This is a genomic window from Streptomyces sp. NPDC006393 (assembly GCF_040628575.1).
In the GTDB taxonomy this organism is placed as follows: Bacteria; Actinomycetota; Actinomycetes; order Streptomycetales; family Streptomycetaceae; genus Streptomyces.
Genome location: NZ_JBEXZD010000036.1, coordinates 1 through 56,848, shown reverse-complemented (window position 1 = coordinate 56,848; position 56,848 = coordinate 1). Strand labels below are relative to the sequence as shown.

The 56,848-nt window shown below is 71.0% G+C and carries 51 protein-coding genes (1 of these 51 cut by a window edge); 29 read left to right on the top strand and 22 right to left on the bottom strand.

The features are described 5' to 3' along the window. Both ABZ484_RS17480 and ABZ484_RS17475 read right to left on the bottom strand, forming a co-directional pair. A protein-coding gene (locus ABZ484_RS17480; protein ID WP_358866758.1) for an ATP-binding protein crosses the window boundary here: on the bottom strand, positions 1–61 show its 5' end (the start). The gene continues 476 nt to the left of window position 1, outside the view; only the first 61 of its 537 coding nucleotides appear in the window; its start codon is at positions 59–61; its stop codon lies beyond the left edge, outside the window. A gap of 141 nt (positions 62–202) precedes the next feature. Beyond that, entirely contained in the window at positions 203–1,435 is a 1,233-nt protein-coding gene (locus tag ABZ484_RS17475) for a hypothetical protein (RefSeq protein WP_358866757.1), read from the bottom strand. Positions 1,436–1,838: 403 nt separating this feature from the next. Here ABZ484_RS17475 and ABZ484_RS17470 point away from each other — a divergent pair, with 403 nt between their 5' ends. The 4 genes from ABZ484_RS17470 (at position 1,839) to ABZ484_RS17455 (ending at position 5,928) form a co-directional block, all read left to right on the top strand. Beyond that, entirely contained in the window at positions 1,839–2,258 is a 420-nt protein-coding gene (locus tag ABZ484_RS17470) for an SsgA family sporulation/cell division regulator (protein ID WP_358866756.1), read from the top strand. A 155-nt stretch (positions 2,259–2,413) separates the two neighbouring features. Beyond that, complete coding sequence (locus tag ABZ484_RS17465) at positions 2,414–3,253, top strand: fumarylacetoacetate hydrolase family protein (RefSeq protein ID WP_358866755.1); 840 nt, start codon at positions 2,414–2,416, stop codon at positions 3,251–3,253. A gap of 14 nt (positions 3,254–3,267) precedes the next feature. Beyond that, positions 3,268–5,052, top strand: a complete 1,785-nt coding sequence (locus tag ABZ484_RS17460) for an FAD-dependent monooxygenase (RefSeq protein ID WP_358866754.1) — start codon at positions 3,268–3,270, stop codon at positions 5,050–5,052. Positions 5,053–5,223: 171 nt separating this feature from the next. After that, positions 5,224–5,928 (top strand): GntR family transcriptional regulator, encoded by a 705-nt coding sequence (locus tag ABZ484_RS17455; protein ID WP_358866753.1) that lies wholly within the window; start codon positions 5,224–5,226, stop codon positions 5,926–5,928. A 109-nt stretch (positions 5,929–6,037) separates the two neighbouring features. Here ABZ484_RS17455 and ABZ484_RS17450 read toward each other — a convergent pair whose 3' ends face one another. Together ABZ484_RS17450 and ABZ484_RS17445 are read right to left on the bottom strand one after the other, a co-directional pair. Further along, entirely contained in the window at positions 6,038–6,514 is a 477-nt protein-coding gene (locus ABZ484_RS17450; RefSeq protein ID WP_358866752.1) for a MarR family transcriptional regulator, read from the bottom strand. Positions 6,515–6,660: 146 nt separating this feature from the next. Then, entirely contained in the window at positions 6,661–7,305 is a 645-nt protein-coding gene (locus ABZ484_RS17445) for an isochorismatase family protein (protein ID WP_358866751.1), read from the bottom strand. Between the two features lie 483 nt (positions 7,306–7,788). On the opposite strand from ABZ484_RS17445, the gene ABZ484_RS17440 reads away from it, so the two are divergent. The 8 genes from ABZ484_RS17440 (at position 7,789) to ABZ484_RS17405 (ending at position 15,243) form a co-directional block, all read left to right on the top strand. Next, complete coding sequence (locus tag ABZ484_RS17440) at positions 7,789–8,709, top strand: VOC family protein (RefSeq protein WP_358866750.1); 921 nt, start codon at positions 7,789–7,791, stop codon at positions 8,707–8,709. A gap of 59 nt (positions 8,710–8,768) precedes the next feature. Continuing rightward, on the top strand, positions 8,769–10,514 hold the full coding sequence (locus ABZ484_RS17435; protein ID WP_358866749.1) for an FAD-dependent monooxygenase: 1,746 nt from the start codon (positions 8,769–8,771) through the stop codon (positions 10,512–10,514). A gap of 23 nt (positions 10,515–10,537) precedes the next feature. Further along, a complete protein-coding gene (locus tag ABZ484_RS17430; RefSeq protein WP_358866748.1) occupies positions 10,538–11,041 on the top strand; it encodes a DoxX family protein in 504 nt (167 codons plus the stop codon). A gap of 88 nt (positions 11,042–11,129) precedes the next feature. Beyond that, positions 11,130–11,846: an SDR family oxidoreductase gene (locus ABZ484_RS17425; protein WP_358866747.1), complete on the top strand. Its 717-nt coding sequence runs from the start codon at positions 11,130–11,132 to the stop codon at positions 11,844–11,846. Positions 11,847–11,929: 83 nt separating this feature from the next. Beyond that, positions 11,930–12,382: a nuclear transport factor 2 family protein gene (locus ABZ484_RS17420; protein WP_358866746.1), complete on the top strand. Its 453-nt coding sequence runs from the start codon at positions 11,930–11,932 to the stop codon at positions 12,380–12,382. Between the two features lie 60 nt (positions 12,383–12,442). After that, entirely contained in the window at positions 12,443–13,225 is a 783-nt protein-coding gene (locus ABZ484_RS17415; RefSeq protein WP_358866745.1) for a CoA transferase subunit A, read from the top strand. After that, positions 13,225–13,860 carry a CoA transferase subunit B gene (locus ABZ484_RS17410; protein ID WP_358866744.1) on the top strand — a complete coding sequence of 212 codons (636 nt, stop codon included), beginning with the start codon at positions 13,225–13,227 and terminating at the stop codon, positions 13,858–13,860. The genes ABZ484_RS17415 and ABZ484_RS17410 overlap by 1 nt, the downstream gene beginning before the upstream one ends. A 150-nt stretch (positions 13,861–14,010) precedes the next feature. After that, positions 14,011–15,243, top strand: a complete 1,233-nt coding sequence (locus ABZ484_RS17405; RefSeq protein WP_358866743.1) for an FAD-dependent oxidoreductase — start codon at positions 14,011–14,013, stop codon at positions 15,241–15,243. A 32-nt stretch (positions 15,244–15,275) separates the two neighbouring features. On the opposite strand, the gene ABZ484_RS17400 is transcribed toward ABZ484_RS17405, so the two are convergent. Continuing rightward, positions 15,276–17,480, bottom strand: coding sequence for a beta-L-arabinofuranosidase domain-containing protein (locus tag ABZ484_RS17400; protein ID WP_358866742.1), 2,205 nt, complete (start codon positions 17,478–17,480; stop codon positions 15,276–15,278). 609 nt (positions 17,481–18,089) lie between these two features. Here ABZ484_RS17400 and ABZ484_RS17395 point away from each other — a divergent pair. The 4 genes from ABZ484_RS17395 to ABZ484_RS17380 all read left to right on the top strand — a co-directional run bounded on the left by ABZ484_RS17395 (position 18,090) and on the right by ABZ484_RS17380 (position 23,482). Beyond that, complete coding sequence (locus ABZ484_RS17395) at positions 18,090–20,282, top strand: MMPL family transporter (protein ID WP_358866741.1); 2,193 nt, start codon at positions 18,090–18,092, stop codon at positions 20,280–20,282. 147 nt (positions 20,283–20,429) lie between these two features. Further along, positions 20,430–21,443: a GlxA family transcriptional regulator gene (locus tag ABZ484_RS17390; RefSeq protein ID WP_358866740.1), complete on the top strand. Its 1,014-nt coding sequence runs from the start codon at positions 20,430–20,432 to the stop codon at positions 21,441–21,443. 109 nt (positions 21,444–21,552) lie between these two features. Then, positions 21,553–22,191: an HD domain-containing protein gene (locus tag ABZ484_RS17385; protein WP_358866739.1), complete on the top strand. Its 639-nt coding sequence runs from the start codon at positions 21,553–21,555 to the stop codon at positions 22,189–22,191. A gap of 85 nt (positions 22,192–22,276) precedes the next feature. Beyond that, positions 22,277–23,482: a PP2C family protein-serine/threonine phosphatase gene (locus tag ABZ484_RS17380; RefSeq protein WP_358866738.1), complete on the top strand. Its 1,206-nt coding sequence runs from the start codon at positions 22,277–22,279 to the stop codon at positions 23,480–23,482. A gap of 68 nt (positions 23,483–23,550) precedes the next feature. On the opposite strand, the gene ABZ484_RS17375 is transcribed toward ABZ484_RS17380, so the two are convergent. Both ABZ484_RS17375 and ABZ484_RS17370 read right to left on the bottom strand, forming a co-directional pair. After that, on the bottom strand, positions 23,551–24,648 hold the full coding sequence (locus tag ABZ484_RS17375; RefSeq protein WP_358866737.1) for a hypothetical protein: 1,098 nt from the start codon (positions 24,646–24,648) through the stop codon (positions 23,551–23,553). Positions 24,649–24,697: 49 nt separating this feature from the next. Further along, on the bottom strand, positions 24,698–25,450 hold the full coding sequence (locus tag ABZ484_RS17370) for a class II aldolase/adducin family protein (protein WP_358866736.1): 753 nt from the start codon (positions 25,448–25,450) through the stop codon (positions 24,698–24,700). A gap of 96 nt (positions 25,451–25,546) precedes the next feature. Between ABZ484_RS17370 and ABZ484_RS17365 the strand changes: the two genes are divergently transcribed. Beyond that, positions 25,547–26,335 (top strand): FCD domain-containing protein, encoded by a 789-nt coding sequence (locus ABZ484_RS17365; protein ID WP_358866735.1) that lies wholly within the window; start codon positions 25,547–25,549, stop codon positions 26,333–26,335. 116 nt (positions 26,336–26,451) lie between these two features. Then, on the top strand, positions 26,452–27,483 hold the full coding sequence (locus ABZ484_RS17360) for a cupin domain-containing protein (RefSeq protein ID WP_358866734.1): 1,032 nt from the start codon (positions 26,452–26,454) through the stop codon (positions 27,481–27,483). 78 nt (positions 27,484–27,561) lie between these two features. Here the strand turns inward: ABZ484_RS17360 and ABZ484_RS17355 are convergent, their stop codons facing one another. The 10 genes from ABZ484_RS17355 to ABZ484_RS17310 form a co-directional block, all read right to left on the bottom strand. Next, positions 27,562–28,452: an AAA family ATPase gene (locus ABZ484_RS17355; protein WP_358866733.1), complete on the bottom strand. Its 891-nt coding sequence runs from the start codon at positions 28,450–28,452 to the stop codon at positions 27,562–27,564. Positions 28,453–28,470: 18 nt separating this feature from the next. Further along, positions 28,471–29,538 carry a cupin domain-containing protein gene (locus ABZ484_RS17350; RefSeq protein WP_358866732.1) on the bottom strand — a complete coding sequence of 356 codons (1,068 nt, stop codon included), beginning with the start codon at positions 29,536–29,538 and terminating at the stop codon, positions 28,471–28,473. A gap of 41 nt (positions 29,539–29,579) precedes the next feature. Further along, complete coding sequence (locus tag ABZ484_RS17345) at positions 29,580–30,809, bottom strand: MFS transporter (RefSeq protein WP_358866731.1); 1,230 nt, start codon at positions 30,807–30,809, stop codon at positions 29,580–29,582. Between the two features lie 3 nt (positions 30,810–30,812). Then, positions 30,813–31,949: an ABC transporter ATP-binding protein gene (locus tag ABZ484_RS17340; RefSeq protein WP_358866730.1), complete on the bottom strand. Its 1,137-nt coding sequence runs from the start codon at positions 31,947–31,949 to the stop codon at positions 30,813–30,815. 18 nt (positions 31,950–31,967) lie between these two features. Next, complete coding sequence (locus tag ABZ484_RS17335; RefSeq protein ID WP_358866729.1) at positions 31,968–33,773, bottom strand: iron ABC transporter permease; 1,806 nt, start codon at positions 33,771–33,773, stop codon at positions 31,968–31,970. A gap of 6 nt (positions 33,774–33,779) precedes the next feature. After that, positions 33,780–34,889 carry an extracellular solute-binding protein gene (locus ABZ484_RS17330; RefSeq protein ID WP_358866728.1) on the bottom strand — a complete coding sequence of 370 codons (1,110 nt, stop codon included), beginning with the start codon at positions 34,887–34,889 and terminating at the stop codon, positions 33,780–33,782. Between the two features lie 46 nt (positions 34,890–34,935). After that, complete coding sequence (locus ABZ484_RS17325; RefSeq protein WP_358866727.1) at positions 34,936–36,039, bottom strand: extracellular solute-binding protein; 1,104 nt, start codon at positions 36,037–36,039, stop codon at positions 34,936–34,938. A 211-nt stretch (positions 36,040–36,250) separates the two neighbouring features. After that, on the bottom strand, positions 36,251–37,846 hold the full coding sequence (locus ABZ484_RS17320; RefSeq protein ID WP_358866726.1) for an ethanolamine ammonia-lyase reactivating factor EutA: 1,596 nt from the start codon (positions 37,844–37,846) through the stop codon (positions 36,251–36,253). 33 nt (positions 37,847–37,879) lie between these two features. Then, entirely contained in the window at positions 37,880–39,013 is a 1,134-nt protein-coding gene (locus tag ABZ484_RS17315; RefSeq protein ID WP_358866725.1) for an ethanolamine ammonia lyase-activating protein, read from the bottom strand. 106 nt (positions 39,014–39,119) lie between these two features. Beyond that, positions 39,120–39,884, bottom strand: coding sequence for a 2,3-bisphosphoglycerate-dependent phosphoglycerate mutase (locus ABZ484_RS17310; RefSeq protein WP_358866724.1), 765 nt, complete (start codon positions 39,882–39,884; stop codon positions 39,120–39,122). Between the two features lie 145 nt (positions 39,885–40,029). Here ABZ484_RS17310 and ABZ484_RS17305 point away from each other — a divergent pair, with 145 nt between their 5' ends. From ABZ484_RS17305 to ABZ484_RS17285, 5 genes are all read left to right on the top strand, one after another. Then, positions 40,030–40,353, top strand: a complete 324-nt coding sequence (locus tag ABZ484_RS17305) for a 2Fe-2S iron-sulfur cluster-binding protein (protein ID WP_358866723.1) — start codon at positions 40,030–40,032, stop codon at positions 40,351–40,353. Positions 40,354–40,431: 78 nt separating this feature from the next. Next, positions 40,432–41,718 (top strand): Rieske 2Fe-2S domain-containing protein, encoded by a 1,287-nt coding sequence (locus ABZ484_RS17300; protein WP_358866722.1) that lies wholly within the window; start codon positions 40,432–40,434, stop codon positions 41,716–41,718. Position 41,719: 1 nt separating this feature from the next. After that, on the top strand, positions 41,720–42,202 hold the full coding sequence (locus ABZ484_RS17295) for a 3-methyl-2-oxobutanoate hydroxymethyltransferase (protein WP_358866721.1): 483 nt from the start codon (positions 41,720–41,722) through the stop codon (positions 42,200–42,202). A gap of 13 nt (positions 42,203–42,215) precedes the next feature. After that, positions 42,216–43,049, top strand: a complete 834-nt coding sequence (locus tag ABZ484_RS17290; RefSeq protein ID WP_358866720.1) for a 3-methyl-2-oxobutanoate hydroxymethyltransferase — start codon at positions 42,216–42,218, stop codon at positions 43,047–43,049. A 30-nt stretch (positions 43,050–43,079) separates the two neighbouring features. Then, a complete protein-coding gene (locus ABZ484_RS17285) occupies positions 43,080–43,931 on the top strand; it encodes an alpha/beta hydrolase (protein ID WP_358866719.1) in 852 nt (283 codons plus the stop codon). A 72-nt stretch (positions 43,932–44,003) separates the two neighbouring features. On the opposite strand, the gene rpiB is transcribed toward ABZ484_RS17285, so the two are convergent. After that, positions 44,004–44,444, bottom strand: coding sequence for a ribose 5-phosphate isomerase B (gene rpiB / locus ABZ484_RS17280; RefSeq protein ID WP_358866718.1), 441 nt, complete (start codon positions 44,442–44,444; stop codon positions 44,004–44,006). 35 nt (positions 44,445–44,479) lie between these two features. Beyond that, positions 44,480–45,403, bottom strand: coding sequence for an ABC transporter substrate-binding protein (locus tag ABZ484_RS17275; protein ID WP_358866717.1), 924 nt, complete (start codon positions 45,401–45,403; stop codon positions 44,480–44,482). 122 nt (positions 45,404–45,525) lie between these two features. Here ABZ484_RS17275 and ABZ484_RS17270 point away from each other — a divergent pair, with 122 nt between their 5' ends. From ABZ484_RS17270 to ABZ484_RS17255, 4 genes are read left to right on the top strand one after another with little or no spacing between them, the layout of a single operon-like run. Continuing rightward, complete coding sequence (locus tag ABZ484_RS17270; RefSeq protein ID WP_358866716.1) at positions 45,526–46,641, top strand: zinc-binding dehydrogenase; 1,116 nt, start codon at positions 45,526–45,528, stop codon at positions 46,639–46,641. After that, on the top strand, positions 46,638–47,327 hold the full coding sequence (locus ABZ484_RS17265) for a 4-carboxy-4-hydroxy-2-oxoadipate aldolase/oxaloacetate decarboxylase (protein ID WP_358866715.1): 690 nt from the start codon (positions 46,638–46,640) through the stop codon (positions 47,325–47,327). The genes ABZ484_RS17270 and ABZ484_RS17265 overlap by 4 nt, the downstream gene beginning before the upstream one ends. Then, a complete protein-coding gene (locus ABZ484_RS17260) occupies positions 47,324–48,346 on the top strand; it encodes an amidohydrolase family protein (RefSeq protein ID WP_358866714.1) in 1,023 nt (340 codons plus the stop codon). The genes ABZ484_RS17265 and ABZ484_RS17260 overlap by 4 nt, the downstream gene beginning before the upstream one ends. A 7-nt stretch (positions 48,347–48,353) precedes the next feature. Then, positions 48,354–49,346 carry an ABC transporter substrate-binding protein gene (locus ABZ484_RS17255; protein WP_358866713.1) on the top strand — a complete coding sequence of 331 codons (993 nt, stop codon included), beginning with the start codon at positions 48,354–48,356 and terminating at the stop codon, positions 49,344–49,346. Between the two features lie 127 nt (positions 49,347–49,473). Here ABZ484_RS17255 and ABZ484_RS17250 read toward each other — a convergent pair whose 3' ends face one another. Further along, on the bottom strand, positions 49,474–50,745 hold the full coding sequence (locus ABZ484_RS17250) for an FAD-dependent oxidoreductase (protein ID WP_358866712.1): 1,272 nt from the start codon (positions 50,743–50,745) through the stop codon (positions 49,474–49,476). A 190-nt stretch (positions 50,746–50,935) separates the two neighbouring features. Here ABZ484_RS17250 and ABZ484_RS17245 point away from each other — a divergent pair, with 190 nt between their 5' ends. Further along, the gene (locus ABZ484_RS17245) at positions 50,936–51,703 is read left to right on the top strand and encodes a TetR/AcrR family transcriptional regulator (protein WP_358866711.1); all 768 of its coding nucleotides are present in this window, start codon (positions 50,936–50,938) and stop codon (positions 51,701–51,703) included. Further along, positions 51,690–54,143, top strand: coding sequence for a SpoIIE family protein phosphatase (locus ABZ484_RS17240; protein WP_358866710.1), 2,454 nt, complete (start codon positions 51,690–51,692; stop codon positions 54,141–54,143). Before ABZ484_RS17245 ends, ABZ484_RS17240 begins: the two co-directional genes overlap by 14 nt. Positions 54,144–54,173: 30 nt before the next feature. On the opposite strand, the gene ABZ484_RS17235 is transcribed toward ABZ484_RS17240, so the two are convergent. Further along, positions 54,174–55,319, bottom strand: coding sequence for a PP2C family protein-serine/threonine phosphatase (locus ABZ484_RS17235; RefSeq protein ID WP_358866709.1), 1,146 nt, complete (start codon positions 55,317–55,319; stop codon positions 54,174–54,176). 96 nt (positions 55,320–55,415) lie between these two features. Beyond that, on the bottom strand, positions 55,416–56,486 hold the full coding sequence (locus ABZ484_RS17230; RefSeq protein ID WP_358866708.1) for a glycoside hydrolase family 43 protein: 1,071 nt from the start codon (positions 56,484–56,486) through the stop codon (positions 55,416–55,418). Positions 56,487–56,848: the final 362 nt, after the last annotated feature.

Genomic DNA, 56,848 nt, shown 5'->3' with positions numbered 1-56,848 from the left:
TCCGCACCGGCAGACCCGCACCCGGCGTCCGGTACTGCTTCTTCTTGTCCTTGCCGGTCACTGTTCCACCAGCCTCTTCGGTTCCACCGGCCTCTCACCGGTTCCGGGTTTCCGGCAGCGGCCGGGGTGCGCTGCCCGTCGACGCGGTCAACAGTGATTGCGCATGCATCATTCCCTGCGGCGCATGCGTCATTCCCTGCTGCTACGAGGCTGTGCTCGCGTACGGCGTGGGTGCGTCGGTGGGCCGGGGTGTGGTTGCGGCGGTGGTGAACTGGTCGGCGCGGTCGAGGTCGGTCAGCAGGCGTTCGATGTCCGTCATGAGCGATCCGTAGACGTGCCAGGCGCCGGGCTCGGGGAGGGTGCCGTGGGTGATGAGGTCGGTCATCGTGGTGTGCCAGGCGGTGGCCTCGTCGATGCCCTGTCGCAGCCGGTCGCGGGCGGACGTGCTGTGGGGGCCGGCGGCGGGGCCGTGGGCGCCGAAGGAGGTGACCGCTTCTCCGGCTGCCTCCAGGGTGGTGGCGTAGCGGTCGAGGAAGAGGCGGCCGAGGTGGTGGTCGGTGTGGCGGTCGTCGACGTTGTCCGCCAGGGTCCGGGCGATGCCGCGGACCTGGAAGGAGACGTGGTGCAGGGCGCGCAGTGCCTCGGCGTGGGCGGGGGGCTGGTGCGGGCCGTGCAGGGCGCCGTGGACGGCGCAGCGGGTGTTCCAGCGCAGGCTCTCCTGCGCCCGGCCGACGTCCTCGTGGGCCTGTGTGACGAGTTCTTCCAGATGCCTGCCCGCTTCCAGCCAGGTGTGGGCGTGGTCGCCGTGGCGGCGTTCGCGCAGGCCGCGGGCCATGTCGTGCAGAAGGGAGCCCATGGCCGCGGCGAGGTCGCGCACCGATGCGTCGGAGGCGTCCAGGTGCAGCGGCGGCAGGATGAGGGCGTTGACCGCGGTGCCCGCCGCCGCACCGGCCAGGGTGGCCAGGACAGGGGCGATGACATGACCGAGGGGCGCCGCCGCGGCCACCGTCAGGGTGAGCACGGCGGTGGAGACGACCTGCAGCCGGTTGTCGGAGCCGCGGCCGCCCGCGACCAGCGCGACGGCCAGGATCGCCGCGACGCTTCCGGCCGTCGAGCCCAGCATCCACACCACCGCCGTGGCCAGCGACAGTCCCGCCGCCCGGGTGACCACGCTGCGCGCGGCCTGGGTGAGTGAGCGGTGGATGGTGGGGGCGTTGACCATGAGCAGGGCCGTGGCGACGGCGAGGTACTGCTGACCGGGCAGCCACCAGGACGCCACCTCCCACGACAGCAGCGCCGCGACCAGGCCTTTGGCGCCGCGGGTGAGCGCGGGGACCGCTCGCGTGCGGTGGTGCGGTGACCGGGCCGCGTGCAGCGGGCGCAGGACCGTGGCCGCCGCGGGCCGTCGCTTCAGGCATTTGGTTGAATCTTGCACGAATGCGATGGTTGCACGATTGGCCCCGTATGGGCAGTGGCGTGAGGCACAGCGAGGTGCGGCGATGCGGTGGGGGTGTGCCGAGTTCGGCCGCTTTGAGAGCCCGGTGGGCCGCTGGGTGAAATACCTCACCAGAGAAGAAGTTTAATCTTGTATGAAATCGGAGTAGCTTCGGCGCTGCTTCACCCCGGCCGGCCCTGGTGTCCGGTCCGCCGCCGCAGTGGAGGCCTCCCTCCGCCAGGCACCTGAAGTGGCGCCGGCGGCGGACTCCTCCCGCGAGCGGGGCCCATGTGTGCGCCCTTACGCGTGATCCGGGCCTGTTCGAGACGGCGGCCCCGCAGGGAGCGGCCCCGGGCCCCGGCATCGTCCGCGCGGGGAACTACGCACAGAGAGATCCACACCCATGGAGAGCTTCGTCGAGCAGCAATGCGAGATGCGCCTGGTCACCGCACCGGGCGGCAGCACCGCGGTACCGACCCGTCTGTCCTACAGCCCGTACGACCCGTACGCCGTGGAGGTCGCCTTCCGGTTCGGTCAGGTGTACCCGGTCACCTGGGTCTTCGCCCGTGAACTGCTGGCAGAGGGCCTGCGCGGGCCCTGCGGGCAGGGTGACGTACGGATCTGGCCCGTCCTGGGTGACGGGCGGTGCGACGTGCTGTGCCTGGCCCTGTCCGCGCCCGAGGGGAGCGCCGTGCTCGAGGTGCCGTCCGCCGTGGTGGAGCGGTGGCTGCGGCGGACCTATCAGGTGGTGCCGGCCGGCCGGGAGGCGGAGCTGCTCGACCTTGACGTCGAATTGTGCGGGTTGCTCGGGGAGGCGGCCTGAGGCCGGCGGAAGGGCCGGAGGCGACCTGGCGCGATCAGCGAATTACCGCATAACTTTCGAAAGTCTCTTGACTCTTCGAATGAGCCTGCATACAACGGTTCCGTGCTCTTCGAAGGCAGGAGCAGACGAGGACGACACCGCCAGGAGCGTGTGCGATGCGTATTGCCAATCTGTCCGGTCGGCTGGTGCTGCTGACGGACGCCGGATGGACGGACGTGGAGCGGGCCAGCCGCGGCCAGTTCTCCGCCGATCCCCAGGAGATCTTCGAGCGGTGGGACCAGTTCCGTGACTGGGCCGCTCAGGCGCCTTCGGCGGGCGACGTGCTCCTGAAGGAGTCCGAGCTGCACGCTCCGGTCCCACGGCCGCGCCAGATCCTGGCGATCGGCCTGAACTACCGCGACCACGCCGACGAGTCCGGGTTCGCCGTGCCGGAGCAGCCTCCGGTCTTCACCAAGTTCGTGTCGGCCGTCGCCGGTCCCCGCGCAGAAGTGGTCCTGCCCGACGGCAGCGTGGACTGGGAGGTCGAACTGGTCGCGGTCATCGGGCGCCACGCCTGGCAGGTGGGCGAGGACCAGGCCTGGGAGCATGTGGCGGGCCTGACCGTCGGCCAGGACATCTCCGAGCGGGACCTCCAGATGTCCGGACCCGTTCCGCAGTTCAGCCTCGGCAAGTCGTACCCCGGCTTCGCCCCCATGGGGCCGTACCTGGTCACGCCCGATGAGTTCGCCGACCCGGACAACCTCGAACTCGGTTGCGCGATCGACGGGGAGGAGGTGCAGAAGGGGCGTACCTCGGACCTGATCTTCTCCGTGCCTCAGTTGGTCGCCCGACTGTCCGCCGTACTGCCGCTGCTGCCCGGCGACGTGATCTTCACGGGCACGCCCGCCGGCGTCGGCCTGGGCCGCAGCCCGCGGCGCTTCCTTGCCGAGGGCGAGGAACTGGTGTCCTACATCGAGGGCATCGGCGAGATGCGCCACCGCATGGTCCGGGCCTGAGGGAGGGGAACGGCATGACAGGGCACGACCTCACCGAGATCACCACGTCCGTCCTGGTCGTCGGGGCCGGGCCGGCCGGGCTGACCGCCTCGGCCCTCCTCGCCCGCTCGGGCGTCGACTCCGTCACGGTGACCAAGTACCAGGGCACCGCGCACTCGCCCCGCGCCCACATCACCAACCAGCGCTCCGTCGAGATCTTCCGGGACCTCGGCATCGAGGACCGGGTGGCAGCGCTGGCCACTCCCCATCACCTGATGGGAAACAACGTCTGGGCCACCAGTTTCGCCGGCCAGGAGATCGCCCGGCTGATGACGTGGGGCACCGGCACCGACCGCAGGGCCGACTACGAGGCGGCCAGCCCTTCGCGGATGTGCAACGCGCCCCAGCACGTCCTCGAACCGGTCATCCTCGAAGCCGCCCAGGAAGCGGGCGCCGACATCCGCTTCTCCACCGAGCTGGTGCGGATCCGCCAGGACGCGGAAGGTGTCCACGCCACCGTGCGCGAGCGGACCACCGGCTCCGAGTACGTCGTCCACGCCCGGTACGTGGTCGGCGCCGACGGCGGGCGCTCCACCGTCGCCCGGCAACTCGGCTTCCGATTCGAGGGGGAGACCGGACTCGGCGCCGCCGTGAACGTCTGGCTGGAGGCCGACCTCACGCGGTACACCGCCCACCGCCCCGGAGCGCTGTACTGGATGTGCCGGCCCGGCAACGACTACTGGGTCGGCAGCGGGACGTTCGTCTGCGTCAAGCCCTGGACCGAGTGGGTCATGCTGTTCATGTACGACCCGGCCGCCGGCGAGCCCGACCTCGGCGAGGAAGCGCTGCTGGCCCGTGCGCACACCACCATCGGCGACCCCGCGGTGGACGTACGCGTCAAGGCGGTCAGCCGCTGGGAGATCAACCACATCGTCGCCGCCGAATACCGCAAGGGCAGGGCCTTCCTCGTCGGCGACGCGGCCCACCGTCACCCTCCGGCCAACGGGCTGGGCTCCAACACCTCCGTCCAGGACGCGTACAACCTGGCGTGGAAGCTTGCCGCGGTGCTGCGCGGACAGGCCGGTCCGGATCTGCTGGACAGCTACCACGAGGAGCGCCGGCCGGTCGGGCGGCAGGTCGTCGACCGGGCGATGAAGAGCGTGGCCGACATGCTGCCGATCTCCCAGGCCCTGGGATTCAAGCCCGGGCAGAGCGCGGAGGCCGGGTGGGCCGGCCTGGAGGAGCTCTTCGACGACAGCGACGCCGGCCGCAGGCGCCGAAGCGCCCTGCGCGAAGCCGTCGAGTTGCAGAACCACCAGTTCAACTGCCACGGCGTGGAGCTGGGCCAGCGTTACCGCTCGCGTGCGGTGATCGACGACGGCACACCGTACCCGCCCTTCGACCGCGATCCCGAGCTGTACTACCACCCGACCACCCACCCCGGCGCCCACCTCCCGCACGCCTGGCTCCAGCGCGGCGCCGAGCGCGTCTCCACCCTCGACCTCGCCGGCCGCGGAAACTTCTCGCTGATCACCGGGATCGGCGGTGAAGCCTGGCGGCAGGCCGCGAAGAAGATCGCCGCCGACCACGGCATGGAGCTGCCCGCTCACAGTGTCGGGCCGCGGTGCGACTACGAGGACGTGCTGGGGGACTGGGCACGGCTGAGGGAGATCGGGGACCGCGGATGCCTCCTGATCCGCCCCGACCGGCACATCGCCTGGCGCAGCCACGACCTGGACTCCGACCCCGAGCGCGCACTGCGCACCGCCCTGGACCGGGTCCTGGCCCGCCCCACGGTTCGGGGCGACTGCGTGGCCTGATCCGCACGGGAAGAGACCCATGGGGAAGGCCGATGGGAAAGGCCCTAGGAGCCGATGGGAAAGGCCCATGGGAAAGGCCGAAGGGAAAGCCCCATGGGCGGGAAGACATTCGGCGGCTCCCTGGACTTTCGACAGCGGTCACGTTATTCGAGCGCTGGTAGGCTGACGCTCATGGTGACCAAGGGCGGGAAGCAGACGCTGAGCGACGACGTCCGCTCGCGTCTGCGCTCGGACATTCTCAGCGGGCGCCTGCTGCCGGGATCCCGGCTGAAGTTCCCCGTGCTCAGCGCGCAGTACGACGTGAGCGTGAGCGTGCTGCGGGAGGCTCTGGTGCGGCTCGCCGAGCAGGGTCTGGTGCGGTCCGAGCCCCACCAGGGGTTCGTGGTGACCCCGCTGTCCCGGGAGACGCTGAGCGAGCTCACCGAGGCCCGGGTCGAGCTGGAAGCCCTCGTCCTGCGGCGCTCGGTGACCGAGGGGGACCTCGCCTGGGAGTCCGGGCTCGTGGCGGCCCATCACACGCTGGAGCGCACTCCGTACACCGCCGCGGACGACGACAGTCGCGTCGACGACGACTGGGCCGCCGCGCATGCCGCCTTCCACCGGGCGCTTCTGGCGGGCTGCGCCAACCAGAGGCTGCTCCAGATGGCCCTCGGACTGCGGGACGAGGCCGAGCTCTACCGCCGGTGGTCACAGCCGCTCGGCGACGAGCCCGGCAGGGACCTCGCGGGCGAGCACCGTCGGCTGCTGGACGCGGCACTGGCCAGGGACCCCGAGGCCGCGGTGGAGGCGCTGTGCGCCCATGTGCGGCACACCACCGAACTCCTGCTGGCGGCCGCCGACCGGCTGGAACACGATCGCTCGTCGTCACCGACGTGACGCCATGAGGTTGCACCATGGCGAGCCTGTCGGGGGCGTGTGGCGCCGCCGACCGCAGGTCACCGGCCCTGGAGGACGGCGGGACCCGGTGCCGCGGTCGCACGGCGGCTCACCGAATGGTGCCGCCGGCTTCCGGGCGGTCAGGCGTCTGCAACTGGTCGAGGATCTCGCGCAGCGACGTCAGCTGGGCCTCCGAGAGCCGGTCTGCGAACGCGCGCTCCACCACCTCGGCGTTGGTGCGGACCGCGCCGCGCAGCAGCTTCCGGCCGGCTTCGGTCAGCTGGATCGACGCCCCGCGCATGTCCTCGTCCACCGGCGCGCGGGTGATGTACCCGCGGTCCTCCAGTCTGTCGCACAGCCGGCTGACGGCACTCTGACTCAGGACGACACGGTCCTTCAGCTCGCGCAGCCGGGTCCCCTCGAGGGGGATGTTCACCAGTGTGTCGAACTCGCTGACCGAGAGCCGGTGACGTTCCGCGAGCGCACCCTCGATCTCGCGGAGCACGGCGTTGTGCACCTCCATCAGAGATCGCCACACGTCCACCTTGAACACCCTGCTGCCCGCTGCGGGCCTGCTGCGCGGCATTCCGCCTCGCCCCCTTCCGTAGGCCACGTCTTTGCGTGCGTATGCATCTATCTGCAGCGCACATCATTCTCGCAGACGGAGCCGAGGCGGGCACGACGGCTGTGACGGCCGTGGTCCGACCGGCCGTCACAACCAGACGGCCGGGGTCAGGCCTTGCCCGCGGCCGCGTGGCCGGCCATGACCGCCCCGTAGAAGGGCATGGCGAGGGTGCCGAAGATCTCGGCGGTGCCGGCGCCACCGGGGGTCTTCCAGTCACGCAGCAGCTCCGAGATGACACCCACGGTGGAGTTGAGGGTGACGCCGGCCTCCCGCAGGCGGATCAGTGAGGTCTCCCGGGCCAGGACGTTGGTGGTGCCGGAGGCGTCCGGCACCGCGTGCACGGCGTAGCCGCGCGCCGTGGCCGACAGGGACGCGAACATCAGGCACACGTCGGTGATCACGCCGGCGACGACGAGATGGGGCCGGTTCATGGCCCGCACCGCCTCCGCGAAGGCCGGGTCGTCGAAGGCGTCTACCTCACCGTTTCGATGGATCACCGGTGCCTCGTCCGGCAGTTCGGCGATCAGCTCGGGCAGGAGCGGACCGTTGGGGCCCTGAGGGGCGGAGGTGGTGGCCACGACCGGCATGCCGAAGACCTTCGCGGCCCGCGCCAGGGCCTGGGCGTTGCGCCGGACCTCGTTCTGATCGTGGTCCTGCACGCCCAGTATCAGCCCGCTCTGGTGGTCGACCAGCAGGATGCCGGTGTTCTCCGGCGTCAGGCGGTGGTTGGGGTAGCTGTTCTCGATGCTCATGGCGTCTTCCTGTGGATGGGTGACTCATCGGCACAAGCGCCCGGCGGCTGGTGCGCGCCGGGCTCCTCTGCCTGTTCGCGCTACGATGTAGATGGTTGCGCATGCATCAAAACGACGCAAGCGGCGCATCTGTTCCGTTGTGTCCGAAGTGGCCTCCGAAGCGGCCGGCCGCCATCCCGGCATCGGGCTCGTCGCCTGCGCTTATGTGCGAACTTCAAGATAACTTTCGAAACTTCATTGACTCGCCGAATGTGGTGCCGTACACATGGGGAATCGAGATGAACGCCGATGGGCGCGGATCGCAGGCACCGGACGCGCATACCGCGAGCGCGGGCGGAGGACATCTCGGAGGCGGGACCACCCCCGGCCCGGCGCCGGGCGACGAGTCCCCCAGCCAAGAGCGGAGCATCCGCGAGACGCCTGACGAACGGTCCCGGAGCGATCGCCCGAGACCCCTCAGCACCCGACAAGGAGTGTGGAACGATGCCGCTCCACCGACTCAATTCCCTCGTGATCGGAGTCCCCGATGTCGAGGAAACAGCCGCCTACTACGCCGAGTTCGGCCTGACGCCGGACGACGAGGGCTGGTTCACCACGGCCGACGGCGGGCAGCAGTTGAAGATCGTGCACGCTCCTACGCGACGCCTGGTCGAGGTGAACATCGGCGCGGACGATCAGGACGACCTCGACCGGATCGCGCACCGGCTCGCGCGGCTGGAGCTCGACGTCCGGCACGAGGACGGCGCTCTCGTGACGGACGAGCCGGTCGCGGGATTCCGCGCCGTGGTGCGGGTCGCCGACCGGATCCGGCAGGCCGAGGAACCGCCCACCCCCTACAACGGACCCGGCCGCATCGAACGCACGGACGGCCGAGCGCCCGGGCTCCTGCGGCAGCACCCCGTCCGGCCCCGCAAGCTCGGCCACGTCGTCGTGGGCTCGGTCGACCACGAGGCCACCCAGCGGTTCTTCACCGACGGGCTCGGATTCAAGGTCAGCGACTCCATCAAGGGCCACGGCGCGTTCATGCGCTGCTCCACGGACCACCACAACGTCCTGGTCGTCAAGGCCCCCGTGAACTTCCTGCACCACACCTCCTGGCAGGTCGAGGACATCGACGAGGTCGGGCGCGGTGCCTTCACGATGCTCGAGAACCACCCGGAACGCCATGTGTGGGGGCTCGGCCGACATCACGCGGGGTCGAACTTCTTCTGGTACCTGAAGGACCCCGCCGGCAACTTCTCCGAGTACTACTCCGACATGGACTGCATCGTCGACGACCAGCTCTGGACGCCCGAGGACCTGGAGGGCGCCCTGGGGCTGTTCAACTGGGGACCGCCTCCGCCCCCGTCGTTCCTGCATCCCGACGACCTCGCGGGCCTGATGACCGGCGCACACCAGGCGTAGATCCCGTGCTCGCCATCCCCTCACTCCAGCGATTGCCCGACAGAGAGGTCGACGCTTCCATGCCTGTAGTCGAAACCGACGTACTGGTCGTCGGTGCCGGGCCGGCGGGCCTGACCGCCTCCGCGCTGCTCGCGCGCCGCGGGGTCGACGCGGTCACCGTCACCAAGTACCCGACCACGGCGCACACGCCCCGTGCGCACATCACCAACCAGCGCGCGATGGAGGTCTATCGCGACCTGGGAATCGAAGATCGCATCCGAACCGTCGCCGTACCGCGCGACGCGATGGGCGACAACGTATGGGCCACGAGCTTCGCCGGACAGGAACTCGCCCGGATGAAGGCCTGGGGCACCGGTGCCCGGCGCAAGGCCGACTACGAGGCGGCCAGCCCGTGCGAGATGCACAACGTGGGACAGCACCTGCTGGAGCCGGTCATCCTCGACGCGGCCCTGAGCCACGGGGCGGACATCCGTTTCTCCACCGAGCTGGTCGACATCACCCAGGACGACGACGCCGTGTACGGCACGGTGCGCGACCGGAAAACGGGGGAGAACTACACGATCAAGGCGCGGTATGCGATCGGCAGTGACGGTGGCAGGAGCACGGTCGCCGAGCGGCTCGGATTCCCCATGGAGGGGGAGACCGGGCTGGGCCACGCGGTCAACGTGTGGCTCGAGGCGGATCTCACCGAGTACCGGGCACACCGGCCCGGGACGCTGTTCTTCACCATCCAGCCCGGCAAGGACTTCTGGCTCGGCTCCGGCACCTACGTCTGCATCGAACCGTGGACCGAGTGGGTCCTGATCGTCGTGTACGACCCCGCGGTGGAGCAGATCGACCTCAGTGAAGAGGCCATGCTCGCCCGGGTGCACGCGACCATAGGCGACCCCTCCGTCGAGGTGCGGATCAAGGACGTCAGCCAGTGGCAGATGAACCACGTCATCGCCACCGAGTACCGCAAGGGACGCGTGTTCCTCGCCGGCGACGCGGCCCATCGGCATCCGCCGGCCAATGGACTCGGCAGCAACACCTCGGTGCAGGACTCCTACAACCTGGCCTGGAAGATCGCGCTCGCGGTCCAGGGCAAGGCGGGGGACAGGCTGCTCGACAGCTATCACGCCGAGCGTCATCCGGTCGGCAGGCAGGTGATCGACCGCGCGCTCAAGAGCGTCGGCCTGGTCGCCCGGATCCCCTCCGTGCTCGGCGTGCGCTCGGGCCAGACCGATGAGGAGGGGAAAGCCGCACTCGCCGAGTTCTTCAGCCCGGGCGAGGAGGGCAGAAAGAGACGCCGCCGGCTCGAGGAGGTGCTGGAGGAGAACAACCACCACTTCAACGCCCACGGCGTGGAACTCGGACAGCGCTACCGCTCCGGTGCCGTCGTCGGCGATGGGACCGACGAACCGTCGTACACCCGCGACCCCGAGCTGTACTACCACCCCACGACCCATCCCGGTGCCTGCCTGCCGCACGCCTGGCTCGAACACGAGGGCCGGCGGATCTCCACCCTCGACCTCGCCGGCGGCGACCGTTTCGCCCTGATCACCGGCATCGGCGGCGAGCCGTGGCTGCGGGCCGCCGAGGAGATCTCCGCCGAACTGGGCGTGGAGATCGCCGGCCGGCCCGTGGGCCGCCGGCTGACGTACGACGACGTGTACGGCGACTGGGGCCGGCTCAGAGAAGTGGACGAGGACGGCTGCCTCCTCGTACGCCCCGACCGGCACATCGCCTGGCGCTCGCAGGACCTCGTCCGCGATCCCGTCCGGTCCCTGCGCCAGGTCATGCGGCAGGTTCTCGGTCACAACTGATCACTGCGAAGGGAATCATCGACATGGACCTGGGTCTTCTCCTGCTGCGCCTGCTCCTCGGCGGACTGCTCTTCGGCCATGGCGCGCAGAAGATGTTCGGGTGGTTCGGCGGCTTCGGCCCCACGGGCACCGCCGGTGTCTTCGAGTCATGGGGACTGAGGCCTGGCAAGGCCTTGGTCGTAGTGGCCGCCTGCTGTGAACTGACCGCCGCCGCATCGATGGCCCTCGGTCTGGTGCCCGTCCTGGGGGCGGCGGTCGCGCTGGGCACGATGCTGGTCGCGGTCTCGGTCAATGTCTCCAAGGGGATCTGGGCCCAGGCCGGCGGCTACGAACTGCCCCTCGTCTACGGGGTCCTCGCGGCCGGACTCGGCTTCACGGGCCCAGGCCGGTGGTCGCTCGATCACACGCTGGGGCTGGACGATCTGGCCGGCGCCCGCTGGGGCGCGGCAGCCGTCGCCCTCGGCCTGGTCGCCGGCCTGATCCTGGTCGGCCACGCGACGCGGCACCGTCCGCCCACAGCCGCGTGACTCGGCCATGTCGTCCCCGGCGGACATCCCCGCTCCGACCCCCCGCTCCGACCGACAGAATCCGACCGACAGAAAAGGAACACCAGCCATGGTGGAAGCAGGCCGTCATGTCGTCGTCATCGGCGGCACCAAAGGACTCGGCTACGAGGTGGCCCGGGCCAGTGTGGCGCGCGGAGCGCGCGTCACCATCACCGGGCGGGACGAGGCGGCGGCGAAAGAGCGCGCGCAGGACCTGGGTGACCTGGCCGTCGGTGCCGCGTGCGAACTGACGGACTGGGACTCCATCGGCAGGCTGTTCGCCGGCGTGGACGTCGTCGACCACCTCGTCCTCACCGCGCTGGACCGCGACTTCAACACCATCGCGGACTTCCGCCCCGACGACTGCGCACGTACGTCCCTGATGAAGACCGTCGGGTACGCCACGGCCGTCCACGAGGCCCTGCCGAAGTTCTCCGACGACGCGTCGGTGGTGATGTTCAGCGGACTGTCCATGTGGCGCCCCGTACCGGGCTCGACGACCATCTCGATGGCCAACTCGGGGATCATCGGACTGGTCAACTCGCTCGCCGTGGAAGTCCCGCCGGTGCGGGTGAACGCGATCACCCCGGGCGTCGTCGCCGGCACGGCGGCGGTGGACGAGGCGGACGAAGTACGCCGGGACTGGTTCGAGGCCATGCGCCGGCGCACGCCCGCCAAGCGTCTGCCGACCACCGAGGACATCGTGGCCTCGGTGATGCTCCTGCTGGACTGCCCCGGCATCAACGGCGCCAACCTCGTCGTCGACGCGGGCATGCACCTCGTCTGATCCCCATGCACACACCGCCCGAATTCCCCGCCCGGGGGGCTTCACGGGCTCCAAGCCCCTTCTTCACGAAAGCAGATGCCGAGATGACCGACACCACTGCCCGCGAGGCCCGCGAGGCCCGCGAGGACCGCAAGGCCGTCGCCGTGGCCTACTTCAAGCGCATGGACGCCGGACGCGACTTCACCGACCTGTTCGCCGACGACGCGTACGTGTACTTCCCCAAGCACGCGCCCGCCCGGGGCATCGACGAGGTCCGGCGGCTCTTCGCGGACGTCTTCGTGCTGTTCAGGTCGGTGGTGCACGAGGTGGCCTACTTCAACTACGTCGTCCAGGGCGACCATGTGGTCGTCGAGGGCACCACGCACGGTGTGCTCGCCGACGGCACCCCATGGCGTGCCACCGAAGGACTCGGCGGACGCTTCTGCAACGTCTTCGAGATCCGGGACGGCAGGATCCAGCGACTCCACATCCACCTGGACCCCGACTACGGCGACGCGGACACCGCGCGCTACCCCTGGCTCGACGCCGCTTCCTGACCGCGCGCCCGCCGCGGCGGGCGTACCGAGACGCAATGCCATGAAAGGGAACACCAGCCCATGGACAAAGTCTGGGAGACGGCCGCCGACGCGGTCCGGGACATCGGCGACGGAGCCACACTCGCCGTCGGGGGCTTCGGCCTGAGCGGCACACCCGGCGTTCTGATACAGGCACTCCATGAACAGGGGGCCACGTCCCTGAGCGTCGTCTCCAACAACTGCGGCGTGGACGACCGGGGGCTCGGCATCCTGCTGGCGGCCGGACGGATCGCGCGCGTCACGGGTTCGTACGTCGGCGAGAACAAGGAGTTCGCCCGGCAGTACCTCGGCGGCGAACTCGAGGTCGAACTCGTGCCCCAGGGAACGCTCGCCGAGCGGTTGCGGGCCGGTGGCTGCGGCATTCCCGCGTTCTTCACCCCGGCCGGTGTCGGCACCCAGGTCGCGGACGGCGGGCTCCCGTGGCGTCACGGCGCGGACGGGTCCGTGGCCGTCGCCTCGCCACCCAAGGAGGTACGGGACTTCGGCGGCCGCTCGTACGTGCTGGAGCACGGCATCACCACCGACTTCGCCCTCGTGCGGGCCGCGAAGGGCGACCGCCACGGAAACCTGGTCTTCCGCCGCTCCGCCCGGAACTTCAACCCGCTCGCCGCGATGGCGGGCCGCGTCACGCTCGCCGAGGTCGAAGAGCTCGTCGAGCCCGGCGACCTGGACCCGGACGAGGTCCACCTCCCCGGTGTCTTCGTCCAGCGGGTCGTACCTCTGACGCCGCGACAGGCGGCGGACAAACAGATCGAACGGCGCACGGTCCGCGCGCCCTGGGCACGGGAGACGGTGCGACGCTGATGGCCTGGAGCAGGGACCAGATGGCCGCCCGGGCGGCGGCGGAGCTGACGGACGGCTCGTACGTGAACCTCGGGATCGGCCTGCCCACGCTGGTGCCGAACTTCCTGCCGGCCGGCGTGGACGTGGTACTCCAGTCCGAGAACGGCATCCTCGGCGTGGGGCCGTACCCGCACGAGGACGAGGTCGACCCCGACCTGATCAACGCGGGGAAGGAGACGGTCACCGTCCGGCCGGGCGCGTCCTTCTTCGACTCCTCGCTCTCCTTCGGCATGATCCGCGGCGGCCACATCGACGCCGCGGTCCTCGGCGCCATGCAGGTCTCGGCGCGCGGTGACCTGGCCAACTGGATGATCCCCGGCAGGATGGTCAAGGGCATGGGCGGGGCGATGGACCTCGTCCACGGCGCCCGCCGGGTCATCGTGCTCATGGAGCACACCGCCAAGGACGGCTCCCCGAAGATCGTCCCCGAGTGCGGTCTGCCGCTGACCGGCCGGAGGTGTGTCCACCGCGTCATCACCGACCTCGGCGTCCTGGACGTCACCGGCGAAGGGCTCGCCCTCGTCGAGACGGCCCCCGGTGTCACCGCCGGCCAGGTCGCCGAGCGGACCGCCGCGCCCCTGCGCGTCGACGTCTGACGCGCCCCTGGACGGCTCACCGGTCCGCAGACCCGGACAGCCGCGGACCGGTGAGCCCTGAACGCCTTTTCGACGATGGGGGAGTACAATTTTCACCGTCCGGTGAATTATGTGCGATGAAGTGCTGCTCTCCTGAGAGGCAGGGCTGAGATGGAGCGGACCACGTGCTGTGTGGTCGGCGGCGGTCCCGCGGGCATGGTGCTCGCGCTGCTGCTGGCCCGGGCCGGCATCGCCGTGACGGTGCTGGAGAAGCACGGCGACTTCCTGCGTGACTTCCGCGGCGACACCGTGCACCCCTCGACGCTGGCCCTGCTGGACGACCTGGGTCTGGCGCGGCGCTTCGCCGAGCTGCCCCAGCGGCGGGTGCGCACCGTCCAGCTGCCCGTCGGGGCGGACCGGTCGATGGTGACGGTCGCGGACCTCTCCGTACTGCGCGGGCGCTACGACTACGTGGCGATGGTGCCCCAGTGGGACCTGCTGGACCTGCTCGCCGAGGAGGCCGGCCGCGAACCCGACTTCCGCCTGCGGATGAGCACCGAGGCGACCTCCTTCCTGGTCGAGCGCGGGCGGGTCACCGGGGTGCGCTACCGCACCGCCGACGGCGGCACGGGGGAGCTGCGCGCCCACCTCACGGTCGCCTGCGACGGGCGGGGTTCACTGGCCCGCTCCCGTCCGGAACTGGGACTGCGCCGCTTCGACTGTCCGATGGACGCCTGGTGGTTCCGCCTTCCGCGGCACGAGGACGACCCGAGCGGACTCGTCGGCGCCACGGGCGACCGCTTCCTGACCGCGATGATCGACCGCGGCGACTACTGGCAGTGCGCCGCGCTCATCCCCAAGGGCAGCGACGCCGAACGCCGCGCCGCCGGCCTCGAGACCTTCCGGGCCGGCTACGCCGCCGCCGTCCCCTGGATCGCCGACCGCACCCATGTGCTGCGCTCCTGGGACGAGGTCAAGCTCCTCGACGTGCGGCTGGACCGTCTGCGCCGCTGGCACCGCCCCGGCCTCCTCTGCATCGGCGACGCCGCGCACGCGATGTCCCCGGTCTTCGGCATCGGCATCAACCTCGCCGTGGAGGACGCCGTAGCCGCAGCCCGACACCTGATCCGGCCGCTGCGCGACGGGGCCGTGGGCCTGAGCGACGTGCGCGGTGTCCAGCGCCGGCGCCGGCCCACCACGGTCGCGACACAGGCGCTCCAGCGGATCGCCCACGCCGGATTCATCGCCCCCGTCCTGCAAGGGCGGCAACCCCTCGGCAGCGCGGACCGGGCCCGGCGCGTCGCGGGTCTGCTCGCCGGATCCCCGCTGGTACGCCGCCTCCCCGCGTATTTCATCGGATACGGCGCCCTGCGGGAGCACCCGCCGGACGCCGCGCTCCGCTAGGTCCTGTCTCCGGCCCGTGCCGGATCGCCGGATCAGACGGGGAGATGCGCTCGGGCCGCCGCCTCGATCAGCGTCGCCCGCTGACGTGCCGTCAGTTCGCCTGCCGCCGTCCTCTCGTCGGCGACCTGGGTGACCGCCCGCACCAGGCCGCCCCGGTCCTGGAACGGGCCCTGGTCCCAGACCTCGTCGAGGAACGTCAGACCCTCGGCGCCGGGGCGGTTCTCGATGCCGGTGGCCGTGTCCCCGAACACGATCTCGGGTTCGGCGCGCTTGAAGTACATGTGATAGCTGTCGGTGTTGTCGATGTAGAAGGGCACCAGGGTCAGGCCGTTGGTGGTGAAGGTCATGGGCTCGCCGGTGGGGCGTATGACCCGGCTCAGGTCGCGGCTGAGCGGGTAGTCCCGGTACAGGGTCAGGTTCTGGTACTCCGTGGCGGAACTGCGGATCACCAGGGGCACGGGACCGTAGGCGACGGCCTGCGTGGCGGGGTCGTCCAGCGCGCGCTCGATCCGCAGGGTGAAGGGCGCGGCGATCTCCACCCGGTCCCCGGTCCGCCAGTGCCGGCTCAGCGAGACATAGGTGCCGGGAGTGGCCCGCACCCGCTGCCGCACGCCGTTGAGCCGGACGGTGAAGCCGCGCTCGGCCCAGTACGGGACCCGCAGTCTGAGGTCGAAGCGGCCGTCACCGGTCACGGTCAGGGTGCTGGTGCCGGAGGGGTCGGCCGGGTAGCCGGTGGACTGGGCGATCCTCAGTCCGCGCTCCCGCCAGTCCAGAGTGGACGGGAGATAGAGGTTCACATAGAGGGTGGAGCCGTCCGCGGAGCTGAAGTAGACGGAGTCCTGGAACTTCGCGTGGGTTTCGAGCCCGGTGCCGCCGCAGCAGGTGCCGAGGTTGCCGTACGAGCGCCGGGCGCCCGGATTGACGGGAACGAAGTAGGTCAGCAGAGGGTCGGTGTCGCTCGAGGTGTTCCGTCGCGAGGCGAGGATCTGGCCGTACAGGGCCCGCTCGTAGTACTGCATGTACTTCGGGTCCGCGGTGTGGAAGAACAGGCTCCGGCTCAGCTTGAGCATGTTGTAGACGCAGCAGGTCTCGGCGTTGCTCTTCTGGATGGTCCTGGCGATGACGTCCCGAGCGCCGAAGATCTCGCCCGAGCCGGCCATGCCGCCGTCGACGTACGTGCGATGCGGTACGACCATGTCCCAGAAGTTCCTGGCCGCGGTGAAGTACTCCTGCTCCCCGGTCTGTTCGTAGATCTCCAGGTAGCCCTGGTACTGCGGGATGTGCTGGTTGGCGTGCTCCCCGTCGAGGGTGTCCTCGTTCGCCACCGCGGCGTCGAACAGGTAGGTGTTGTCGAAGCACTTGGCGGTCGTCAGGTACTTCTCGTCGCCGGTGAGGGCGTGGAGGTCCGCCATGACCACCGGCATCGCGTTGTACTCACCGGCGATGTAGATCTTCCACATCCGGTCGAGCTGGGTCCTCGGCAGATGGCCGAGTCTGCTGTACGCCCAGTCGCCCATGCCCAGCACGATGCGCAGGGCCTGCTCGTTGCCCGCGTGCTGGTAGGCGTCGAGCAGCCCGCGCATGATCATGTGGCAGGTGTACCAGGGCGCCCAGATCCTGGGATAAGTGGCGTACTGCTCCAGCAGGATGAACTGCGTCTCGGGATACGCCGCCAGGTAGCCGGCGTGGCTCGGCGCGGCGGGGTCGTCCGTGCCGACCAGCGCGGCCAGGGCGTCCTGGCACTCGCCGAGCGCGGTGACCATGTAGTCGGCCTTCTCCTTGTAGGCGATCTCGCCGGTGCCGGCGTAGGCCAGGCTCAGGGCGCTGAGGAAGTGCCCCGCGTAGTGGCCCCGGAGGTTGCCGTCCGCGGTCTCCCAGCCGCCGGGCGGCTGGGCTCCGTGGGTGTCGAGCCCGGCGTTGGTGCGGAAGACGGCCAGCATGCGGTCGGCCGGGTAGGCGTGCAGGAAGTTCAGCACCCGGTCACGGTTGTCGGTGAACAGGCTCGGTCCGAGCGTCACACGGGTGTTGTCGAACGGCTTGACGACCCAGGACGAGGGCGTGGGCAGGACGACGTCGCCCGCGGCGGCCGGGGCAGAGGTGGTGCCCGCCGTCGCGGCCGCCGCGGATGTCGCACGCGTCGCTGCTTGGGCGCCGGCCGGGAACATGGCCTGGAACGCCGGGATCGCGGTGGCGAGAGCGGTCAGCCGCAGCAGATCGCGGCGCGGTAGTTCGGACATGGCGGTCTCCTCCGGGGCAGCGGAAGCCACGGCGGTCCGGCAGGCACACAGCGGGCAGACGTGAGCGGCACGCGGGTGCCCGGCCGGGACAGGGCATGACGTTCCGACAAGTACGTGCGGTGCGGGTGCGGAACGGGAGTCGGCGCAGTCGCGAGGGCGCACACGTGCGCGCCGGTTCGGGGCCCCGCGTCGGCGCCGGCTCCCTGTGCTGTTCGATATATCGAATTCCGTTCGAAGTGCTGACTGAGGTTATGTGGGCCGTTTCACAGGTGTCAATGGGTGCGGCTCGCCCCGCGCCGGAGCGGGCGCGTGGTGTGTGCACGGATGGTGAAGAGGCCCTGAGGGCTGGTGAGATGCGGTCGTGGGAGGGGTCGTGGGAGCTCGGAGCCCGGGGGGTCGTCCGGTGCGGTGCGATCGCCGTCCGGAAGGGGAAAACCGGTTTCTCGGGGCGATGCGAGCCTGGTGAAATGATCTTCACGTCCGGACACTACGATCGGACCGCAAGACAACCGTTCGGCCGGCCCGATCCGTGAGTGCCGGTCGGGGTCGCCGATGCCAGGGTCCGCTCCCCGGGCTGCGGTGATCTTCCTTCCCCGGAGGACCTTCCGCATGTTCCGAAGTATTGGGAACGCTGTCGTCCGACATCCAGTCTGGACGATCGTGGCATGGCTGATCGCGGCAGTGGCGATCGTCGCCACCGCTCCGAGCCTGCCGTCGAACAGCGACGAGAGCAGTTTCCTGCCCAAGAGTTACGAGTCCATCAAGGCCGCGGACCTGCAGCAGAAGGCGTTCCCCAGCGCCTTCACGCCGTCCGCGATCGCGCTGTACCAGCGCACCGACGGCAACAGGATGACCGCCGCGGACAAGCAGGACATCGCCCGGATCACCACAGAGCTGGGCAAGAAGCACATCGACCAGGTGCAGAAGGTCGTCCCCGGCCCGCCGTCCAAGGACGGCAGGTACGGCCTGACGCTGGTGCAGATGGACAGCAAGAACGCCGGCCAGCCCAAACAGGCCGACGCCGCCAAGGTCTTGCGCGACGACATCAAGCAACTGGCCAAGGGCACGCATCTCGAGGTCAAGCTCGGCGGCTCTGCCGCGCAGGCCCTCGACCAGCAGGACTCGTCCAAGCGCGGCCAGGCGCTGATCGGCATCGGCACCTTCGCGATCATCCTGGTGACCCTGCTGATCATCTTCCGCGCGCCGATCCTGGCCGTCCTGCCGCTGATCCTGATCGGCCTGGTGTCCGCCATCGCCAACGGCCTGATCTCCTACGCCACCAAGCTGTTCGACCTACAGGCCAACAGCTCGATCTCGTCGATCCTGATCGTCGTGCTCTTCGGCGTGGGCACGGACTACTTCCTCTTCCTGATGTTCCGTTACCGCGAACGGCTGCGGGCCGGTGACGAGCCGAAGCAGGCCATGATCAACGCGGTCGACCGGGTCGGCGAGGCCATCGCCTCCGCCGCCGGAGCGGTCATCATCGCCTTCCTCGCGCTGGTGCTGTCCACGCTCGGCTTCCTCAAGCAGATGGGCCCGGCGCTCGCCATCGCGGTCGGCGCCACACTGATCGCGGGCCTGACCCTGATCCCGGCCGTCGTCTCGCTCATCGGACCGAAGGTCTTCTGGCCCTCCAAGTCCTGGCAGCGCGAGCCGGACAACGCCCGCTTCGCCGCCCTCGGGCGCGGCGTGCGGCGCCGCCCCGCCCTGACCGCCGTGGTCTCCGGCCTCGTCCTGGTCGTGCTGTCGCTCGGCATGCTCGGTTACAAGGCCACGTTCGACCTGGCGTCCGGCTCGATGCCGAAGACCAAGGAGTCCATGGTCGTCCAGGACGAGATGCAGAAGGCCTACTCGGCGGGCGCCGCCGCACCCACCGACGTCTACCTGTCCAGCACCGACGGCAAGCCGCTGGACAAGGCCGCCTTCGACGCGTACCAGAAGAAGCTCGCCGCCGTGGACGGGGTCGCGGACGCCCGTATGACCCAGGTCGCCAAGGACGGCACCACCGCGGACTTCACCGTCACCCTCAAGTACGAGGCGTCGACGGACAAGGCGATCGAAGCCGTGGGCGAGGTGCGCGACGTCGCGCACTCCAGCGCGCCCGAGGGCACCGAGGCCCTGGTGGGCGGCATGTCGTCGATCTACAAGGACATCAACGCCGCGGTCAACCACGACTACCGGACGGTCTTCCCGGTCGCCGCCGTCCTGATCATGATCATCCTCGGGCTGTTGCTGCGCAGCGTGGTCGCCCCCTGGTACCTCATGGCCTCGGTGGGTCTGGGCTTCGGTGCCACGCTCGGCGCCACCGTGTGGATCTTCCAGAACGGACAGGGACACTCGGGCCTGATGTTCATGCTCCCGGTGATCATGTATCTGTTCGTGGTCGCCATCGGCACCGACTACAACATCCTCATGATCGCCCGGCTCCGCGAGGAGGCCCGCGAGGGCCGCGAGCCGCGTGAGGCGGCCGGCCTGGCCCTCCGGCACGCCGGGCCGACCGTGGCAGCGGCCGGCTTCATCCTCGCGGCCACGTTCGCCACGATGATGCTGGCGGGCAACTCGCTGCTCACGGAGATGGGCTTCGCGGTGTCCTTCGGCATCGTGGTCGCCGCCTTCGTGATGGCGATGTTCTTCACCCCGAGCCTCACCGCGCTCATCGGCCACGCGGCGTGGTGGCCGGGGCACGGGGACCGGGCGCGCGAGCCGGCACTCGGCGGGGGCGACACGACCCCCGGTTCCCAAGCGGTCCCCGGCCAGGACCGGGACGCGGTCGCGTCCGAGACGTCGGGGCACCGCGAGTAGGGCCTGTCCCGGATCGAGGCGGCACGGCCGCGGCGGGCGAAGGCGCTGTCCAGCAGCGTCTTCGCCCGTTCCATGTTCCACACTGGTCTGCGGAACCGGTTCGAGACCGGTCGCCCGGGATCGGCCGACGGGACAGGGGAGAGACCAGTGGCATCGAAGACACACAGCGTGGGCGTTCTCGTCTTCGACGACATGAAGATGCTGGACCTCTCCGGCCCGGCGGAGGTCTTCAGCGAAGCCAACCGGTACGGAGCCGACTACCGGCTGACCGTCGTCTCGGTCACCGGCAAACCGGTGCGCACCTCGATCGGCCTCCAGGTGCCGGTGGACATGGACGCGGACGCCGCCCCCGCCTTCGACACCCTGCTGATCCCGGGTGGTGACCTGCTGCCGGGCCGTCCCGTCGACCCGGAACTCGTCGCCGTCGCGAAGAACCTGGCGGAGAAGGCCGGACGGGTCGCGTCGGTCTGCACGGGCGCGTTCGTCCTGGCGGCGTCGGGCCTGCTGGAGGGCAGGCGGGCGACGACGCACTGGGAGCACACGACGTCGCTGGCCCGCGGCTATCCGTCGCTGCACGTGGCGCCCGACGCCATCTACGTCAAGGACGGCACCACCTACACCTCGGCGGGAGTCACCGCCGGCATCGACCTCGCACTGGCGCTGCTGGAGGAGGACCACGGCCCCGACCTGACCCGGAAGGTCGCCCGCTCGCTGGTGGTGTACATGCAGCGGGCCGGCGGGCAGTCGCAGTTCTCCGCCTCGCTCCAGGGCCCGGCTCCCCGCACCCCCGTGCTGCGGCTGGTCCAGGACATCGTGCAGGCCGATCCGGCCGCCGACCACACCCTGGAGTCGCTCGCCGAGCGGGTCCGGGTCAGCCCCCGCCACCTGACCCGCATGTTCCGCGCCGAGCTGGACACCACGCCGATGAAGTACGTGGAACTGATCCGCTTCGACCGGGCCAAGGCCCTCCTGGACGCCGGACACGGCGCCACCGAGGCCGCCGCCCTGTCCGGCTTCCCCAGCTACGAGAGCCTGCGGCGCGCCTTCGCCCGCCACCTGGGCGTGTCACCGACCCGCTACCAGCACCGCTTCAGCACCACGCGCCCCGGTTCCGGCACCGCGACGCCCACCGGACACACCCGCGGCACCGGACACCCGTGAGAGCGCATGGCCGTTTTCGAGGACTTGTCGGCCATCCGGTAGCGGACGCGACGGCCGGAGGGGGCGGAAGGTGGGAGCACATCGACACCCACCGTCCGAGGAGGCCCCCATGGCAGAGAAGATCGCCGGCGTCGAGATCCCCGACAGCAAGCTCGTCCAGGACGCCACCGACCTGATCCGCGACACCACTCCGCCGCTGATCTACCACCACTCCCGGCGGGTCTACCTCTTCGGCAGCCTCCGGGCCCGGGCGCTGGGCGTCCATCCCGACCCCGAACTCCTCTACGTGGCGGCGCTCTTCCACGACACGGGTCTGGTGCCGCCCTACCGCAGCGACGACCAGCGGTTCGAGATGGACGGCGCGGACCAGGCGCGGGCCTTCCTGCTGAGCCATGGCGTCCTCGACGCCGACGCCGACACGGTGTGGACGGCCATCGCCCTGCACACCACGCCCGAGGTGCCGTACAAGATGGCCCCGGAGATCGCGGCCACCACGGCGGGCGTCGAGGCCGACGTGCTCGGTCTGCACCTGGCCGACATCAGCGAGGCCGAGATCGACGAGGTCACCGCCGCCCACCCCCGGCCGGATTTCAAGCGGCAGATCCTCGCGGCGTTCACGGACGGCTTCGCGCACCGCCCCGACACCACCTTCGGCACGGTGAACGCGGACGTGCTGGAGCACTTCGTCCCCGGCTTCCGGCGCACCGACTTCGTCGAGGTGATCCAGAACTCCGCCTGGCCGGAGTAGACGCGATGTGCAGGGCCGACGGCGTCCCCGGCACGACCCAGGAGAGTTCCGGGCACGACCCAGGAGAGAGGAGGAAGGACAGAGCATGGTGAACACACCCGCTCGGCGCACGGCGGACGTCGTCGCCCCGGCCGGAGGTGCGCCGCGGGCCGCCGTTCGCCCCAGGGGGGTGGCCGGCCCCGGCCGCCCGGACGTCTCCTGGCGGGCGAGGGCGTCTGCCGCCGTCTCCGTTCCCGTCGCCCTCGTCACCGTCGTCCTCGGTGTGATGGCGGCCGGTCTCGTCGTGCCCCAGGACGTCCATCTGGCGACCCTGTTCATCGCCGCGCCGCCCCTGATGGCGGCCTTCTCCACGGCGCTGCCGACCGGGAACGTGGCCGGCCTGTCCCTGGTGGCCGCGTTGGTCTGCGACATCCGCGACGGGCTGCTCGGCTCGCCCATCCTCGTCGTCCATGCGGCGACGCTGCTGGTGGTCTCGCTGCTCCTCGTCGCCTTCTGCCGGGGCCGGGAGCGCAGTCACCAGGAGGCGAGCCGGCTGCGAGCGATCTCCCAAGCGGCACAGCACGTCGTCCTGCGGCCGCTTCCGCGCCGGATCGCGGACCTGAAGGTCGCCGCCCTCTACCGTGCCGCCGACACTCTCGCCGACGTCGGAGGCGACCTGTACGCGGCGGCGAAGACCCCGTACGGCACCCGGTTCCTCATCGGGGACGTCAAGGGCAAGGGTCTCGCGGCTCTGGACGACACGGCGGCCGTGCTGGGCGCGTTCCGCGAGGCGGCGTACCAGCACCCCACCCTGCCGGATCTGGCGGCAGCCCTCGAAGGGAGCTTCCGCCGTCATGTGGCGGAGGCGGCGGACACCGACCCGGACGCGGCCGAGCGCTTCATCACGGCACTGCTCCTGGAGTTCCCCGCCGACGGCGGCGTCATGAGGTCCGTCAGCTGCGGACATCCTCTGCCGCTGCGTGTGCACGGCAACCGCGTCACCGCGCTGACGAGCCGGAGCCCCTCGCCGCCCCTCGGTCTGGCCGGTGCCGACCGCGAGAACTACCGGCAGGAGGAATTCGCGTACGCCCCCGGAGACGCGTTCCTGCTCTACACCGACGGCCTCGCCGAGGCCCGTGACGCCTCCGGAGCCTTCTACTCCGTCACCGAACGTGACATTCCCTGGCGCACGGCCGGGGCCGATCCGGAAGCCCTGCTCCAGCAGGTCCACGCCGACCTGCTCCGCCACACGAACGGGCGCCTGCACGACGACGTGGCGCTCGTGGCCGTCCAGTGGGCCCCTGCCTGCTGAGGCGGCGACCGCTGGCGGGCCGCCCCGGGTCGGACACCCACGGCCGGCGTCGTGCACATTCGGCGGGCTCAGTCGCGGATGTCCTGCAACAGCCACTCGCGGGGGATCTCGTGGCCCATACCGCGCTCGCGAGCCCGTTCGTAGACGAGCGCCGCGACGGCGTGGAACTGGGCGCCCTGGATGTTGCCGCGCTCGGAGAACGTCACCTGCTCATCGCTCTCGCGGGCGCGGGCGCGGCCCGCGAGTACCGCGTCGAGGTGGACGACCCGGGCATCGGCCGGCGGGCGGCGGACGCCCCTGTCGTGCCGGTGGCGCCGCCAGACGGCGGCCCCGGGGTCGGCCCGGTAGGTGACGTACTCGTCCTCGGTCTCCCAGCCGGGCGCGGACGAGGGCACGCTGGCGCTGCCGAGCCTCAGCCACACGTCGAAGCGTTGCCGCGCCCGTGCGTCCGGGCTGCCGCCGATGCAGGTGACGTGGGTGCCCGGCCGGAGATGCCGTCCGAGGACGACGTCGCCGACGGCGTCGGTGCAGCCGGCGACGATGTCGGCGCCCTGATGGACCCGTTCCGGCTCGTCGACCGCCACCGCGTCCAGGCCGTACCGCTCGCGCATCTCGGCGGCGAAGCGGTCGCGATGAGCCCGGGTGGGGCTGTAGACCTGGACGCGTTCCAGCGGGCGTACGGTGCGCAGCGCCTCGACGTGGCTGCGTGCCATGCCGCCGGAACCGAGCAGGCCCAGCACACGCGCGTCACCGCGGGCGCCGTGGCGTACGCCGATGGCCGAGTCGGCGCCCACCCGCAGGTGCTGCATCAGCCCGTCGTTGAGCAGCGCGAGGGGTTCACCGGTGCGGGCGTCGAGCAGGAGGACCAGCCCGCAGAACAGCCCCGGCCGCACGCAGTGCTTCTCCTGGGTCCGGCGGCCCGGGGGACCGGTCTCGGTGAGCACGTCGGACTTCATCCGGAGGGCTACGTAGCCGGTGCGGGCCGAGCCGCCCTCCATCGTCCCCCACCGGTAGACGCGCTCGTCGTCCACGGGCAGGGCCAGATCGATCCGGGGGCGGCACACTCCCGTGCCCGCGGCCAGGTCGCGATAGGCCTCTTCGAGGGCGTGCACCACATCGTCCATGGTGAGCACGGCGGCCGTGACGTCGTTGCCGAGGACGAGCATGCTCCTCCCTTCGGCGCTGCTCGGGGGCTTCGGGTACCGGTGGCGGCGGTCAGGGCCGCACGGGTGTGCGGGGGCCCTCGTGCTCCGCTCGCGCGGCGAGGTGCCGCCACATCGATGAGACGTTGAAGGCGGGCCCGAGGTCCGGCAGTTCGGCGATGTCCTCGTCCGGGATCGGGCGCAGGGGTGCGCCGCTGGCGGCGACGGCCAGGGTGGTGCGGGCCAGCGCGTCCACGGAGAGGGCCCGGGTCACGGCCTCCGCCACGGCGTGGCGGGGATCGCCGGTGCCGACGGAGACGAGCCCGTGGCCGCGCAGGACGACGACGGGACGGTCCCGGAGCGAGGCGACCATCTGTTCGGCGAGGTCCCGGCGGCGGATCAGGGCCGAGCGGGGCCAGACGGGGATGCCGTCGTGCGCGAGCCGGGCCGCGGGGATGTCGTAGGAGCCGACGAGCGGAAGCCAGGGCAGGTCCGCGGCGGAGGCGGCGACCACGGCGGGCGGATGGGCGTGCACCACGGCGGTGACCTCCGGCCGGGCGCGCAGCACCTCGGCGTGGATGGGCAGCTCGCTCGGCGCCGACCACCCCGGGGGTGTCTCGCCCTTGCCGTCGAGGTCGACCTCCTGGACGTCGTCGACCGTGGTGAAGGCCAGGCCGCACTCCTCGGGGCCGCGGCCGCGGACCAGGAGGGTCTGGTCGCCGGTGCGGGCGCTGACGTGTCCGAGGATGTGCTCCGTCAGGCCGGTGACGGCGAGGACGCGGCAGGCGACGGCGACGCGCTCACGCAGTGCTTCGTACGACTCCACCAGGATTCGCCCGTTCTCTATTGGTCTGTTGGTATGACTTTAAGCCATTGTCGAAGAGCTGGTCAACGAGCCACCTGGTCATGGGACAATGCGCTCATGCCTTCCCGACCCAGCCATGCCCGGCGCGCTGAGAACGAAGCCGCGACGCCGGCCAAGCGGACCGCCGCGCCCGAGGGCCTGTTCAAGGCGGTGTCCTCCAGTCGCGTCTCCCAGCTGATCGTCGACCAGATCCGAACGCTGCTGAAGGAGGAGCACCTTCAGCCCGGCGACCGGCTGCCCAGTGAGCGCGATCTGTGTACGCAGTTCGGCGTCAGCCGGGTGACCGTGCGGGAGGCGCTGCGCAGCCTGGAGGCCAGCGGGCTCGTGGAGATCCGTGTCGGTGCCCGGGGTGGTGCGTTCGTGACGGCGCCGTCGTCGCGCCGGGTGGGCGAGGGTCTCGCCGACCTGCTGTCCCTGTCACCGGTGACCTCGGCCGAGGTGACCGAGGCGCGGCTCGTCTTCGAGCTGGGCATCGTGCCCCTGATCGTCGAGCGCGCCACCGACGAGGATCTCGACGCGCTGCGTGCCCTGTGCGACGAGCACGCGGAGGCGGTCAAGCAGGGACGGTACGACATGGAGATGTCCGCCGACTTCCACGCGCGTGTGGCGGCGTGCACGCACAACGCCGCGATCGAGATGCTCGTCCAGTCCTTCCACGGCCCGATGCTCATGAGCCTGCGCGAGGCGCAGAGCATCGAGCCCCGGATGGGGCAGAAGGGCTCGAAGGAGCACCGCGCGTTCGTCGAGGCGCTCGCGGCGCGTGACGCGGAGGCGGCGACGGAGATCATGCGCACGCACCTGAAGCGGACGGCGTCCCGGGTGAAGGGCGAACGCTCCGGCTCCTAGGGGACGAGCCGCCCCCTGGCGGCGAAGCGGGCAGGCCCCGGATCCGGTCGGGTCCGGGGCTCTTTTGTGTCCGCCGCTAAGGCATTATGGTTAGACCATCAGGCGATCACAGGGCTATGGCCATCACAGGAGGCACCATGGGCAAGAAGGGGCGCGTCTTCGTCCGCGGCCTGACCTCGGAGACCTACGGGCTGGGCGAGTACCGCCGACGGCAGCTGGCCGTCAAGCGGGTGCGTGACGACTCCGTGGTCGTCGACGACGCCAAGGTGGCCCACTCCGGCGACAGCGAGAAGTCCCGGACGTGGTGGCGGGTGGGCCCGGGGGACGAGGACTTCCTCACCCAGACCATCCAGGTCCACTTCGTCGAACTGCCGCCACAGTCCAGCAACCACGGGCACGGCCACCAGAACGAGGCCGCCTTCTACATCCTTCAGGGCCGCGGCTACGAGATCCACGACGACCAGCGCTACGACTGGGCCAAGGACGACCTCGTCTTCGTCCACACCGACTCCGTGCACCGCCACTTCAACCCCTACGACGAGACCGCCACCGCCCTGGTGGTGAAGGCCAAGAGCACCTGGATGTTCATGGGCCTGTGGCAGCAGGGCCGCAGCGGCCCCGTCGAGAGCGAGGACGAGTTCGGGCCCCGCGAGGACTGGTCACGCATCTGGACGCCGGGCGTCGGCGAACGCAAGAAGGTCATCAAGCCGGCCGACACCACCTGGGAGAACACTCCGCTCGGCCGGGTCCGCGTGCTCTCCTCGCCCGAGCGCACCGACGCCCGCATCTTCTCCGTCGACGCCTTCGAGCTCGACATCCCCGCCGGCAGCCGCTCCGGCAAGTACTGGAAGATGGCCGACGAGGTGCTCTACGTCCTCGACGGAGGCGGGTACGCCCTCCAGTGGGAGGTCGAGGCGGAGATCGCCGAGAAGTACTACGCGCGCGTCGCGCTGGAGCCGACCCGGCACGAGATCACCAAGGGCGACACGCTGTACGTGCCGCAGAACCACGTCTGCCAGCTCTTCGCCTACGACGGCACGCCCCTGCGGCTGCTGTCCGCGCAGAACCGCGTCTTCAAGCACCTCGGGTACGACACGGTGCACTTCATGGAGGACGCCCCCGAGTACCCGTCGGCGCCCGGCGCCTGACCGAGGCACCGCACGCCCGACCGGAACGCTTCGGCCCCGCACCGTCCTGACGGATGCGGGGCCGAAGCACGTCGTGCGTCACATGTGGTCCGCGGCGGCGGCCTCCTCGGCCGCCGCCAGGAGGTCGTCGAGAGTCAGCCGGGCCGGCTCCCGCGCCGTGTCCAGGCGCAGGGCGAGCGCCCCGTGCACGGTCTTGCGGATCCGCCGCCCGTCCAGCCCGGTCAGCAGCTTGCCCACCCGCTGGTGCACCGCGGCATCCTCCGCCAGGTGCGACAGTTCGGGCCACTGCGCCGCCAGCGAGCGCAGCGAGTCGGCGACGATCCGCGGCACCACCGACTCGTCGGGCAGTTCCGTGCGCACCACCAGGTCCGCACGGGAGAGGAACGCCTCGTCGACGGCCTCGGCGAAGTTCGTCGTGACCACGAGCAGGGTGCCCGGACGCTCGGCCCGCAGCGCGTCGAGCCCGCTGAGCACGGCGTCCGTCGCCCGGTGCACGTCCACCGGGTTGGTGTCGAAGGACGCCGCGTGGCGGCGCACCGCCAGCGCCTCGACCTCGTCGACGAGGACGAGCGTGTGAGGGCGGCGCGCGGCCAGCTCCGGCAGGGTCTCGCGGAACAGCCGGGAGACCGCGCGCTGGCTCTCGCCCAGCATCTCGCTGGGAAAGGCGTGCGGATCGACCTCGACCAGTGTCGTCGCGCCGTGCGGGGCCAGGGTCCGCGCGGCGGCCTGGGCCAGGCCCTGGGCCAGGGTGGTCTTGCCGGTGCCGGGCGGACCGGCCAGCACCACCAGACCGTGCGGGGCGACGGGCGAGCCCGCGAGCCGCCGCCCGTGCCGGAGCACGAGGACGGCGGTCGCGAGCAGCCGCTCCTTGACCCGTGGATCGACGATGACCGAGTCCCACGGCCCGTCGTGGTGGTCGGCGGGCAGGGCGTGGATCCCCGCGACACCGTGCGGAGTTGCGGTGCTCACCGTCACAGGTCCTTTCGCTCAGGGCCAGGTGGGGCGGGTCAGCGCGGGCCACCGGATCGTCGACGGGTCACCGGCCTGCGCGTCGCGGATGTGGTCCGGCGGCTCCTCGAACAGCACCAGCGGATCGCACAGGGCCCGCATCGTCTCCAGCAGGCTGTCGAACATGTGGATGCGGACCACCTTCGCGGTGTGCTCCGGGTCGGTGTTGATGTGCTGGTGCCACAGGAAGTGGTCGACGACGATGATGTCGCCCTTCTTCCAGGGATGACGCTCGCCGCCCTCGGGCTCGGTGCCCAGATAGCTCTCACCGCTGCCCTCGACGACGTACAGCCACGCCTCGCCCGGGTGCCGGTGCATCGACTGGGCGCGGCCCGGGCCGATCTCGAACATCGCCATGGTGATGCCCGAGGCCTGGTAGCCGATGGCGCGGTCCAGCAGGAAGGTGGTGCGGGTGCCGCGCGGGGTGTTGCGCAGCTCCAGCTCGTCCCAGCTCGTGTGCAGCCGGCCCGAGCGGCGGGCCTCCTGGTCGCGGGCCAGCCGGCGCAGCCGGGTCGCGTACGGGTCGGCGCCGTCGCGGCCCGGTGAGAACGGCGGGCGCGGCGGCAGGTCGGCGACGGGTGTGTGGCCCGCGTCCTCCAGGACGGCCATGCCCATGGTCTCCAGCAGCGGCGCGCTGGAGAAGGTGAGGTAACGCGTGGCAATGTCCCCGTCGTTGCCGCTGCGGTGCCAGGACCAGGCCGGCAGATGCAGTGAGTCGCCGGGGCCCCAGTCGATCCGCTTGCCGTCGATCTCGGTCCAGCCCCAGCCGGCGACGACGAAGACCATGGCGTCCCACGAGTGCCGGTGCAGCGTGGTCGTCGTGCCCGGATCCAGCTCGTGCGCCAGCGCGTCCATCGTGCGGGTGGGCCGGTCGCCGTCGGCGCCGACGTAGACGCCCACGCGGCTGCCCCGCTCGGTCGGGTGCATCGCGACGTCCTCGAGGGCGACGACGGTCCGCTGGTTCTTGCGCCACTCCTCGATGAAGGCCGCTCGTCGTCGTTTCTGGACGTGGTAGTGGGTGACTCCGGTCGTGGTGTGCGTACTCAACGTGTCTCCCAACAGGAGGTGGTGAAAGGGGAGTCGAAGGATCAGGAGGCGCCGGCCGCGGCCCTCTCCACGCGGTACTCGCGCACCGTGCGGCTGCGGGTGGCGCTCGCGCCCGAGACGAGGGCCGGCACCAGCCCGCCGAAGGTGAGCGCGGCGACCGGACCGAGCACGCCGGCGGCGACGCCCATCAGCGAGTCACCGAGGGCGGGGCCGCCTCGGGAACACATCTGGTAGATGGCCGAGACACGGCCGCGCAGCTCGTCCGGCGTCTCCACCTGGACGGCGGCGTGGCGCACGGTGGTGGCGACCGCGTCCGCCGCGCCCAGGGCGAGGGCCGCGGCGCCGGCGATCCAGAAGGTGCGGGACTGGGCGAGGGCGACGACGGCCAGGCCGTACGCGGCCGTTCCCCACAGCACGATGCGTCCGGCGCGGGCGGTGCGCACCAGCCGGAAGACCCACACCGATCCGATCAGCGCCCCGGCCGAGGGGGCGGCGGACAGCAGGCCGTAGCCGGTGGCGCCCACGTGCAGGACGTCCGAGGCGAAGGCGGGCAGCAGCACCCGGTACGCGCCGAACACCGTGGCCGTCAGGTCCAGGCCCATGAGCTGCCAGACCACGGGCCGCTCGGCCACGTACCGCACGCCGTCCCGGAGGCTGTCCCACAGCGAGGGGCGCGCTCCGTCGACGCGCAGGGACGGCACGCGCAGGACGGCCAGCACGGCGACCAGGGCGGCGTAGGTGACGGCGTCGAAGACGTAGACGGCCCCCGGCCCGCCGACGGCGATCAGCCCGCCGGCCAGCGCCGGGCCCACCAGGACGGCGAGCTCGCGCGAGGGGTTGAGCAGGGCGAAGGCTTCGACGAGCCGCTCCTTCGGCACCATGGCCGGGATGAGCGCCTGCCGGGCCGGCTGGTCGAAGGTCGCCGCCGCCGTCGCCAGCAGCGAGGAGACGACGACAGCCCAGACCGTGGCGGAGCCCGCCAGGGTGAGCGCGGCGATCCCCGCCGACACCAGCAGCGCCACCCCCTGCGTGACCTGGAGCAGCCGGCGGCGGTCCAGCCGGTCGGCGTAGATGCCGCCGGCCGGGGACAGCACCAGCAGGGCCACCGCCTGCGCCAGGCCCACCAGTCCCACCTGCGCGGTGGAACCGGTTAGCTGGTAGACCTGGTACAGGTTGGCGGCGACGGCGCCCCGGGTCCCGATCTGGGACAGGACGACGCCGCCCCAGTAGAGGTCGAAGTCGCGGTTGCGCAGTACCTCGGGTATCGCCATGGGTCAGTCGACCGGGACGAGGGTCACCTTGTCCGGGGCGACCGAGAAGTGCACCTCCGTGCCCGGCGGTATGGACAGGGTGGGGTTGGAGCGGTTGCGTATCTCCAGCTCCCCGACGCCCACGATGTGGTCGACGACGTCGCCCATGAACGCGCGGGTGAGGACCGTGCCCGACCACTCGTTGGGCACGTTGCCGCGCCGCTCGCGGGACAGGTCGACGCACTCGGGCCGGATCGAGACCAGTACCGGGTCCCCGACCGTCGGCGTCTTCTCCACCCCGTGGGCGACCATGCGGCCGTGCGCGGTGTCCACGCTCACCTCTCCCGCCGATGCCGAGACGACCTTGCCCTCCATGAAGTTGGAGGTGCCGATGAACTCGGCGACGAACCGGGTGGCCGGCTTGGTGTAGATCTCGCGGGGCTTGCCGATCTGCTCGATGCGGCCCTGGTTCATCACCGCGATGCGGTTGGACATCACCAGCGCCTCGGACTGGTCGTGCGTCACGTAGATCGCGGTGAGGTTCAGCTCCCGCTGGAGCCGCTTGAGCTCGAACCGCATCGACTCGCGCAGCTTGGCGTCCAGGTTGGACAGCGGCTCGTCGAGCAGCATCAGCTCGGGCCGGGTCACCAGGGCACGGGCCAGGGCCAGGCGCTGCTGCTGGCCGCCGGAGAGCTTGGTGGCGGGCCGGCCGGCGTAGGCGGCCAGCTCGGTGACCTCCAGGGCCTGCCCGACGAGGTCCTCGATCTCCTTGCGGGCGGGCCGCTTGGCGCGGGGCATCACCTCCAGCGGGAACGACACGTTCTTGAACACCGACATGTGCGGCCAGATGGCGTACGACTGGAAGACCATGCCGAGACCGCGCTGGTTGGCGTGCATGTTGATGCCCCGCGCCGCGTCGAACAGCACCCGGCCGCCGAGCGTGACCCGGCCCTCGGTGGGGCGCTCCAGACCGGCCACCGAGCGCAGCGTGGTGGTCTTGCCGCAGCCGGACGGGCCCAGCAGGGTGAACAGTTCGCCGTCGTGCACCTCGAAGTCGACCCCGCCCACGGCGTACACGCGCGCGCCCTGACCGGACCGGCGCTTCGAGGCGCGCGCGGAGGCGTCGTCGTAGCTCTTCTTGAGGGATTCGACCGTCAACATCGCTGAGGGTCCCTTCGATCAGTTCGCGGAGTCGCTCTGCAGCCCGAAGCGGGCACCCAGGCGGTAGGCAATGGAGACGAGGACGACGAGCAGGACGACCATGCAGACGCCGAGCGCGGCGAGGGTGGTGAACTGGCCGTTCTCGAACTGCTCCCAGATCAGCACCGACAGGACCTCCTTGCCGGGGCTGTAGAGCAGGATGGTGCTGGACAGCTCGCGGAAGGACACGACGAGGATGTAGACCCAGCCGGCCAGGATGCCGCCGCTCATCAGCGGCAGCAGCACCCGGCGGAAGGTCTGGAACCACGAGGCGCCGGAGACCGCCGCCGACTCCTCCAGCTCCGGCGACATCTGCGCCATCGCGGCGGAGGAGTAGCGCATGCCGTACGGCAGGTAGCGGGTGCAGTACGAGATCAGCAGGATGAACAGGGTGCCGTAGATGGGCAGCGACATCCTCAGGTAGACGAACGCCAGCGCCAGACCCAGGACCAGTCCGGGGATGACGATCGGGGTGAACGCGAGCAGGTCGAGCAGCCGTCGCCCGGGGGCCTTGGTGCGCAGCACGACCCAGGCGACGACCGCGGTGAGGATCATCACCGCCGTCGCCGCGCCCACCCCGACGATCAGGGAGTTCTTCAGGGCGGTGAACGCCAGCGGCATGTCGAGGACGGCGCGGTAGTTGTCCAGCGTCATCTGGCTGAGGGTCTTGCTGGTCGGCGCCGCGTAGTACTTGAGGAGGGAGGCGTAAACCAGCACGGCGACCGGCAGGACCACGGTGAGCAGGAAGTAGAGGATGACCCCGGCGCCGACGAACGGGCGCGCGCGGCCGAGTTCGACCGGCCGGGGCCGGAACGCCTTGCCGGTCACGGTCTGGAAGTTGCGGGAGGAGCGTTGCAGCCAGCCGGAGAGCAGCACGCCGAGGACGGCGATGAGAAGCAGGCCGATCGCGTAGGCGCCGGCCGCGCCGTAGTCGACGGGATAGGCACGCAGCACGAAGTAGATGCGGCTGGTGAAGACATAGATGCCGTTCTGGAGGCCGAGCAGGCCCGGCACCTCGAAGCTCTCCAGGGACTGCACGAACATCAGCAGCGCCGCGGAGATCATGGCCGGCCGCAGCAGGGGTATGGTCACGCGCCGCAGGACGGTGAGCCGGCTCGCCCCGGACATGGCGGCGGACTCCTCCAGGGAGGGGTCCATGGCGCGGAAGGCGGCCACCATGAGCAGGAACGCGACCGGGGCCAGGTGCAGCCCCTGCACCCAGATCATCCCCCACACGCTGTAGATGTTGACCGGCGACGCGCCGAACAGCGGTTTGAAGACGAGGGAGTTGATCAGCCCGCTCTGCGGGTCCCCGAGGAAGATCCAGGACGTGGCGTAGAGGATGCCGGGGACGATCAGCGGTACCAGTGACGCGGCGAAGAAGAGGCCCTTGAACGGGGTGTCGGTGCGGACCTGCACATACGCCAGGGCCGTGCCGATGACCAGCGCGAGCGCGGCCGAACCGAGGGCGAACCACAGCGAGTTGAGCATCATCTCGCCGGACTGCGAGTTGCCGCCGTAGGCCCGGGAGAAGGCGCCGAAGGAGATGCCCCGGCCGTCGGCGCTGAGGAAGGTGTCGTGGACGAGGTAGCCGAGCGGCACGATCGCCAGATAACCGACGACGAGGACGGCGCCGCCGACGAGCAGGCCCTGGAGGGACAGCGGGCGGCGCAGCAGCCGCAGGAGCCGGACCGCCCGGCCGTCCGCCGCGGGCCCGGGTGCGGAGCCCGGACCGGAGCCGGGCCCGTTGTCCTGCGCGGTGGTGGAGGTGGGAGCGAGGGTCATCGCGGGTCACTTCCCCGAGCCGGCGACGCCGCGCAGCAGCGCGTCGTACTTCTTGTCCCAGCTGCCGTCGTCGTTGCTGAGGCCCTTGACGTCGAAGGGGACGAGCGTCAGGCCGCGCAGGCTTTTGTCGCCGGGGACCTTCGTCGACGGGGTGAGGCCGAGCTCGACCAGCTCCTTCTGCCCGTCGGTCAGCAGCCAGTGGTAGAACAGCCAGGCCGTCGCGGGGTGCTTGGCGTTCTTGAGCATGCCGACGCCGTTGGGCCGGGCGAAGGCGGGGATCTTCGACACCCCGCTCTTGGGCAGGTGGGTCACGGGAGCGCCCTTCTCGGCGGCCCGGTCGGTGATGTAGGTGTAGTTCATCGCCTCGATGGGCGACTGGCCCGCGGAGAGGAACTGCATCATCGTGGTGTGGCCCTTGGCCACCTTGGCGTTGGCGGCGATGGCCTTCCACAGGGCGTCGACCTGGGCCTGTGTCTTGCCGTGGCCCAACCAGTACTTGGTGACGTTCTCGAACCAGTCGCTGTCGCTGACCTCGAGGGTGAGCTTGCCCTTGTACTTGGGCTGGGCCAGGTCCTCCCAGCTCTGCGGCTCGTCGCCGGGCTTGATCAGGTCGGTGTTCCAGGCGGGCTGGAACACGTTGAGGCGGCTGGCCGTCCAGTGGTCGAACTTGCCGGCCGGCTCGACCTTGTCGAGCGCGGAGCCGTTGAAGTCCGCCAGCAGGCCGTTGCCGGACAGCGCGGTCATCTCCAGGAAGTTGGTCTCCACCGCGTCGGCGCCCGCCTTGCCGGCCTGCGACTCCTGCATGGCCCGCTGGAGGACGGTCTCGGAGTTGCCTCGGAAGACGCTGACGTGGATGCCGTACTTCTTCTCGAAGGCCTGCGCGACGGGCGTGGCGATGTCCGCGGTCATCGAGGTGTACAGGGAGAGTGTCTTCCCCTCCTCGGCCGCCAGCTCCTGGGCCTTGGCGACCTGCTGGTCCTTGGGCAGCGCGGCGATCTGCGCGTAGGTGCCGTCCGCCTTGGCGGGCGCGGCCGTGGTGACGGCGCCGCCGCACCCGGTGGTGACGGCCGCGAACAGCACTCCGGTCACGGCTAGGGCGGTGTTACGGGTCCTCATGCGGTGCTCTCCTGGGGAGGGGCGAAGGGGCGGTACGGGAGTGCGGTCAGCCGGCCGCGGGGACGCCGCGCAGCAGCGCGTCGTAGGCGGTGTTCCACTTCTTGGTGTCGGTTTCGGCGGTCTTCGAGAGGCTGTAGGTGGTGGTGCCGGGCGGGATCGGATCCCGGTATCCGGGAACGCTCCTGGCCGCCGGGATGCGCAGGGACTCGGCGATGATCTTCTGTCCGTCGCCGAGGACCCAGTCCACCCACAGCAGGGCGGCGGCCGCGTGACGCGGGCGGGCCATGAGCGCCACGCCGTTGGGCCGCAGGATCACCGGCTCGACGGCGGGCCGCCAGGCCACCGGCGCCCCCTTCCTGGCCGCCTTGTCGACGGTGTGGCTGTAGACCGACAGGGCCACGGAGAACTGGCCGGCGCTGAGCTGCTCGCCCTGCACGGTGTGGCCCTTGGTCACCTTCACATTGGCGGCGATCTTCTTGAAGAGGGCGTCCACGGCCGCCGGGCTCATGTGCCGCTGCTCGGTCAGGTAGGTGTGCATCGAGGCGTACCAGTCCCAGTCGCCGACCTCGACGGACAGCTTGCCCTTCCACTTCGGGTCGGCGAAGTCGGCGAACTCCCTCGGCTCCTGGCCTTTCTTGACGAGGTTGGTGTTCCAGCCGACGACGAAGGCGTTGAAGCGCTCCGCCGTCCAGCCGCCGAGGTCCTTCGCGGCGTCCTTCAGCCCTGCCGTGGCGGGGCCGTCGTAGGCGTGGAGCAGGTGCTGGGAGTCCAGGGCGCGCAGTTCGAGGTCGTTGGTGTCCATGACGTCGTTCTGCGGCTTGTTCGCCTGGTTCTCCTGGAGTGCCCGCTGAAGCACCGTTTCGGAGTTGGCGCGGAAGGCATGGACCTTGATGCCGGGGTAGGCCTTCTGGAAGCCGTCGACGAGGTCCTGGATGTCGGTGTTGGAGGTGTACAGGTCGAGCACACCGCCCTCGCTCCTGGCGTCGGCCAGCAGCTTCTGCGTGCGCTCCTGGCCGGTGAGCGATTCGTAGGCCGCGTAGGGGTTCTCGGCGGGGGCGGAGCCGGCGGCGCCCGCCGTCGGGGAGGCGCCGCAGCCGGTGAGGAGGAGCCCGGCGGCCAGCAGGCCGGCGGGGAGAGCACCTTGACGCATCGCACACTCCTTGGACGAGGCGAACGGCTCGTGGGACGGACGGAGAGGGCACAGAGTGTGGGGGAGGGTGCGGTCGCGGCGACGGCGGGCACGGGTGCGTCGGCCGGTCGGCGACGGGTTTGCGGCTCGGGTCCGTCCCGGTCTGTTCCCTGCATGAAACAGGAGTTGAGGTATGATGGTCTAACCATAGGACAGGAGCTTTACTTCATCGTTATGACGCGGGGCCGCCCGCACCCACCGTCTCCTGCTCGAAGACCAGGGACTTGATCGTGACCGGTACCGTGCGCGACGGAAAGCGCAGCCGTCCGAGGTCGACATAGTCGAAGTCGCGCAGACTCAGCCCGTCGACCACCATGAGGTCGGCGGTGACGTCCAGTTCCTCGCGCAGCAGTCTGCCGAGGGTCAGGGCGACGTCTCCGTCGAGCACGACGTACAGCGGTCGTCCGGCGGCGGTCCGCTCGGCGAGGGCGTCCCGGACGCCGCGCGCGAACGGCAGCAGCCTCTCGTGGCTGGGCGGCCCGCTCCACGACAGTGCGAGAGCGACGTCCGCGCCCGTCTGCGCGACATCGAGCGCGACCAGGTGCCGGCGGATCGCGGCGGCCACCGCCTCGGCGTCGACCCTCTCGCCCAGCCGGTAATAAGGCCTGATCACCTGGAGGTTGCGGCGCGGCAGCAGGGCGTCCGGGTCGGAGACGTAGCCGGTGTTGCCGCTCAGCTGGACGCTGTACTCGGAGGCGCCGAGCGCCGTCGCCCGGATGCACTCGCCCGGCGGAAGCAGCGGATACGGCAGCGCACCGGCCTCCAGGCGCCGGGCGAGCGCGTGGCCCAGCCGGCGGCCGAGGTCGCCGAAGTCCCTCCGCTCCCGGCCGTAGACGTACTCCGCCACTCCGCCCGAGAACATCACCGCGTCGACGCCATCGACGATCGGCAGCGGCTCGGTGAGGTACAGCCCGCGGATGCCGGTCGGCAGCGGATCGGCGGTGACGGCGGCCACGAGAGCGTCCGCCATCGACTCCGCCACGCGGTCCAGCTCGTCGGGCCGGGCGGTGTCACCGACCTTCCAGGTGAGCCCGGCGCGAGCCGCGTGCGCCGCGCCCGCCGGGTCGAGCCGGACGATGCGCCCGGCTTCGTCGACCACCTGGAGCCGGCCGCCGACGTGGACGGCCGCCGTGGCCGTGACACGTCCCGCGTCGAGCACGGCCAGCTTGGTGGTCCCGCCGCCGATGTCGATGTTCAGGATGCGCTGACCCGTGTCGTAGGAGACCTGGGCCGCGCCCGACCCGTAGGCCGCGAGCATGGCCTCCATGTGATGGCCGGCGCTCGCGGTGACCAGCTCGCCCCCGCGCTCGGCCAGCACACCGGCGATCGCCTGCGCGTTGCGGCGGCGCAGCGCCTCGCCGGTCAGGATCACCACCCCGGTGTCCACGTGCGCCGGGTCGACGCCCGCCGCTTGGTAGGCCGTGTCGATGATCGACCCGAGGGCGCCGGCGTCGATGTGCTCGTCGTCGGCGTACGGGGTGAGCTCCACGGGGGAGCGGTGCAGCGTCTCGCGCCGCACCACCAGATAGCGGCTCGTCAGGTCCTCGCCGATGCGCCTCAGGTGCAGGCGGGAGAAGAGGACCTGGGTGCCCGAGGAGCCGATGTCGATGCCGACGCTGTGCAGGGTGACGTTGTCCTGCTGCCAGATCGGATTGTCCTCCAGAGCGCCGTATGCCTCGTCGTCGTGCGCGTGGTCGTGGTCGGGGAGGTACGCCGAGTGGACCGTGCGCACCCCGTCGTCATGGTTGTGTTCTCCGGTGTGCCGCACGGATCCCGCTCCTCGTGGACGTCGGACGATTGCTCAGACGGTGGCGGACTGCTCCGGCTTCGGCGGGAGCGTGGCGAGCTCCGCCTCGTAGACGGCGTCCATCCGCGGCTCCATGCCGTGCTTGGCGAGCGCCTCGCGGAACGTCTCGCGCACGTACGGCGACTCGTCGGCGTAGTCGATCTGGTCGCCGCCGATGCGCCGGCTGATCCAGGCCTTCGGCACGCCCTGGGCGTTGCGCACGGAGACCACCTCGTGCTTGAAGGCGAGGTAGCGGCCCGGCTCGGTGCCGGTGTTGAAGTGCTGGTGGAACCACATGTTCGGCGGCACGATCAGCGTGCCCGGGCCCCACTCGTAGCGCCGGGGCTCCTCGCCCTCCGGCCACATCAGGCTGTAGCCCTCGCCGGAGAGGATGATGACGTGGGCGCCCGGGCCGTGTCGGTGCCCCTTCTTGTAGGTGGCCGTCGGGAACTGCGAGATGTGGCTGTTCATGGAGCCCCTGGCCATCGCGAAGCGGATGTGTCCGCCGCCGGCGCCCCGCTCCTTGGCCTCGATCAGCGGCAGGTTGACCGCGTCGGCCACGAAGTTGGTGTCGAGCAGCAGCCCCTTCTGCTCGCCCTTGGGGGAGAAGTAGTCGGGCTCGCCGTCGAAGCGGTCCGGGAAGTCGTGCGGGGTGCCGAAGACGAAGCCGGCGTCGCCGTAGAGGTTGATGACGGGGGGCATGTTCGTCGAGGAGACGAAGCGTGCCGCCTGGCGTCCGGAGCCGTTGAAGTGCTGGTGGTGGGCGTTGAGGGGAATGGCGAACATCGAGCCGGCCTGCCACTCGAAGGTGACCTCGGCGCCGGCGTCGTTCCAGACCTTCGTCGAGCCCTGGCCGTCGAGGACGAGGATCATCTCCTCGAACAGCTGCCGCTGGGGCGCGAGCTTCCCGCCGGCGGGGATCTCGCAGACGTAGCAGTCGTTGGAGGTGCGGGTCGCCTCGTGGTTGATGAACACGCCCCGCCCACCGCGCCGCTCCCACGGCTTGAGCTCGACCGTGCGCAGGTCGGGAATGTAGTGGGCGGCGATGATGTCCAACCCTTCGGCGGCCACCCAGCGCGTGTAGGGGGATTCCTTCTCAGTGGCGAACTTCGCGGCCAGCGAGTCGTTGACGATCGCGTCCTTGGCCATGCGGCGGCCCTTCCTGATCGGTTCGTGCAGCGCGGCACGCGCTGCCAGGGCGTGGGGATCGGGGGTGGCGGAATTGGTAGAACCATAAGTCCACTGATTGAGGGCGTCAACGAGTCGGACGGGATGATCGCGATCCCTCGGCGGCCACCTTTGCGGCAGCCGCCGCCGCGGCCTCCGGGTCCAGGTACCGGCCGCCGCGGACCAGCGGCCCCAGGTGTTCGTCGAGGTCGTAGCACAGGGGCATGGCCGTGGGAATGTCGAGGGCCGGCAGCTCCTCGGGGCTCAGCCGGTCCAGGTGGGCGACCAGGGCCCGCAGCGAGTTGCTGTGCGCGACGACCAGCGTGGTCCGGCCGGCGCGCAGGCCTGGGGCCACGGCATCGTGCCAGTACGGCAGCAGGCGTGCGGTGACGTCGGCGAGTGACTCGGTGCGCGGCACCGGCTCGTGGGAGAGGCCGGCGTGGCACGGGTCGTGCGTGAGGCCGCGGGCCGTGCCCGGGGCGGCCGGCGGGGGTGCCGCGTCGTACGAGCGCCGCCACCGCCGGAACCGCTCCTCGCCGAACTCCCGCAGCACGGCGTTCTTCTCGCGGCCCTGAAGGGCGCCGTAGTGCCGCTCGTTGAGCCGCCAGGTCCGGGCGACGGGGACGCGGGTCCGGCCGGCGGCCTCCAGGGCCAGCGTCGCGGTGCGGATCGCCCGGGTCAGCACGGAGGTGTGGACCGCGTCCGGCAGCAGCCCCGCCTCGCGGAGCAGCCGGCCGCTGTGGCGGGCCTGCCGCTCGCCCCGCGGAGTCAGGCCGACGTCGATCCAGCCGGTGAACCGGTTCTGGGAGTTCCATTCGCTCTCGCCGTGACGGAGCAGGATCAGCGTGCGCATGCCGCCGATTGTGACCGCCTGTTCCGTCTCTTGTTCCCCGTTCCAGGATTCTGGTCTAATGGACAGACCACGGCGCGGAGAGTGTGGCGCCGCAGCGTGCCCGTCCGCCGTGGACTTCCGCCGATCGCGAGAGGAAACAGGGACCTTGCCCAAGGTGATCTACGTCGGCAGTGACGGTCCCGAGTACACCGTCGATGCGACGGTCGGGGACTCGGTCATGGCGGCCGCTGTCAGGAACGGCGTACCGGGAATCGTCGCCGAGTGCGGCGGCAACCAGTCCTGCGCCACCTGCCACGTCTGGGTGCGCGAGGAGTTCGCGTCCCTCGTCGGCCCGCCCGGCGACATGGAGGACGACCTGCTCGACCTGGCCGTCGCCGAACGGCGCGACACCAGCCGGCTGTCGTGCCAGATCCGCCTCACCCGGGAACTGGACGGACTCACCGTCGACATCCCCCCGGAGCAGCCCTGAACGCGCCGCCCCGGCAGCACCGCTCAGCACCGAAGCCCACGACCCGCCGGCGGGTCAGTACCTGAAAGGGAAACGGCCGTGCTCAGAAAAGAAATCAACGAGCTGCTCACTCAGACCGGTCCGGGAACACCGATGGGCGAGCTGTTCCGCCAGTACTGGATCCCCGCACTGCTCGCCGAGGAACTGCCGGAGAACGACTGCCCGCCCGTGCGCGTCAAGCTGCTGTCGGAGCGCATGGTCGCCTTCCGCGACAGCGAGGGCCGCTACGGTCTGGTGGACGAGTTCTGCGCGCACCGCGGGGCCTCCCTGTGGTTCGGCCGCAACGAGGGCTCCGGCCTGCGCTGCCCCTACCACGGCTGGAAGTACGACGTGACCGGCCAGTGCGTCGAGGTGCCCTCCGAGGCCGACAACAGCAGCTTCTGCCAGAACGTCCAGCTCACGTCGTACCCGCTGGTGAAGATAGGCGACGTGCTGTGGACCTACATGGGGGACGCGGCGACCCGGCCGCCGCTGCCCGAGTTCGAGTGGATCCACGTACCGGCGGAGCAGACCTACACCTCCAAGCGCTGGCAGCAGTGCAACTGGCTCCAGGCCTTCGAGGGCGGCATCGACTCCAGCCACGTCACCTTCCTGCACTCCGGCGGCCTGAAGACCGACCCGCTGTTCCGGGGCGCCAAGGGCAACGAGTACAACATGAACGACACCAAGCCCTTCTTCGAGGTCGCCGACAGCGACGGCGGGCTCTTCGTCGGCGCCCGGCGCAACGCCGAGGACGGCACGTACTACTGGCGCATCACGCCCTATGTGATGCCGGCGTTCACCATGGTCCCGCCGCGCGGCGACCATCCGGTGCACGGCCATTTCTGGGTGCCGATCGACGACGAGAACTGCTGGACCTACTCCTTCGACTACCACCCCGTACGGGCCCTGACCGAGACCGAGCGGCAGGCCATGATCGACGGCCACGGCGTCCACAGCAAGAACATCCCGGGCACCTACCGGCCGGTCGCCAACATGGACAACGACTACCTCATCGACCGCGAGGCCCAGAAGCGCGGCGAGACCTACTCCGGCGTGGCCGGCATCGCCATGCAGGACGCCTCGCTCCAGGAGAGCATGGGCCCGATCGTCGACCGCACCAAGGAGCGGCTCGTCCCCGCCGACAGCGGGATCATCAAAGCCCGCCAGAAGCTGCGCAAGGCCGCCATCGCACTGCGCGACGAGGGCGTCACCCCGCCCGGGGTGGACCCGGAGCACCACCGGGTCCGGTCCGCGGCCGTGGTGCTGCCGCAGGCGGAGTCCTTCCTGGACTCCTGCCGTGACGCGGTGAAGGTCACCCCCGGCGTCCCGCAGACCACGGTGTGAGATGGCGACGGCGACCATGCATGTGAGCGAGAGCGCCCGCGCCGCCTCCGCGGCCGAGTCGCGCTTCCGTATCGACGTCCCGATCGCACCGGCCCGCGCCGCCCGCGTCGTCGCGCTGGACGAGCGGGCCGCGTCGGTGGCGCGCCGCCTGGCCGAACGCCCCTGGGCGCACGCCCGGTTCTACACCGGCGGCTCCGCGGACGGGCTGCTGCACGAGCTCGACGGGCCGGCCGGCCCGCTGGAGGAGGTGCTGACCGGCAGCGACGTGGTCGTCGTCCTCGCCACCGAGGACGGCGGCCGGGCCACCGCCGCCTCGATCGGGCAGTTCTGCGGCCGCCGCGGCATCACCACCGCGGGGGTCGTCCTGGGCGACGGCTTCGAGGCCGACGACGCCGTCGCCGCCCTGCGTCCGTACGCCCGGGTGCTGCTGCTGTCCGCCGACGAGGGCGACGCCTTCGAACTGCTCACCGCTCTCAGGGTCTAGGAGGCCGGAAGACATGTCCGACAAGGTCACGCTGCGCGGTCTGCGGCGGATGAAGGACGAGAAGCGCAAGATCGTCGGAGTGGTGGCCTGGGACTACCAGATCGCGCGCATCGTGGACCGGGCCGGGGTGGATCTCGTCTCGGTCGGCGACACGGTGGGCGTGAACCTGTGGGGGCACGACAACCCCTTCGAGGTGACGATGGACCAGATGGTCACCGTCGCCCGGGCGGTCCGGCGAGGGGTCGACCGAGCCCTGCTGAGCGTCGACTTCCCGTTCGGGCCGCTGCAACAGGGCACCGCCGACGCGGTGCGGGCGGCCGTCCGGTTCGTCAAGGAGGCCGGGGTCGACATGGTCAAGCTCGACGCGGCCGCCGACTTCCCCGAGGCGGTCGAGGCGATCACCCGCGCCGGCGTCCCGGTGTTCGCGCAGTTCGGCATCACCCCGCAGACCGCGCTGCGCTACGGCGTCGAGTACAACGCGGTGCCCACGTCGGCCGACCAGGTGCCGGTGGAGATGAGGGACGCCATGGTGGCGCAGGCCAAACAACTCGAGGAGGCCGGCGCCGCCCTGCTGAACTTCACCAATTCCGGTCCCGTGGTGGGCGCCGCCGTCGCCGAGGCCGTCCGTGTGCCCGTGGTCGGCGGCTTCGGCGGCGGCCCGTGGCTCGACGGGCGGATGCGCATGGCCCACGCGGCCATCGGCTACGCCGCCTCGGCGCTCGACGATCCGCCGGACACCTACGCCAACGTCGCCCGGATCACGTTCGACGCGATCACGGCCTATGCCGCGGACGTGCGAGCGGCACGCCAGGTCGCCGGCGGTGTACCCGTCCCGCCGGCGGCCTGACCAGCCGGCCCGAGCGAAAGGAGTGACATCGTGCCCATCGCCGTCGTCGACGGGATCGCCACCCGCTACGAGGTGGCGGGATCCGGGCCGCCGCTGCTGATGTTCTCGCCCGGCGGCTTCGACTCCAGCCTGGAGAGCTGGCGGACGGTGGGGATCTACCGCCGTCTGCGCCTGCTCGACCACCTCACGAAGAAGTACACCTGCGTCACCTTCGACCGGCGCGAGTCCGGCCGGTCCGGGGGCCGGCTGGAACGGATCTCCTGGGCCGACTACGTCCGCCAGGGCGTCGGCCTGCTCGACCACCTCGGGATCCAACGGGCGCACCTGATGGGCGGCTGCGTGGGCTGTTCCACCGCCGCCGCCCTCGCGGTCGCCCATCCCGAGCGGGTGCTCGGCATGGTGCTGTACTCCCCGGCGGGCGGGGTGAAGTACCGGATGAAGCAGCACGAGCGGTTCCGCCACCACCTCGGCTACGCGGACGAGCACGGACTTCAGCAGGTGGTCTCCCTGGCGCGCGGCTCGGACGCGGGGTTCACCAAGGACCCCCGTGTCGGACCCTGGGCGCACGTCATCCGTGCGGACGCCGGCTTCGCCGACGCCTACGCGCGCACCGACCCCGACCGCTACCGGACGGCCGTCACCGGGATGGCCCGGCTGCTGTTCGACCGTGACACCGTGCCCGGCGCGGAGCCGGAGGACCTGCTCGGGCTCGGCGTACCGGCCCTGATCGTGCCGGGACAGGACACCTCCCACGCGCCGTCGGCCGCGCGCTACTTGCAGGAGTGCCTGCCGGTCAACGAGTACTGGGACGTGCCGGTGGCCGAGCAGACCGAGGAGTCGGCTCCCGCCCGGGTGCTGGAGTTCCTCGCCCGGGTGCCGTGACCGTGCGGCGAACAGGGCGCGGCCGCGAAGGAGAAACGCGGCCGCGCCCTGCTTCCGTGACCGCTGCCGCCCTTACTCTCGTTCCAGCGCGGCGATCTGCTCCAGCCGCCGCGCGTGGACGCCGCCGTTGAACGGGGTGGACAGCCACGTCTCGACGATCTCCTCGGCAAGCTCCGGGGAGAGGATCTTGGCGGCCAGCACGAGGACGTTGGAGTCGTTGTTGCCCCGGGAGATCCTGGTGCTCCACAGATCGTGGCAGAGCCCGGCGCGTATGCCCCGGATCTTGTTGCAGGCGATGGTCTCGCCGAGCCCGCTGCCGCCGAGCACGATGCCGCGCTCGGCGGTGCCGTCCACCACCTGCCGGCACACCTCGGCGCACAGCGGCGGATAGTCGGCCGTCTCCTCGGAGTGGCTGCCGCGGTCGTCGACGGTGTGCCCGTGCGCCGTCAGCCAGGCGGTGAGGCGGGCCTTGAGGGCGTGGCCGTTGTGGTCGGCGGCGATGGAGATGCGCATGGGGTTTTCCTCCGGCGTCGGACAGCGGGACCGGCTCAGGCGATCAGCGTGCGCGTGCTCTCGGCGAACAGCGTCTCCAGCGGCATGGGCCGGTCGAGGATGCGCTGGTCGACGGCGTGCCGCAGCAACTCCTCCAGGACGGCGCGGTTGGGTTCCATGCCGTACGGCAGCGGATCCGTGCCCGTCGCCTCCAGCACCCGCCGGTACATGCGGTCCGTCGCGGTGGGGGACTCGATGGCTCCGCGGCGCAGCCGGTCCACGTACAGCTGCTTGGCGCGTGCGAAGGCGTCGAAGACCAGCTCACCCAACTCGGGTCGCTCTCCGAGCAGTTCGTCGCGGATCACGATCAGGTGGTTGATCGGATAGAGCCCGCGTTCACGCAGCGCGGTGAAGCCCGCCTCCTGGGAGTCGGGGATCAGCGGGGCCAGGGCGGGGGAGTCGGGCCGGGGTCCGATCACCGCGGCCAGGTCGCCGGCGAGCACCATGTCCTCCAGTGACCCGCCCGGCTCCATGGGGACGACGTTGGCGGGCGGCCGGTACTCCGCCACGTGTTCGTCGCCCGACAGCACCCAGGTCACCTGGTCGAGGTCGACGCCGTACTCCTCCCGCAGGACGGCCCGCGCCCACACCCCGGTGGTCACCGTGTAGCCCCGGCTGACACCGACCCTGCGGCCCTGGAGGTCCTTGGGGCCGCGCACGTCCGAGGCCGGATCGTGGAAGATCGCGCCGTGGTGGAAGCCGCGCACCAGGAAGACCGGCACCGCGGTGAACGGCGCGCCGTGCGCCTTCGCCACCAGATAGGTCGTCAGGGCCATCTCGCTGACGTCGAACTCCAGGTCCCGCACCATGCGCCGGAACGCGTGGACGAGTACGGGCACCTCCTCGAAGTCGAAGCGGAAGCCGCGGGGAGTGACCTCCCCGGTCTTGAGGGCCTCGTTGTTGCCCTGTGTGCGGGTCACGGTCCTGAGCTGAGGTAGGGCCATCATGGCCGGAAAGGTAGCATGGTTAGTCCATAAGTCCATAGACTGTCGTCCCGGTGGTCCCGGTGGGACACCACACCGAACCGTGAGGAGACGACGTCATGGCGGAACAGGTGCTGGCAGCCGTGCGAACGGCCCCCGGCCGGACGGAACTGCGTGAGTTCCCGATGCCGGACATCCCCGACGACGGGGCCCTGCTGAAGGTGGAGGTCGCCGGGATCTGCGGCACCGACGTGAAGATGTACGGCAAGCCGCCGTTCGCCGACCCGGTGATCATGGGCCATGAGAACGTCGGCGTCATCGCCCGGGCCGGACGCACCTTCACCGAGCGCAAGGGCCTGGCCGAGGGCGACCGGGTCTTCGTCGAACACTACGTGGGCTGCTATCGCTGCGAGTGGTGCCACCGGGGCGAGTACCGGCACTGCGAGGCCACCGACTGGCGCACCAACCCCGACGCCCGCCGCTACGGCTACACCTCGGCGGACCACCCTTACCACCTCTGGGGCGGGTTCGCGCAGTACCTCTACCTGCCGTGGAACGCCGTGACGCACCGTGTGCCCGACGGCGTCTCGGCCGAACTGGCCGGCCTGGTCACCCCGTTGTCGAACGGCATCGAGTGGGCGCTGGTCACGGCGGGCGTCGGCTACGCCTCCACCGTCCTCATCCAGGGCCCCGGTCAGCAGGGCCTCTCCCAGGTCGTCGCCTGCAAGCAGGCCGGCGCCTCCCTGATCATCGTCACCGGCACGACCCGCGACGCGGCGCGGCTGTCCCTGGCCCGGGAGCTGGGCGCCGACCACGTCATCGACGTGACCCGGCAGGACGCCCTCGCCCAGGTCCTGGAGATCACCGGCGGACGCGGCGTCGACGTCGTCCTGGACTGCACCGCGGGCGCGGGCACCGCACCCGTCCTGCTCGGCATCGACGCGCTCAAGCGGCGCGAGGGCACCATGGTGGTCCAGGGCGAACTGGCCGCCTTCCCCGACTTCCCGCTCAAGAAGCTCACGGAGAAGTCCATCGCCCTCAAGAGCGCCCGCGGCCACAGCTACCGCTCCTGCGAACTCGCCCTGGAGCAGCTCGCCTCGGGCCGCTTCCCGCTGGAGAAGCTCAGCACCCACAGCTTCCCGCTGGCCGAGGCCGACCGCGCCATCCGCACCGTCGGCGGCGAGACGGGCGAGGACGCCGTGCACGTCTCCCTGCTGCCCTGGGCGGCGGCATGAGCACCGTCGTCCGCAACCCGCGCCGCGCCGACCGCGCGACCGTCGACGCCCTCGCCGGATTCGGCGCCGCCACCGTCCACGAGGCCCAGCGCCGCACCGGTCTCCTGGACCCCGCGCTGCGCCCGGTCTGGGCGGGTGCGCACATAGCGGGCACCGCCGTCACCGTCAGCGTGCCGCCCGGGGACAACTGGATGCTCCACGTCGCGGTGGAGCAGTGCCAGGACGGCGACGTCCTCGTGGTGGCCCCCACATCACCGTCCCAGGCGGGCTACTTCGGCGACCTGCTCGCCACCGCGGTCGCCGCACGGGGCGTGCGGGGCCTGGTCATCGACGCCGGCTGCCGGGACGTGGCCGACCTGCGGCGCATGGGCTTCCCCGTCTGGGCCCGGCACATCAGCGCCTACGGCACGGTCAAGGAGACCCTCGGCGACGTCAACACCCCCATCGTCTGCGCCGGTCAGCGAATCGACCCCGGCGACGTGATCGTCGCCGACGACGACGGCGTGGTCGTCGTGCCCCGCCGCGCGGCCGGCACGGTGCTCACGGCCTGCCGGGCCCGGGAGGAGAAGGAGGCCGCCAACCGCAAGCGCTACGCGAGCGGCGAGCTCAGCCTCGACGTGGGCGCGATGCGCGAACGGCTCGCCCGCAAGGGCCTGACCTACGTCGACCAGGAGCCGGCCGAATGATCATCGATGTGCACGGCCACTACACCACCGCCCCGAAGCAGCACCAGGCCTTCCGCGACGCACAGCTCGCCCGCCTCGCCGACCCGTCGCTGCCCGCCCCCCGGCCCGCCGAGATCAGCGACGACGCGATCCGTGAGAGCGTGCGGAACAACCAGCTCAAGCTGCTCCGGGAGCGCGGCGGCGACCTGATGCTCTTCTCACCCAAGGCCTCCGGTATGGAGCACCACGTCCCGGACCCGGCCACCGCACGGGCCTGGGCGCGTGCGAACAACGACCTCGTGCACCGGGCCGTCGAGCTGTTCCCGCGGCACTTCGCGGCCGTCTGCCAGCTGCCGCAGACGCCGGGCGGCACCCTCGACGCCGCCATGGCCGAACTGCGCCGCTGCGTGGAGACCCTCGGCTTCGTCGGCTGCAACCTCAACCCGGACCCGTCCGGCGGCCACTGGACCTCGCCGCCGCTCACCGACCCGTACTGGTTCCCCCTGTACGAGACGATGACCGAGCTGGACGTGCCCGCGATGGTGCACGTCTCGGCGTCCTGCAACCCCAACTTCCATGCCCTGGGCGCCCATTACCTCAACGCGGACACCTCGGCCTTCATGCAGTTCGTCGAGGGCGACCTGTTCTCCCGCTTCCCGACGCTGCGGTTCGTCATCCCGCACGGCGGGGGAGCGGTGCCCTACCACTGGGGCCGCTACCGGGGGCTGGCCGTGCGGCTGGGCCGGCCCGACCCGGCCGAGCTGCTGCGGAACAACGTCTTCTTCGACACCTGTGTCTACCACCAGCCCGGCATCGACCTGCTGCACCGGGTCATCGGCGCCGACAACATCCTGTTCGCCTCCGAGATGCTGGGCGCCGTACGCGGCGCCGACCCGGACACCGGCATCCCCTGGGACGACACGAAGACGTACGTCGACCGCGCCGGGCTCACCGACGACGAGCGACACAAGGTCTACGAGGCCAACGCCCGGCGCGTCTACCCGCGCCTGGACGCACGGCTGACCGCGGAAGGAAGGTAACCCACCCATGGCCCCACTGCACCTCACCTTCGCCTGCGGCGACTACGACCGCACCCGCGCCCTGGCGGAGGGCACCGTCCGCGCCGACGGCATCGACCTGACGTATCTGCGGCTGCCGGTGGAGGAGACCTTCTTCCGGATGATGCGCCACCGGGAGTTCGAGGTGGCGGAGCTGTCGCTGTCCTCCTACGTCCTGTCGCTGCGCGCCGACCCCTCGCCCTTCGTGGCCCTGCCGGTCTTCACCTCCCGCATGTTCCGGCACGGCGCGCTCTACTGCCACGCCGACGCGGGCATCACCGGGCCCGAGGACCTGCGCGGCAAGCGGATCGGGACCCCGGAGTACCAGCTGACCGCCTGTGTGTGGATGCGCGGCATCCTCGCCGACCGGCACGGTGTGCCCGTCGACTCGGTCAGCTACCTCACCGGCGGGCAGGAGACGCCCGGCCGCGTCGAGAAGGCGGGCGTCGACCTGCCGGACTCGGTGAGCATCAGCCGCATCCCCGAGGACCGCACGCTCGCCGCGATGCTCGCCGAGGGCGAGATCGACGCCCTGTGCACCCCGCGGGTACCGAGCCCGTTCGTCGCGGGCGACCCGCGCGTGCGCCGGGTGTTCCCGGACGTGATCGCCGCCGAGAAGGAGTACTACGCGGCCACCGGCATTTTTCCCGTCATGCACGTCGTGGTGATCCGGAGGGACGTCTACGACCGCCACCGCTGGGTCGCGCAGTCCCTCTACAAGGCCCTGCTGGCGGCGAAGGACGCCGCGTACGAGAGCCTGTACGACACCTCCGCCCTGCGGTTCATGCTGCCCTGGCTCACGCCCCAGCTGGAGGAGGCCCGCGCCCTGCTGGGCAAGGACTACTGGTCCTACGGAGTCGAGGGCAACCGCGAGACACTGGAGACGTTCCTGCGCTACCACCACGAGCAGGGGCTCTCCGCCCGGCTGTGGCGGCCCGAGGAACTGTTCGCGCCGGAGTCGCTGGAGTCGGCGGTCATCTGAGGGGCCGGGCCGCCGGCCCATGGCGCACCCTGCGCCGTCCCGGGTCAGGGCCACCGGGCCCGGGACGGCAGCACGGGCAGTGCCGTGCCGGACCACTTCGAGGCGGTCGCACTGTCCCGGTGCGGTATCAGGGCGAGGGCACCGCCGGGCGTCGGCGGGCGGTCAGCAGCGACTTCAGGGGCGTGCCCGGATCACCCGCGAGAGACGGCGGGACACTCGCCCCGTCCGTGAGGGCTCTGCGTACGGCCATGTAGTCGGCGGGGCTGTTGACGGCGTCGACCGCCAGCAGTTCCCCCCGGCGGTAGTAGAGGACGGAGAAGCGTTCACTGTCCGGCTCGCCCCGCACGACATACTCGTCATGGCCCGCCGACAACCCGGCGATCTGGAGTTTGAGGTCGTTCTGGTACGACCAGAACCAGGGCACGGGCGCCGCCCCGACGGGCCGGCCGAGCAGCGAGGCGGCGGCGGCCGTGGCCTGGGCGACGGCGTTCTGCACCGACTCCAGCCGCACGGTGCCCACGCCCGTGACCGGATGCGGCTGGACGGTGCAGTCGCCGGCGGCGCGGATGTGCGGGTTGCTGGTGCGGGCGTGGGCGTCGACGACGATGCCACGGTCGCAGGCGAGCCCCAGCTGTTCGGCGAGTTCGGTGCGGGGCACCACACCGACCCCGACCACGACGAGATCGGCCGGCAGCACGGCGCCGTCCGCGAGCCGGACCGCCGTCACCCGCCCGTCGGCGCCCTCGAAGCCGGCGACGTTCGCCGACAGCAGCACGCGGGTGCCGCGCCGCAGATGGGCCTGCCGGTAGAACTCCGAGACGACGGGGGCCACGGCTCGGGAGATCAGCCGGTCGGCGGCCTCGACGACGGTGACCTCCTTGCCGAGCGCACGGGCCGCCGCGGCGGCCTCCAGTCCGATGAATCCGCCTCCGACGACCACCACGCGAGCGCCGGATTCCAGGCGTCCGCGCAGGTCCGCGGCGTCGTCACGGTCGCGCAGACAGGTGATGCCGTCGAGGTCGGCCCCGGGCACGGCCAGTCGCCGCGGTGCGGCGCCCACCGTCAGTGCCAGCCGGTCGAAGGAGAATGAGCGGCCGTCGGCCGTCCTGGCGACGCCCGAGCCGGGGCGGTCGGAGGAGCCGAGGGTCACCTCCGTGACGCGCCGGCCGCTGACGAGGTCGATGCCGGCGTCGGCGTAGTAGGACGGAGCGCGCAGGGCGAGCGACTCCTGATCGGCCTCTCCGCTCAGGAATTCCTTGGACAGGGGCGGTCGCTGGTAGGGCGGATGGATCTCCTCACCCACCAGAGTGATCGGCCGGGTGTCCCCGAACTGCCGTAGTGAGACGGCCAGTTGAAGACCGGCCTGACTGGCGCCGACGATGAGCGTTCCGCCCGCCATGGGGTGGCCCCTCCCTCTCGACCTTGTTTGATGTCAGACCATTATACCAATCCTGCGGGTGGCGTGGTGGTGGCGCGGCGGCCGAGGGGGGTGTCCGTCGGGAGGGGGTCGACCGAACCGCTGTCCGCCGCCTGTGCCAAAGTCATATCAATGAGATTGAAAATGCGATAACAGCGTTAAAATCGGGCATGTGTGGGAACGCGCCGTGTGTACCCGGGAGCGGGTTCTGTGCGCCGCAGCGGACCTCCTGAGCCGTGAGGGCCGTGCGGCCGTATCCACACGCGCGGTGAGCGCGGCGGCCGGGGTGCAGCCGCCGACGCTGTACCGGCTGTTCGGGGACAAGGACGGACTGCTCGACGCGCTCGCCGCCTACGGGTTCCGGCAGTACCTCCGCGAGAAGCAGAGCCTGGGGGAGACCGACGACCCCGTCGCCGACCTGCGCCGGTCCTGGGACCTGCACGTGGAGTTCGGCCTCTCCCGGCCCGGCTTCTACGTCCTGATGTACGGCGAGGGACGGTACCGCGGCGGCATTCCCGGAGGACTCGAGACCATCGAGATCCTGCGCCGGAACATCGCCCGGGTGGCGGACGCGGGCCGGCTCCGCATGAGCGTGGACCGCGCCACGCAACTCATGCACGCCAACGGTCTCGGCGTCGTGCTCTCGCTGATCGCGACACCGCCGGGCGAGCGGAATCTCGAATTGGCGGCCGTGGCACGCGAACACGTGCTGCGCACGATCACCACCGTGGGCACCGGCGATCAGGAGGAGGGGACGGACGTGGCGTGCCGGGCCGCGGCCCTGCGCGAGGCGCTGCGCGACAGCGACACCACCGTGATGACGCGCTCCGAGCGCGCGCTGCTGGCGGACTGGCTCGATCGCCTCGCCGACACGGGCCCTGCTGCCCGAGACACATCCGGTAGACCCGGTAGAAGGGACGGCCCCGATGGCCAGAACTGAGGAGATGACGCCGAGCACCGGATGGGGGACCGGGCCCGCGATCGGCGCGGCCATGGCGGTCGTGGACGCGGACGGGTCGGTGGTCGCGTGGACGAGTGCGGCTCAGCGGCTGACCGGCCATCCGGCCGCGGAGGTGGTCGGCCACTCCGCCGCGCGGATGCTGGCCGCGCCCGAGGACGCCGAGAGGGCATGCGCACGCGCGGACCGGGGCCGCTCCGGCGACGGCTGGTCCGGGATCGTCGGGCTCCGCCGACGGGACGGCAGCACCGTGGACGCGCACCTGCGGGCGTGCCCGCTCGCGGGGCACGGCGGACGGACCCAGTGGCTGGTCACCGGGGCCGAGGCGACGGCCGCCGTCTCGTGGCCCCTCAGCGGCGCGGAGGTGGAGGCGCTGCTGTCCGGCACACCGATCGGCATCGCCGTCCGGGATCCCGACCTGCGCTGCGTCTGGGTGAACGACGCACTGTCACTCCAGGACGGCATCCCCCGCGAGAAGCGGCTCGGGCGACGGCTGACGGAGGTGCTGCCGGGACCCGAGACCGAATCGGCGGAGGCGGTGATGCGCCAGGTCCTGCACACCGGCACCCCGATGATCGACCACGCCTACCGCGCGTGGCCGGCGACCGACGGCCGCCAGGAGCACTCGTTCTCGACCTCCTTCTTCCGCCTCGACGACGCCCAGGGCCACACCCTGGGGGTGTGCGTCATGAGCGTCGACGTGACCGACAGACAGCGGGCACGCGAACGCCTGGCCCTGCTCAGTGAGGCCGGCACCCGGATCGGGACCACGCTGGACGTGATGCGGACCGGGCAGGAACTCGCCGACCTCGTCGTACCGCGCCTGGCGGACTACGTCACCGTCGACCTGGCGGATTCGGTCCCGCAGGGCGAGGAGTCACCGGCCCGGCTGGGCGCGCCGAACAGGTACATACCGGCCTTCCACCGAGCGGGTGTGGCCTCGATCCACGAGGGGATCCCGGAGTCCCTGTGGGCGCGCGGGGAGGCCGTGTTCGTCCCGACGTCCTCGCCCTTCACGGACGTTCTGACCTCGGGCAGATCCCATCTCGAACGGGTGCTGGACACCTCTCGCGGCACCTGGCTCGACGCGGACCCGGAACGGCTGGACAAGATCCGCGAGCACCGGATGCACTCCCTGATGATCGTGCCGATCCACGCACGCGGTGCCCTGCTGGGCGTGGCGGTCTTCGTCCGCATGGACGACTCCGCGCCGTTCGAAGCGCACGATCTGAGCTTCGCCGAGGAACTCGTCGCCCGCGCCGCGCTGTCCCTGGACAACGCCCGCCGCTATGTGCGCGAGCGCACCGCGTCGCTCGCCCTTCAGCGCAACCTGCTGCCCCGGCGCCTCACCGGCGGGGCAGCAGTCGAGGTGGCCTCCCGCTACCTTCCGTCCGACACGCACGACGGGGTGGGAGGGGACTGGTTCGACGTCATCCCGCTGTCCGGCGCCCGGGTGGCGCTCGTCGTGGGCGATGTCGTCGGACACGGCATCAACGCAGCGGCGGCCATGGGGCGGCTCCGCGCGGCTGTCCACACGCTCGCGAACCTGGACCTGCCGCCCGACGAGCTGCTGGCGCATCTCGACGACACGATCTGGCGCCTCGCCGACGAGGAGGCCGACATCCAGGGGCGCGCCACCACGGAGGCGGGCGCCACCTGCCTGTACGCCGTCTACGATCCGGTCACCCGGTGCTGCGCGATGGCACGAGCGGGTCACCCGCCGCCCGTGGTCATCTCGGCACAGGGGCGGGTCACGATCCCCGACCTGCCCTCGGGTCTGCCGCTCGGCGTCGGGCAGGCCTCCTTCGAGTCCATGGAGCTGGAACTGCCCGAGGGCAGTGTGCTCGCCCTCTACACGGACGGACTGATCGAGAGGCGTGACGAGGACATCGACGCCGGAATGCATCGCCTCGGCACCCTCCTCGCGCAGCCCGACCGCCCCCTGGAGGAGCTGTGCTCGGCCGTACTCGACACCCTGCCCACCCGCGCGCTCCTCGATGACGCCACCCTGCTCCTGGCCCGGACACGCTCGCTCAGTCCCGCACAGGTCGCCTGCTGGGACCTGCCGGACGAGCCGTCCGCCGTCGCGCACGCCCGAGCCCTGACCACCGCGCAGCTGACCGAGTGGGGACTGGAGCGTGTCGCGGACACCACCGAGCTGATCGTCAGCGAGCTGGTCACCAACGCCATCCGGCACGGTGCCGCACCGATCACCCTGCGCCTCATCCGCCACCAGGTGCTCGTCTGCGAGGTGACCGACGCGAGCGACACCGTCCCGCGCCTGCGCCATGCCCGGGTGACGGACGAGAGCGGTCGAGGCCTCTTCCTCGTCTCGCAGCTGTCCAGCCGACGGGGCACCCGCTACTCACCCGCCGGCAAGACGGTCTGGGCCGAACAGGAAGTCGACACGCCCCCGGCGTGACGGAGGTGCGAGCGGCCGGCCTCCGGCGGGTCAGGCGGCCGCCGGAAGCCCGTCGCGCTCCAGGGCGATCATGGCCATGTCGTCGTTCAGCCGTCCGCCGGCGTACGTCTCCAGATCGGCGGTGATCCTTCGGAGCAGCTGGTCGGGCCGGTGGTCCGCCCAGGCCGCGACGCGTTCGGCGAGCGGATAGAACACCCCCCGGGGGTCGCGGGCCTCGGTGACACCGTCGGTGTAGAGCAGCAGCCGGTCACCGGGCGCGAACGGGAAGGACGCGGGGGTGTACGTCTCTTCGGAGATCACGCCGAGGCCGAGCGGAGGCGCGGGCTCGGGTACCGCGAGCGGGGTCGCCGTGGTGGCGCCGGGGCGCAGCAGCAGAGGCGGTGGATGCCCGCAACTGATCACGTGCACCACCGGCTGCTCGTCCGGGATGTCCAGCAGTACGGCGGTCACGAACCGCTCGGGGACGTCCTCCGCGGGCTCCGAGAACTCGCGCAGACCCCAGCGGACCGAGTCCTCCACGTAGACCGCCAGCTCCGGCAGCGGCATCTCGCGGTGGGCGGCGGCACGGAAGGCGCCCAGCGCGATGGCCGTGTCACTGATCGTGGCCAGGCCCTTGCCGCGTACGTCCCCGATGACCAGCCGGGTCGAACCACCGGTGCGAGCGACGGCGTACAGGTCGCCGCCGATGCCCGAGTCGGCCTCGGCGCTGCGGTAGGCCGAGGCCAGGGACACCGGGCCGGACCGCTCGGGAAGCGGGCGCAGCACCACGCGCTGGGTCGCGTCGGACACCGAGCGCACCCGGATCAGCTCCCGCTCCCGCCGGTTCCGCAGAGACGTGAAGAACACCAGGAGGACGCTGAGCGCGGCGAGCGAGGAGAGTTCGACGATGACGTTCTCGGTCGCCAGCATTCTTCGCTCCACCGCGGCGCCGACCAGCGCGAGGACCGCGAAGGCGCCGACCAGCGCGGTGGGCCGCGGACCCGTGCCCATGGCGGTGATCGCCACCGCGACGACCAGCAGGTGGGCGAGGTGAATGTCCGGGGGCAGGAATCCGTCGGCGATCGGAATGGCAATGATCAGCACCATGGGCCCGATCAGCCACCGTGGTTGCGGGCGCGCCCGCCACCACTCGCGCAGCTTCTCGGCCACGGACATCGTCATGGTCACCGTACTCATGCCGTGCTCCAGCCCTCGGCCCCCTGGGCCCAAACTCTCACATCTCCCACGGAACAACCATGAAACGGTCGACAGTGATGCCCGGCGGGAACCGCGTCACTCGAAGAACTTCAGGCTCCAGCCGGTGTCGGTGTTCGGGCCGGGAACGTTGGCGCGACTGTAGGTGGTGTTGCCCCACCAGCAGAACGTGCCGGTGTACCAGTAGCGGTTCTCCCACGTGTACGGCGTACCCTTGGGCACCGCGTGGAACATCAGCGGGAACGTCGGCCCCGCCGGAGGGCTCGTGGCGATGTCGCCGTCGAGCAGGACGAAGGTGTGGTGGCCGGGGCCGTCGACGTACAGGGTCGGGTCCCAGCCGCGCATCATCGTCGCGGCGTTGGAGCCGAACAGGCAGCCGTTCGACTTGTACCAGTCCCACACGTACGTCGGGTCGCCGCCGGCCCGCAGCCTCAGATCGGCCAGGCAGTACTGATCGCTCCAGCTGCCGTTGGCCGAGTACACGATGTGCAACTGCCCGTTCGGATCCTTGATCGCCTCGGGCGCCTCGTTGATGAACGGATTGCCGACCACGCGCTCCCAGCCCTCCCGCGGCTGGGAGATGATGTACCGCGCTCCGGTCGGGGCGGTGGGGCTGCTCATCCGGGCGATGTAGAGGTTCTGCTCGACGTTGGTGTCGCCGGCCCAGCCCGACCAGACGAACCAGCGCTGCCCGCCGAAGGTGAACAGGGTTCCGTCGATCGCCCACTTGTCGTCCGGCAGCGCCAGCCTCGTCTCCGCGGTGTATCCGCTGTCCGGCGTGGCGGAGCTGATCACGTACATCCGGTGGGCGGCTCCGGTGCCGGCCGAGAAGTAGATGTAGTAGCGCCCGCCGTCCCTCACGATCTCCGGAGCCCAGACCTCGCCGCGGCCCCGCGTGTCCGACCAGACCTGCCGTGCCGGCGCCGAGGCCAGGCCGCCCGTGGACGCCGCCTGCCGCACGACGATGCCGCCGCCGGTCGACTGCACCGCGATGTAGGTGCCACCGACCCGCAGGACGCTGGGGTCCGCGGCCCGCAGAGCGGTCTGCCCCGCCTGGGCGGGCTGCGCGGACGTCAGAGACATCACGGCGGCGAGGAGGCCGGACAGTACGAAGGCCGCGGCCCCCGAGAGGCGGCGAGAAAGTCTCATGGTCCCGTCCTGCTTCGTTCTGCTTCGTTCGTTTCCGTTCTGTTCCGTGCGACGAGAGCCCTGTCGCAGCATCACTGACTTGTGGCGAGCATGTCAACGTAGGGCGCGTGCGGGCGTCCGCGCAGGCGTCCGCGCAGGCGTCCACACGTGGGAATCCCGGCCCGATTACGGCGGGCCGGGACTCTCATGTGGTGCCTGTGGTGCCTGTGGTGCTTGTGGTGCATCTGTTGTTCATGATGGCGCTGTGTTGTGTTGTGCGGTCCGAATCGGGTCTCAGTAGTCGCCCCTGTCGCCCTTGTGGCGTTCGATGACGCGGAAGCTGGCGACGACGCCGTCCTTGACCTTCAGGCCGTCCTTGACGC

Excerpts from the sequence above, each read along its gene's own strand:
- ABZ484_RS17240 (WP_358866710.1), top strand. The coding sequence starts at position 51,690 with ATGGCCAGAACTGAGGAGATGACGCCGAGCACCGGATGGGGGACCGGG.
- ABZ484_RS17460 (WP_358866754.1), top strand. The coding sequence starts at position 3,268 with ATGACAGGGCACGACCTCACCGAGATCACCACGTCCGTCCTGGTCGTC.
- ABZ484_RS17230 (WP_358866708.1), bottom strand. The coding sequence starts at position 56,486 with ATGAGACTTTCTCGCCGCCTCTCGGGGGCCGCGGCCTTCGTACTGTCC.
- ABZ484_RS17340 (WP_358866730.1), bottom strand. The coding sequence starts at position 31,949 with ATGTTGACGGTCGAATCCCTCAAGAAGAGCTACGACGACGCCTCCGCG.
- ABZ484_RS17465 (WP_358866755.1), top strand. The coding sequence starts at position 2,414 with ATGCGTATTGCCAATCTGTCCGGTCGGCTGGTGCTGCTGACGGACGCC.
- ABZ484_RS17260 (WP_358866714.1), top strand. The coding sequence starts at position 47,324 with ATGATCATCGATGTGCACGGCCACTACACCACCGCCCCGAAGCAGCAC.
- ABZ484_RS17360 (WP_358866734.1), top strand. The coding sequence starts at position 26,452 with ATGGCCATCACAGGAGGCACCATGGGCAAGAAGGGGCGCGTCTTCGTC.
- ABZ484_RS17365 (WP_358866735.1), top strand. The coding sequence starts at position 25,547 with ATGCCTTCCCGACCCAGCCATGCCCGGCGCGCTGAGAACGAAGCCGCG.
- ABZ484_RS17250 (WP_358866712.1), bottom strand. The coding sequence starts at position 50,745 with ATGGCGGGCGGAACGCTCATCGTCGGCGCCAGTCAGGCCGGTCTTCAA.
- ABZ484_RS17420 (WP_358866746.1), top strand. The coding sequence starts at position 11,930 with ATGACCGACACCACTGCCCGCGAGGCCCGCGAGGCCCGCGAGGACCGC.
- ABZ484_RS17470 (WP_358866756.1), top strand. The coding sequence starts at position 1,839 with ATGGAGAGCTTCGTCGAGCAGCAATGCGAGATGCGCCTGGTCACCGCA.
- ABZ484_RS17450 (WP_358866752.1), bottom strand. The coding sequence starts at position 6,514 with ATGCCGCGCAGCAGGCCCGCAGCGGGCAGCAGGGTGTTCAAGGTGGAC.
- ABZ484_RS17380 (WP_358866738.1), top strand. The coding sequence starts at position 22,277 with ATGGTGAACACACCCGCTCGGCGCACGGCGGACGTCGTCGCCCCGGCC.
- ABZ484_RS17270 (WP_358866716.1), top strand. The coding sequence starts at position 45,526 with ATGGCGGAACAGGTGCTGGCAGCCGTGCGAACGGCCCCCGGCCGGACG.
- ABZ484_RS17440 (WP_358866750.1), top strand. The coding sequence starts at position 7,789 with ATGCCGCTCCACCGACTCAATTCCCTCGTGATCGGAGTCCCCGATGTC.
- ABZ484_RS17330 (WP_358866728.1), bottom strand. The coding sequence starts at position 34,889 with ATGAGGACCCGTAACACCGCCCTAGCCGTGACCGGAGTGCTGTTCGCG.
- ABZ484_RS17295 (WP_358866721.1), top strand. The coding sequence starts at position 41,720 with ATGGCGACGGCGACCATGCATGTGAGCGAGAGCGCCCGCGCCGCCTCC.
- ABZ484_RS17395 (WP_358866741.1), top strand. The coding sequence starts at position 18,090 with ATGTTCCGAAGTATTGGGAACGCTGTCGTCCGACATCCAGTCTGGACG.
- ABZ484_RS17255 (WP_358866713.1), top strand. The coding sequence starts at position 48,354 with ATGGCCCCACTGCACCTCACCTTCGCCTGCGGCGACTACGACCGCACC.
- ABZ484_RS17425 (WP_358866747.1), top strand. The coding sequence starts at position 11,130 with ATGGTGGAAGCAGGCCGTCATGTCGTCGTCATCGGCGGCACCAAAGGA.
- ABZ484_RS17435 (WP_358866749.1), top strand. The coding sequence starts at position 8,769 with ATGCCTGTAGTCGAAACCGACGTACTGGTCGTCGGTGCCGGGCCGGCG.
- ABZ484_RS17430 (WP_358866748.1), top strand. The coding sequence starts at position 10,538 with ATGGACCTGGGTCTTCTCCTGCTGCGCCTGCTCCTCGGCGGACTGCTC.
- ABZ484_RS17405 (WP_358866743.1), top strand. The coding sequence starts at position 14,011 with ATGGAGCGGACCACGTGCTGTGTGGTCGGCGGCGGTCCCGCGGGCATG.
- ABZ484_RS17310 (WP_358866724.1), bottom strand. The coding sequence starts at position 39,884 with ATGCGCACGCTGATCCTGCTCCGTCACGGCGAGAGCGAATGGAACTCC.
- ABZ484_RS17375 (WP_358866737.1), bottom strand. The coding sequence starts at position 24,648 with ATGCTCGTCCTCGGCAACGACGTCACGGCCGCCGTGCTCACCATGGAC.
- ABZ484_RS17235 (WP_358866709.1), bottom strand. The coding sequence starts at position 55,319 with ATGAGTACGGTGACCATGACGATGTCCGTGGCCGAGAAGCTGCGCGAG.
- ABZ484_RS17410 (WP_358866744.1), top strand. The coding sequence starts at position 13,225 with ATGGCCTGGAGCAGGGACCAGATGGCCGCCCGGGCGGCGGCGGAGCTG.
- ABZ484_RS17335 (WP_358866729.1), bottom strand. The coding sequence starts at position 33,773 with ATGACCCTCGCTCCCACCTCCACCACCGCGCAGGACAACGGGCCCGGC.
- ABZ484_RS17415 (WP_358866745.1), top strand. The coding sequence starts at position 12,443 with ATGGACAAAGTCTGGGAGACGGCCGCCGACGCGGTCCGGGACATCGGC.
- ABZ484_RS17385 (WP_358866739.1), top strand. The coding sequence starts at position 21,553 with ATGGCAGAGAAGATCGCCGGCGTCGAGATCCCCGACAGCAAGCTCGTC.
- ABZ484_RS17345 (WP_358866731.1), bottom strand. The coding sequence starts at position 30,809 with ATGGCGATACCCGAGGTACTGCGCAACCGCGACTTCGACCTCTACTGG.
- ABZ484_RS17325 (WP_358866727.1), bottom strand. The coding sequence starts at position 36,039 with ATGCGTCAAGGTGCTCTCCCCGCCGGCCTGCTGGCCGCCGGGCTCCTC.
- ABZ484_RS17455 (WP_358866753.1), top strand. The coding sequence starts at position 5,224 with ATGGTGACCAAGGGCGGGAAGCAGACGCTGAGCGACGACGTCCGCTCG.
- rpiB (WP_358866718.1), bottom strand. The coding sequence starts at position 44,444 with ATGCGCATCTCCATCGCCGCCGACCACAACGGCCACGCCCTCAAGGCC.
- ABZ484_RS17400 (WP_358866742.1), bottom strand. The coding sequence starts at position 17,480 with ATGTCCGAACTACCGCGCCGCGATCTGCTGCGGCTGACCGCTCTCGCC.
- ABZ484_RS17445 (WP_358866751.1), bottom strand. The coding sequence starts at position 7,305 with ATGAGCATCGAGAACAGCTACCCCAACCACCGCCTGACGCCGGAGAAC.
- ABZ484_RS17290 (WP_358866720.1), top strand. The coding sequence starts at position 42,216 with ATGTCCGACAAGGTCACGCTGCGCGGTCTGCGGCGGATGAAGGACGAG.
- ABZ484_RS17315 (WP_358866725.1), bottom strand. The coding sequence starts at position 39,013 with ATGGCCAAGGACGCGATCGTCAACGACTCGCTGGCCGCGAAGTTCGCC.
- ABZ484_RS17265 (WP_358866715.1), top strand. The coding sequence starts at position 46,638 with ATGAGCACCGTCGTCCGCAACCCGCGCCGCGCCGACCGCGCGACCGTC.